51 protein-coding genes, 3 pseudogenes and 1 riboswitch (1 of these 55 running past the window's edge) are annotated in these 57,671 nt (G+C 36.0%); of the genes and pseudogenes, 1 reads left to right on the top strand and 53 read right to left on the bottom strand.

Annotated features, from left to right (window positions below; all coding sequences use genetic code 11):
• From V7D18_RS05385 to V7D18_RS05335, 11 genes and pseudogenes are all read right to left on the bottom strand, one after another.
• Positions 1-428 (bottom strand): annotated as a pseudogene (locus V7D18_RS05385) (permease); it reaches 577 nt to the left of the window's first position.
• Positions 429-684: 256 nt separating this feature from the next.
• Positions 685-1,965: an MFS transporter gene (locus V7D18_RS05380; RefSeq protein ID WP_426152187.1), complete on the bottom strand. Its 1,281-nt coding sequence runs from the start codon at positions 1,963-1,965 to the stop codon at positions 685-687.
• Between the two features lie 35 nt (positions 1,966-2,000).
• The gene (locus tag V7D18_RS05375; RefSeq protein WP_426152185.1) at positions 2,001-3,665 is read right to left on the bottom strand and encodes a ribonuclease J; all 1,665 of its coding nucleotides are present in this window, start codon (positions 3,663-3,665) and stop codon (positions 2,001-2,003) included.
• Between the two features lie 103 nt (positions 3,666-3,768).
• Positions 3,769-5,226, bottom strand: a complete 1,458-nt coding sequence (locus V7D18_RS05370) for a SulP family inorganic anion transporter (protein WP_426152183.1) — start codon at positions 5,224-5,226, stop codon at positions 3,769-3,771.
• A complete protein-coding gene (locus V7D18_RS05365) occupies positions 5,213-5,512 on the bottom strand; it encodes an ATP-binding domain-containing protein (RefSeq protein WP_426152181.1) in 300 nt (99 codons plus the stop codon). The genes V7D18_RS05370 and V7D18_RS05365 overlap by 14 nt, the downstream gene beginning before the upstream one ends.
• A 136-nt stretch (positions 5,513-5,648) precedes the next feature.
• Positions 5,649-6,299 (bottom strand): class I SAM-dependent methyltransferase, encoded by a 651-nt coding sequence (locus V7D18_RS05360; protein WP_426152179.1) that lies wholly within the window; start codon positions 6,297-6,299, stop codon positions 5,649-5,651.
• Positions 6,300-6,322: 23 nt separating this feature from the next.
• A complete protein-coding gene (locus V7D18_RS05355) occupies positions 6,323-7,504 on the bottom strand; it encodes a ribose-phosphate pyrophosphokinase (RefSeq protein WP_426152177.1) in 1,182 nt (393 codons plus the stop codon).
• 27 nt (positions 7,505-7,531) lie between these two features.
• Positions 7,532-9,817 carry an RNA polymerase recycling motor HelD gene (helD, locus tag V7D18_RS05350; RefSeq protein ID WP_426152175.1) on the bottom strand — a complete coding sequence of 762 codons (2,286 nt, stop codon included), beginning with the start codon at positions 9,815-9,817 and terminating at the stop codon, positions 7,532-7,534.
• Positions 9,818-10,105: 288 nt separating this feature from the next.
• Positions 10,106-10,840: a GGDEF domain-containing protein gene (locus tag V7D18_RS05345; protein ID WP_426152173.1), complete on the bottom strand. Its 735-nt coding sequence runs from the start codon at positions 10,838-10,840 to the stop codon at positions 10,106-10,108.
• A 27-nt stretch (positions 10,841-10,867) separates the two neighbouring features.
• Complete coding sequence (locus V7D18_RS05340; protein WP_426152171.1) at positions 10,868-11,065, bottom strand: helix-turn-helix domain-containing protein; 198 nt, start codon at positions 11,063-11,065, stop codon at positions 10,868-10,870.
• A gap of 452 nt (positions 11,066-11,517) precedes the next feature.
• Positions 11,518-12,006, bottom strand: a complete 489-nt coding sequence (locus tag V7D18_RS05335) for an SseB family protein (protein WP_426152169.1) — start codon at positions 12,004-12,006, stop codon at positions 11,518-11,520.
• Positions 12,007-12,270: 264 nt separating this feature from the next.
• Between V7D18_RS05335 and V7D18_RS05330 the strand changes: the two genes are divergently transcribed.
• Complete coding sequence (locus V7D18_RS05330) at positions 12,271-12,522, top strand: helix-turn-helix domain-containing protein (protein ID WP_426152167.1); 252 nt, start codon at positions 12,271-12,273, stop codon at positions 12,520-12,522.
• A 159-nt stretch (positions 12,523-12,681) separates the two neighbouring features.
• On the opposite strand, the gene V7D18_RS05325 is transcribed toward V7D18_RS05330, so the two are convergent.
• From V7D18_RS05325 to V7D18_RS05120, 42 genes and pseudogenes are all read right to left on the bottom strand, one after another.
• Positions 12,682-13,566, bottom strand: a complete 885-nt coding sequence (locus tag V7D18_RS05325) for a DUF6674 family protein (protein WP_426152165.1) — start codon at positions 13,564-13,566, stop codon at positions 12,682-12,684.
• Between the two features lie 61 nt (positions 13,567-13,627).
• The gene (locus V7D18_RS05320) at positions 13,628-14,308 is read right to left on the bottom strand and encodes a SpoVG family protein (protein WP_426152163.1); all 681 of its coding nucleotides are present in this window, start codon (positions 14,306-14,308) and stop codon (positions 13,628-13,630) included.
• 144 nt (positions 14,309-14,452) lie between these two features.
• Complete coding sequence (locus tag V7D18_RS05315; protein WP_426152639.1) at positions 14,453-17,008, bottom strand: helicase-related protein; 2,556 nt, start codon at positions 17,006-17,008, stop codon at positions 14,453-14,455.
• Positions 17,009-20,667: 3,659 nt separating this feature from the next.
• A complete protein-coding gene (locus tag V7D18_RS05310) occupies positions 20,668-21,030 on the bottom strand; it encodes a TnpV protein (protein WP_426152161.1) in 363 nt (120 codons plus the stop codon).
• An 873-nt stretch (positions 21,031-21,903) separates the two neighbouring features.
• Positions 21,904-22,332: a hypothetical protein gene (locus tag V7D18_RS05305; RefSeq protein ID WP_426152159.1), complete on the bottom strand. Its 429-nt coding sequence runs from the start codon at positions 22,330-22,332 to the stop codon at positions 21,904-21,906.
• 14 nt (positions 22,333-22,346) lie between these two features.
• Entirely contained in the window at positions 22,347-22,547 is a 201-nt protein-coding gene (locus tag V7D18_RS05300) for a DpnD/PcfM family protein (protein WP_426152157.1), read from the bottom strand.
• Complete coding sequence (locus tag V7D18_RS05295) at positions 22,548-23,459, bottom strand: hypothetical protein (RefSeq protein WP_426152155.1); 912 nt, start codon at positions 23,457-23,459, stop codon at positions 22,548-22,550.
• A gap of 70 nt (positions 23,460-23,529) precedes the next feature.
• Positions 23,530-25,452: an NlpC/P60 family protein gene (locus tag V7D18_RS05290; protein ID WP_426152153.1), complete on the bottom strand. Its 1,923-nt coding sequence runs from the start codon at positions 25,450-25,452 to the stop codon at positions 23,530-23,532.
• Positions 25,453-25,583: 131 nt separating this feature from the next.
• On the bottom strand, positions 25,584-25,916 hold the full coding sequence (locus V7D18_RS05285; protein ID WP_426152151.1) for a hypothetical protein: 333 nt from the start codon (positions 25,914-25,916) through the stop codon (positions 25,584-25,586).
• 101 nt (positions 25,917-26,017) lie between these two features.
• Positions 26,018-26,521, bottom strand: coding sequence for a hypothetical protein (locus tag V7D18_RS05280; protein WP_426152149.1), 504 nt, complete (start codon positions 26,519-26,521; stop codon positions 26,018-26,020).
• 244 nt (positions 26,522-26,765) lie between these two features.
• The gene (locus V7D18_RS05275) at positions 26,766-27,803 is read right to left on the bottom strand and encodes a tyrosine-type recombinase/integrase (RefSeq protein ID WP_426152147.1); all 1,038 of its coding nucleotides are present in this window, start codon (positions 27,801-27,803) and stop codon (positions 26,766-26,768) included.
• Positions 27,787-28,755, bottom strand: a complete 969-nt coding sequence (locus tag V7D18_RS05270; protein ID WP_426152145.1) for a tyrosine-type recombinase/integrase — start codon at positions 28,753-28,755, stop codon at positions 27,787-27,789. Before V7D18_RS05270 ends, V7D18_RS05275 begins: the two co-directional genes overlap by 17 nt.
• On the bottom strand, positions 28,748-29,980 hold the full coding sequence (locus tag V7D18_RS05265) for a tyrosine-type recombinase/integrase (RefSeq protein WP_426152144.1): 1,233 nt from the start codon (positions 29,978-29,980) through the stop codon (positions 28,748-28,750). The genes V7D18_RS05270 and V7D18_RS05265 overlap by 8 nt, the downstream gene beginning before the upstream one ends.
• 114 nt (positions 29,981-30,094) lie before the next feature.
• Positions 30,095-32,470: a VirB4-like conjugal transfer ATPase, CD1110 family gene (locus V7D18_RS05260; RefSeq protein WP_426152142.1), complete on the bottom strand. Its 2,376-nt coding sequence runs from the start codon at positions 32,468-32,470 to the stop codon at positions 30,095-30,097.
• A gap of 139 nt (positions 32,471-32,609) precedes the next feature.
• Entirely contained in the window at positions 32,610-33,155 is a 546-nt protein-coding gene (locus tag V7D18_RS05255) for a PrgI family protein (RefSeq protein WP_426152140.1), read from the bottom strand.
• Positions 33,156-33,227: 72 nt separating this feature from the next.
• Complete coding sequence (locus tag V7D18_RS05250) at positions 33,228-33,629, bottom strand: DUF4313 domain-containing protein (RefSeq protein ID WP_426152138.1); 402 nt, start codon at positions 33,627-33,629, stop codon at positions 33,228-33,230.
• A 14-nt stretch (positions 33,630-33,643) separates the two neighbouring features.
• Entirely contained in the window at positions 33,644-34,486 is an 843-nt protein-coding gene (locus V7D18_RS05245; RefSeq protein WP_426152137.1) for a hypothetical protein, read from the bottom strand.
• 52 nt (positions 34,487-34,538) lie between these two features.
• Positions 34,539-34,898, bottom strand: coding sequence for a hypothetical protein (locus tag V7D18_RS05240; protein WP_426152135.1), 360 nt, complete (start codon positions 34,896-34,898; stop codon positions 34,539-34,541).
• 231 nt (positions 34,899-35,129) lie between these two features.
• Positions 35,130-36,602 (bottom strand): annotated as a pseudogene (locus tag V7D18_RS05235) (VirD4-like conjugal transfer protein, CD1115 family); the annotation flags it as partial.
• The gene (locus V7D18_RS05230) at positions 36,529-36,711 is read right to left on the bottom strand and encodes a hypothetical protein (protein ID WP_426152133.1); all 183 of its coding nucleotides are present in this window, start codon (positions 36,709-36,711) and stop codon (positions 36,529-36,531) included. The pseudogene V7D18_RS05235 and the gene V7D18_RS05230, both read right to left, overlap by 74 nt.
• Positions 36,712-36,735: 24 nt before the next feature.
• A complete protein-coding gene (gene ltrA, locus V7D18_RS05225; protein WP_426152131.1) occupies positions 36,736-38,643 on the bottom strand; it encodes a group II intron reverse transcriptase/maturase in 1,908 nt (635 codons plus the stop codon).
• Between the two features lie 690 nt (positions 38,644-39,333).
• Positions 39,334-40,054: pseudogene (locus V7D18_RS05220) on the bottom strand (type IV secretory system conjugative DNA transfer family protein); the annotation flags it as partial.
• The gene (locus tag V7D18_RS05215) at positions 40,051-41,178 is read right to left on the bottom strand and encodes a PcfB family protein (RefSeq protein ID WP_426152129.1); all 1,128 of its coding nucleotides are present in this window, start codon (positions 41,176-41,178) and stop codon (positions 40,051-40,053) included. The pseudogene V7D18_RS05220 and the gene V7D18_RS05215, both read right to left, overlap by 4 nt.
• Before the next feature lie 27 nt (positions 41,179-41,205).
• Entirely contained in the window at positions 41,206-41,598 is a 393-nt protein-coding gene (locus tag V7D18_RS05210) for a hypothetical protein (RefSeq protein ID WP_426152127.1), read from the bottom strand.
• On the bottom strand, positions 41,599-42,783 hold the full coding sequence (locus V7D18_RS05205) for a hypothetical protein (RefSeq protein WP_426152125.1): 1,185 nt from the start codon (positions 42,781-42,783) through the stop codon (positions 41,599-41,601).
• Positions 42,784-42,845: 62 nt separating this feature from the next.
• Positions 42,846-44,306, bottom strand: a complete 1,461-nt coding sequence (locus V7D18_RS05200; RefSeq protein ID WP_426152123.1) for a relaxase/mobilization nuclease domain-containing protein — start codon at positions 44,304-44,306, stop codon at positions 42,846-42,848.
• The gene (locus V7D18_RS05195) at positions 44,296-44,625 is read right to left on the bottom strand and encodes a MobC family plasmid mobilization relaxosome protein (protein WP_426152121.1); all 330 of its coding nucleotides are present in this window, start codon (positions 44,623-44,625) and stop codon (positions 44,296-44,298) included. The genes V7D18_RS05200 and V7D18_RS05195 overlap by 11 nt, the downstream gene beginning before the upstream one ends.
• 1 nt (position 44,626) lies before the next feature.
• Complete coding sequence (locus V7D18_RS05190; RefSeq protein ID WP_426152119.1) at positions 44,627-45,142, bottom strand: multidrug transporter; 516 nt, start codon at positions 45,140-45,142, stop codon at positions 44,627-44,629.
• 340 nt (positions 45,143-45,482) lie between these two features.
• Complete coding sequence (locus tag V7D18_RS05185) at positions 45,483-46,469, bottom strand: DUF3991 domain-containing protein (RefSeq protein ID WP_426152637.1); 987 nt, start codon at positions 46,467-46,469, stop codon at positions 45,483-45,485.
• 5 nt (positions 46,470-46,474) lie between these two features.
• A complete protein-coding gene (locus V7D18_RS05180; RefSeq protein WP_426152117.1) occupies positions 46,475-47,032 on the bottom strand; it encodes a JAB domain-containing protein in 558 nt (185 codons plus the stop codon).
• Complete coding sequence (locus V7D18_RS05175; RefSeq protein WP_426152115.1) at positions 47,001-47,135, bottom strand: hypothetical protein; 135 nt, start codon at positions 47,133-47,135, stop codon at positions 47,001-47,003. Before V7D18_RS05175 ends, V7D18_RS05180 begins: the two co-directional genes overlap by 32 nt.
• Positions 47,136-47,145: 10 nt before the next feature.
• Positions 47,146-48,147 carry a DUF5688 family protein gene (locus tag V7D18_RS05170; RefSeq protein ID WP_426152113.1) on the bottom strand — a complete coding sequence of 334 codons (1,002 nt, stop codon included), beginning with the start codon at positions 48,145-48,147 and terminating at the stop codon, positions 47,146-47,148.
• Positions 48,148-48,342: 195 nt separating this feature from the next.
• Complete coding sequence (locus V7D18_RS05165; RefSeq protein WP_426152111.1) at positions 48,343-49,521, bottom strand: cation:proton antiporter; 1,179 nt, start codon at positions 49,519-49,521, stop codon at positions 48,343-48,345.
• Positions 49,522-49,571: 50 nt separating this feature from the next.
• Positions 49,572-49,645, bottom strand: a riboswitch (Fluoride riboswitch).
• Positions 49,646-49,697: 52 nt separating this feature from the next.
• A complete protein-coding gene (locus V7D18_RS05160) occupies positions 49,698-50,414 on the bottom strand; it encodes a sulfite exporter TauE/SafE family protein (protein WP_426152109.1) in 717 nt (238 codons plus the stop codon).
• Positions 50,415-50,512: 98 nt separating this feature from the next.
• Positions 50,513-52,600, bottom strand: coding sequence for an InlB B-repeat-containing protein (locus V7D18_RS05155; RefSeq protein ID WP_426152108.1), 2,088 nt, complete (start codon positions 52,598-52,600; stop codon positions 50,513-50,515).
• Between the two features lie 14 nt (positions 52,601-52,614).
• Entirely contained in the window at positions 52,615-53,397 is a 783-nt protein-coding gene (locus V7D18_RS05150; protein WP_426152106.1) for a hypothetical protein, read from the bottom strand.
• A 19-nt stretch (positions 53,398-53,416) separates the two neighbouring features.
• Positions 53,417-53,815 (bottom strand): hypothetical protein, encoded by a 399-nt coding sequence (locus V7D18_RS05145; protein WP_426152104.1) that lies wholly within the window; start codon positions 53,813-53,815, stop codon positions 53,417-53,419.
• A 3-nt stretch (positions 53,816-53,818) separates the two neighbouring features.
• Positions 53,819-54,355 (bottom strand): hypothetical protein, encoded by a 537-nt coding sequence (locus tag V7D18_RS05140; protein ID WP_426152102.1) that lies wholly within the window; start codon positions 54,353-54,355, stop codon positions 53,819-53,821.
• A 1-nt stretch (position 54,356) separates the two neighbouring features.
• Positions 54,357-54,509: a hypothetical protein gene (locus V7D18_RS05135; RefSeq protein ID WP_426152100.1), complete on the bottom strand. Its 153-nt coding sequence runs from the start codon at positions 54,507-54,509 to the stop codon at positions 54,357-54,359.
• 128 nt (positions 54,510-54,637) lie between these two features.
• Positions 54,638-54,979, bottom strand: coding sequence for a hypothetical protein (locus V7D18_RS05130; protein WP_426152098.1), 342 nt, complete (start codon positions 54,977-54,979; stop codon positions 54,638-54,640).
• Between the two features lie 12 nt (positions 54,980-54,991).
• Positions 54,992-56,494 (bottom strand): hypothetical protein, encoded by a 1,503-nt coding sequence (locus V7D18_RS05125; RefSeq protein WP_426152096.1) that lies wholly within the window; start codon positions 56,492-56,494, stop codon positions 54,992-54,994.
• A complete protein-coding gene (locus tag V7D18_RS05120; protein ID WP_426152094.1) occupies positions 56,491-57,540 on the bottom strand; it encodes an ATPase, T2SS/T4P/T4SS family in 1,050 nt (349 codons plus the stop codon). The genes V7D18_RS05125 and V7D18_RS05120 overlap by 4 nt, the downstream gene beginning before the upstream one ends.
• Between the last annotated feature and the right edge of the window lie 131 nt (positions 57,541-57,671).

Genomic DNA, 57,671 nt, shown 5'->3' with positions numbered 1-57,671 from the left:
AATATACTCATTAGAAGAATAAGTGCACCCAAATCTACCAACGGAGAAGAAATTAAAAAAGAAAATGTCACCCCAACTGGTAATCCTGCATTTGTAAAACCTATAAATAAAGGGATGGAAGAACAACTGCAAAACGGCGTTACTGTTCCTAGCAATGCACTTAGAATATTTGCTTTGATTCCATGAAATTTGCCAAGTATTTTCTTAGTTCTTTCAGGTGGAAAATAGCTTTGAATATATGAGATAACAAATATTAATACGGATAATAATATTAATATTTTTATTGTGTCATATAAAAAAAACTGAATGCTTCCCCCTAGTCTTGTAGATATATCCAGCCCTAACGCAGACAATCCATCTCCTATTAATGCATTTAACCATTTCATACCAAGTATCTGGTTCTGAAAAAAATCCCAAATCGTTTTCATATTTAGCACCTTCCTTATTTTTTATATATCGATATACATCAATCTGATGTTATCATATTCTTTATATCGATAATTGTCAATATGTTTTTTATTTTTTTCTCTTGCTAAATATTAATCTAACCTATACTTCTTTAGCACCTACTTATTTTTCTATTATACACATCTTAATTTTTATTCGTTCTCTAATGTTATATAAATAAATTCCTCTCACCCTATGTTTGGGTAAAAGGAATTTATTTTCTTATATAGCATTTTTCTAATAACTAACCGTCTCTCGCTTAGGTGCGACAGGCTTTTTTGAAAATATTGCAGTAACAAATCCAAGAATCGGTAACACCATCACCAAGATCAATGCAGCATTATAATTCCCAAATCTTGCAAAAAGAATACCAAATGGTAATGGTCCAATTGATGAGCTAATAACATTCCCTACCATAGACATACCTCGTATGCTACCAAGATATAACGTTCCAAAATAATTGGACCATACCACACCATTATTTACGGATTGCAGTGCATTTGCTGTTCCATGCAAAATTGCAAATAATATGACCATTGTAATTGAATTAGAAAAAAACAGTGCTATTAAGGCACTTAACTCAATCAACGAAATTACAGCAGCTACATGATGCTGTTTGACACCGTCCATAAATCTTCCAGCAATCAGCGTAATAGGAAAGCTGACCATAGAAAAAAGACTTAACACCATAGCAGCATTACTAGCCGTCATGTTTTTTGTTTGCATAATAGAAACAAGATGAAATGTTAATCCTGTTGTTATTAGTGGAAGTATTATCTGACAATACAGCATGCCCCAAAACGCAAATGTTTTCATAGCTTCCTTGGGTGTAAAATACTCTTCTTCCTTTGAAAACTTAATCCCTTCATGCAAATCATCACTACTTGATTCATTGTCTGGAAGTCGACCTATATCCTGTGGTCTGTTAAAAAGATAAAAGAAGGTAACTGGTATAAAAATAATCCATACTAAAATACCCCATATTCTCCATACATCTCTCCAAGATATTATTTTAAAAAGACTGGCATTTATAATCGGTATAAAAGTGGAAGCTATTACTGCTCCAATAGACATGATTGAAAAAGACATAGCTCTTTTCTTTACGAACCATTTTGGCAAAACAAGTGATGGTAATAAGGTCATAGATCCCTGTCCTAAAAATCGACTAAATGCAAAACCTATAAAAAGTGTTACCAGACTCACATTAAAGCTATTCCAGAAACAAATTCCTCCTAATAGTATTCCAACTGCAATCATAGTTTTCTTTACACCAATTTTATCCGCTATATTTCCCACACTAAATATTAATAATCCGCTTAGTAATGTTGCAAACGAATAGAGGCTAGATACCGTTGCACGATCCCATCCCATATCATTTACATAAATATCAATAAATCCTGAGATAAAAAATGTCTGTCCAGGTGCAGAAAAAAAGTAAGACAAAGCTGCTGCGAACACTATCACTAATCCATAATTAAATTTTTTGTTTCCTGATAAACTCTTTGGTGATAATCTCAATTTTCTTTCCTTTCATAAAAACTTAATAATTTTCCTTAAACTTCTACAATAACTGGCAAAATCATTGGTGCTCTTTTCATCTCTTTCCATATGAAATCACTAACATCTTCTTTTACAGCTCCTTTAATTTTTCCCCAGTCTTTTGCATTTTTACTTCTATCTAAACTTTTTTCTACAACTTTTCTGATTCTTTTCATGATTTCATCTGACTCTCTTACATAAACAAAACCTCTTGATACTATATCTGGACCAGAAATCAGCTGATTACTACCCTTTTCTAAAACCATTACAACAACAATTAGTCCATTTTCTGACAAGCTTTGTCTATCTTTAATAACAATATTTCCAACATCTCCGATGCCAAGTCCGTCAATAAATACTTCACTTACTTTCACATGTCCTGTAATTCCAGCTACTTTTCGGGATAATTCCAGAACGTCGCCAGATTGTAACACAAATATATTATCATCCGGTATTCCCATTGACTGTGCGAGCTTTTCCTGTGCTTTCAAATGCTTGAACTCACCATGCACAGGTATCAAATATTGAGGATTTATTAAGGAATAAACAAGTTTGAGTTCCTCCTGACAGGCATGTCCTGATACATGGGTATCCTGGTAAATTACATCGGCACCTTTCATAGACAGTTCGTTAATAACCGAAGAAACTGCCTTTTCATTTCCTGGAATTGGCGTAGAGCTAAATATTACCTTATCGCCAGGCATGATTTTAATTGTTTTATGTGTGGAATTTGCCATTCGGGAAAGTCCAGCCATATTTTCACCCTGACTTCCAGTTGTAATGATAACCAATTTCTGATCTGGATAGTTCTTCATTTGTTCCACTTCAATCACTGTATTTTCCGGGATTTGAATATAACCTAACTCGGAAGCCACTTTGATCACATTTACCATGCTTCTTCCCTGAATTACTACTTTTCTATCAAACTTATATGCGGTATTAATAATCTGATTTACCCTGTCTACATTAGAGGCAAAAGTCGCAAAAATCATTCTATTGGTTTTATGCTCTGAAAAAAGTGTATCAAAGGTCCTTGCTACCAGTTTTTCTGATACGGTAAATCCCGGTCTTTGTGCATTGGTACTATCACACATTAACGCGAGTACACCCTTTTTCCCAATTTCTGCAAATCTCTGTAAATCAATAGCATCACCAAAGAGTGGTGAATAATCGATTTTAAAATCTCCGGTATGAAAAATGGTTCCAGCTGGCGTTGTGATTGCAAGCGCTGACGCATCCGCAATACTGTGGTTTGTCTTTATAAATTCAACACGAAATCCACCAAGATTAATAGATTGTCCATGTTTCACTACTTTTTGTTTCACACTCTTTAGCAGATTATGTTCTTTCAACTTAAGTTCAATCAATCCATGTGTTAACTTAGTTGCATAGATAGGAAGCTTCAAATCCTTTAAAATATATGGTAGTGCACCAATATGATCTTCATGCCCATGGGTGATAAAAAATCCTTTTACTTTATCTCTGTTTTCCAGAAGGAAGGAAAAATCCGGAATTACCAGATCAATTCCAAGCATATCATCGTCTGGAAATGAAATTCCACAATCAACAACAATCATGCTATCCTCATACTCAAACACAGTTATGTTCATTCCAATTTTTTCGAGCCCTCCGAGTGGTATGATTTTAACCTTTTTTTCATTTAATTCTATCTCTTTCATTATTAGCCTTTCTGCGTATTTACGCAATGCAAAATACCTTCTTATGCACTTATAACCAACTACCCTCAGCAATGAATGATGCCGATTGATAGTTGGTTAAAAATCAATCTACAAACTCAGGCATAATGGAATATTGTACTGATGTTTTTTCTAGTAATTTTTCACATGCTTCACTTAAGCCTTCTATCTTTAGTTTAACATGTCTTTCACTATATTTCATAACTATTTTGTCGAATGCATCTCCTGCTGATTCATCCCAAAACTTCAAATGCGTCACATCAAGACCAATCGTCTGGTTACTAATATCAAAATCAAACTTACCCATAAAATGGGTAGTTGATGCGAAAAACAACTGACCATAACAACGATATATAATTCCTTCTTCTGTCTCTTCTTTTTCCACTTGTGTCTGTGATATTTTATATACAAAAAAGATAGAGCTCATCATAATTCCCGTAATGACTCCATATGCCAGATTATCCGTTAATAAAACGATGATAACCGTTGTGAGCATAACAATTGTATCTGTTTTTGGGACTTTAGCCATTCTTTTTATAGAGTGCCAGTCAAAGGTAGCAATGGATACAATAATCATTACAGCTACTAGTGCTGCAATTGGTATCTGAATTACCCACTTATTCAAAGCAACAATTAATGTCATAAGAAATACACCTGATAAAAGAGTAGATAATCTTTTTCTTCCACCTGATTTAAAATTAATTACAGACTGTCCAATCATAGCACAACCTGCCATACCACCAAATAATCCTGCAACAACATTGGCAAGTCCCTGACCAATGCATTCCCTATTCTTGTTACTTTTTGTATCTGTCTTCTCATCCAGTAATTGAGCAGTTAACATAGATTCAACCAAACCTACTACAGAAAGCGATAAGGCAACGGGGAAAATAACTTTCAAAGTTTCCATGCTAATTGCTATTTGGGGTATCAAGAAACTTGGAAGTGTTCCCGCAATATTACCCATATCTCCGATTCTGGTAACATCCATCTTTGTAACAACAGTAAGCACTGTTAATGTAACAATTGCAACTAGTGGCGCTGGAATTGCCTTATTCACTTTCGGGAAAAAGTAAATTGTAGCCATTCCAACAACAACTAATACATACATGGTAATATTAGCACCTTCAAAATGTTCTAACTGCGCTTTAAATATTAATATTCCCAGTGCGTTAACAAATCCAGTCATGACTGGACTAGGGATAAAACGAAGTAGATTTCCTGCTTTTAGCATACCAAATACAATCTGTAGCAAACCCGCTAAAACCGAGGCCGCCAGCATATACTCTATCCCATGAGATTTAACAAGTCCCGCCAGCACTAATGCCATGGCACCCGTTGCTCCCGAAATCATACCTGGACGCCCTCCAGCTATAGCAGTTACAATCGCGATACAAAAGGATGCGTATAATCCCACCATAGGATTTAATCCTGCTAACAACGAAAAACCGATAGCTTCTGGAATCAGTGCAATTGCTACTACAAGCCCTGACATAACCTCATTTTTAACATTTCCAAACCATTCATTTTTAATTCTGTTCATAAATTCTCCTAGTAATTATATTTTTAAGCCATTTTGTTTTCTCACCAACATAAGTCAGTGCTAATTTGTGCATAGCTCTAGTGCACGCTACATAAAGCATCTTACGATCCATCTCTGATTTATATTCTTCATCAGATACATTCGGAATTAAGACCTGGTCAAATTCAAGCCCCTTTGACATATGGGAACTTGTGATGATAACACCTTCTTTAAATTCAGTACTGTTAAAATCCAACAAGTGAACTCCCTCCAGCTCTTGCAAACTATGATACAGATGCTTTGCCATCTTCTCCGACCTGCATATAATGCCCATATTTGTATATTCTGATTTCTGAAATTCTGATACGATCTTTCTAATCTTTTTAATCTGTTCCTTATTCTCTTTAAATCCTTCTACTGAAAATCTTAACTGCTATGCCTATTTACTTATCAATTCTAAAGGTCGTATAACGAACATGATTTGTGAAAATCATGTTCAGTCCAATCATCTGAGCTATAGTTTGCATTGTCTTTGGAGTATAAAAAGAGATATGACTTTTATCTCTGATATAATTCCAAGTCCAAAAATGCTCTTCATCACATTTATGAAATAATGTCATAACAGAAAGAGTTCCTTGCTCATTCAAAAGTTCTTTAAATATTTTAAAATACAAGATTGGATTATCTAAATGTTCTACTACTTCTGTTGACGTTACTAAATCATATTTTTTATTTTTGTATATTTTTGAAGGTGAATAAAATTTATCATAAATATCCATAGCATACCCATGATCACGACTTAATAATTCTGCTAATACAGGAGATGGTCCACTACCAAAATCAAATCCTGTTTTTCCTTCACTGGTATATTTAAACACCGCTTCGTTTAAAAACTTATAAAAATAGGCAACGTATTTAGGATCTTCAATAGAATTATGATGCTTATTATAAATTTTCAGTTCATCTTCCAGGCTAATAAATTCATTCTCATCTTTTGAAATAAACTCGCACTTTTCACAAAAATGATATAATTCACCTAATTTGGGATGTTGCATTATTTTCGTATTTGCACCACAAATCTTACACTTTAACATTTTATAACCTCTTTTACTTGTTCCTACAGAAGACTACCACTTTTTTTATTACGTAAAAACTCCTGGATTTTTTTATCTGGTTTCATTAATTCACTTAAAGATGAGTTATGATTTAATGTATCGATTAGTAATGCAATAAACTTACTCATGTCTGCCGAAACATAATACGGTTTTGATAAGATTTCATTGCTTTGATATGCGAGATTAGTTGTAATGATCCTATAAATTATACCTTGTTCGTAGGCATTATCAAATTTTTCTAAACCACTCGTGAAAAGTCCAAATGTTGCACAGACAATAATTCGCCCAGCGTTTCTCTTCTTTAATTCTTTTGCAGTATCTAAAATACTGCCTCCTGAAGCTATCATGTCATCGATAACAATGACATCCTTACCCTCTATATTTGATCCTAGAAATTCATGAGCAACAATTGGGTTTGATCCATCAACTATAATGGAATAATCTCTTCTCTTATAAAACATTCCCATATCAATTCCTAGTATATTAGCATAGTATACCGACCTGCTCATAGCTCCCTCATCAGGACTTACAATCATAGTATGCGCTGAATCTAGGACTAAATCAGGAATTTTATTAACCAGTGCTTTTATAAATTGATAGGTTGGCCAAACAGATTCAAAACTCTTGAGTGGAATGGCATTTTGAACTCTTGGATCATGCGCATCAAATGTAATGATGTTTTCAACTCCCATTTGAACGAGTTCCTGAAGAGCCAATGCGCAGTCTAAGGATTCTCTTGAACTTCTTTTATGTTGTCTACCTTCATATAAAAATGGCATAATTACCGTTATTCTTTTTGCTTTTCCACCTATTGCAGCAATTATTCTTTTCAAATCCTGAAAATGGTCATCCGGAGACATTCTATTTTCTTTTTCACACATACTGTAAGTAATGCTATGATTTGAAACATCAACAAGTATAAATATATCTTTTCCTCTGACACTCTGTTTCACTGTCCCTTTTGCTTCACCAGTTCCAAACCTTGGGAATTCAGCATCCAGTAAATAATTTTCTTTTCGGTATCCAGCCTCTGACAAAAGAGAAATATTGCGTTTTTGAACATTATTTCGCCATTTACTAATAAATTGATTCACATCATGTCCTAAGTTCTCGCTACTTTTTAGTGCAATGATTCCCAGGTCTCCAAGTGGTAGTTGATTACTTTTTTCATCTATCTTGATCATACTATTTCATCTCCCTTTGAAAGTATACTATCTCTGTAACAGTTCAGTAATAAAAGGTATTGAGTCCTTCTTACTATAAACAAACAACCTATGCAAAGCTCTTGTCATGCAAACATATAGCAGTTTTAAATCAAATGTTTCTTCCCGATAAGTGTCATCAATGTTAACAATTAATACTGCATCAAATTCTAGCCCTTTTGAAAGATAAGACGGTACAACAACAATATTGTGATCATATTCTTCTTCTCTTCCATCTAAAAGTTTGGTGACAATCACTCCTCTTTTAACAAGTTGCTTATGAATCTGTTTGCATTCTTTTGGAGTTTTTCCAATGATTGCAATTGATTGATATCCCTCGCAAATTAATTCTTGCACTTTCTTTTCCGTTTGCTTAATAATTTCTTCTCCGTTTTCAAATTGCACTATTGCAGGCACTTCACCATTTCTAACGACGGGTTTTGCTAAAATTAATTCTTCTGGTATCTTTCTGATTATTTTATTTGCTAAATCCATGATTTCAATTGTAGTACGATAGCTTTGTTCTAATTTTAAATATTGACTTTTCTCTGAATCAAAAATGTGATTCAAAACATAGTCCCAATTTTGAATGCTTCGATAAGAATATATGCCTTGCGACAAATCACCCAAAATAGTAAAAAGCTGAGTATTGAAAATTTCCTTTAATGCAAAAAACTGAAAATGACTAAAATCTTGTGCTTCATCAATTACTACATATTTGATATCAATCTCTTTCTCAAAACCAAAAATTCTATGTTTCATATAAACTAGCGCTGCTAAATCTTCCAATTCAACTTGCTTATTATTAAATATAATCTCGGATTTATTACATAAAAAATCAAGAAAATTATTTTCCAAATTGGTTTTAGCATACTTTTGAATCAATTCCTGATTTGTTATAAGCTCTCTATAGTAATCATACAAGTCTCTATTTTCAAACTTCGACATATATTTTTTAACTAAAGTACCAGAGTTTTTTTTCACCTCATTAATTGCTTTATCTCTCTTCTCTATTAAAGAAACAATTCTATGACGTCTTTCTTCTCCCTCTGTCTCATTTTTTCTGATTGCATCTATTTGATCATCATACAGCTTTTCAACTGCTTCTATAATTTTTACTTTATCATTTTTCAAACGATGCGTAATATGTTTTTTTATTTGTTCCATTCGCTTATAAAACGGAAGATTTTTGTAGCTATTCGTAAAAATATTTTGAATGGAAGCATTGTCCATAATCATGTATTCTCCCAACATGAAGTCTTCCTTTGGTACAAAATATAATTCTATCTCATCAATATACTTATCTATTATATCCTTATATTCCATAGCCCCTTTAAACTGCGCCATCATTATCATATGTTCTTGTTCACAATTTTCTGATCCTTCAATAATCGAAATTAGCTTTTCGTCCGTATTTGACAATTTAAACTTATGCCCAATCAGCTCAAAAATGTAATCGGTGTATGTGGTCTGAATTACTTTATCAGCACTAAGTTCAGGTAATACTTCTGAAATATAGTTTAAAAACAACCGATTCGGTGCAATAATCATAAAATTTTCTGGATAGAATGATTTTTCATATGTATAAATCAGATACGCAATACGATGTAATGCGATTGTTGTCTTTCCGCTACCTGCAACTCCCTGTACAACCAACGGATTCAATATATCGGAACGGATTATGGCATTTTGCTCAGACTGTATCGTTGATACTATATCCTTTAAACGGTTATCCTTATTTTCTCCCAGCGATGCTTGTAAAAAAGTATCCGTAGCTGTAATATCTACATCCATTATGCCTTCCAGTCTTGATTTATCAATTGTATACTGCCTTTTTAATGCCAAATCGCCTATTATCGTTTTAGAAACTGCTTCATAAGACACTTCACCCAATCTTCCATCATAGTAAACACTTGCAAGAGGAGATCTCCAATCAAGAATCCATTGTTTATTCGTTTCTTTATGATACAAAGACATTTTACCAATATAAAATTTCTCGAATTCAGCTTCATCTTCCTGTTTAAAATCAATTCTTGCAAAATAAGGTTTTTCCTGCGCTATCAATAATTTGTCATAGTCTTTTTCTAATTCTGCCAATAATGTTGAATACAGCATAATTGTTGCATAGCTATTACTACTATCCAAAAAATCCAAATCAACGTAAGCTTGCTTTATTTCATCTTTTCCTTCCAGTCTATTTAATTCTGTAGCACAAATTGCACCTTTAATATATGCAATTGTTTCTTCTAGCCTTTTCATTTCTTCCTCATAATCAGGATGTTTTTTTATTGACATATTCATCTCCTTACATTTCAAAAAATGCTCACAAAAATAAATCGTTATTTTTCGGTTTATATTACAAGCCGTAAAATAGCGATTCCCCATCACTATATTTCGATGTATAGAAGCCTTCTCTCCTCTTCTACACCTACTTTCCCCTGTAAACTCATTTTCACGAAGACTGTGTTAGCATTTCTTTTCACAGAATCCTTTTATGATAGATAAAAAGTTCCCTTAAAAGCCTCTGCAATGTTCCCATAGCTGCCAACTTTTTACATACTATAACTTATTTCATTACTATAGTCAGTGTCTCTTTTTTTCTTTTTCCTGATACATCATCACATCTGCTTTCTCGAATGCTTTTTTTAGCATAGTTAGATTTTCGATTTTAGCATAACCATAGCAAAAAGTAAGTTCCTGTATATATTTATCACTATCAAAGAAAGAAGTTGCAATTTCACTAACTTTTTTCATCATATTTTCTATTTCTCTTTTTTTGATATCCGGCAATATCAAAACAAATTCATCTCCACCAAATCGAATTCCATATTGGTTTTTATTCAAAATATAAAGCAAAGCATCCGAAACTGCTTTAATTGCTTCATCTCCTACCATATGACCATATCCATCGTTAAGTCTTTTTAAATCATCTATATCAATTATTAAAACCGTAAAATTTTCTTCACAAGATATCTCAATTTTCTTACGCATTATTTCTTCCCAAAAATTTCTGTTGTAAAGACCTGTAAATATATCCACATAACGCGCAAATTTATTTGATTCCATGATATTTTCATCTATAAAAAGAAAGTGAATCAACTTCCTGTTATCAACTTCAACTTCTGTTTTTGTAACTTTATAAGGCGCTCTACAATCATCCGCACAAATATGAATCATCTCATCATCTATTTCGAGCAAGTTTACATTTAAAAACATTGATTCATATTCATCCTTACTTATGTTCATTTGAAGAATTTCGCCTTCTTCTCCCACAAGTAAAAATATTACACTCTGTCTGTTTTTTTCTCTAATTACCATTTTACACCGCCTTACTTGGTAACAAAACTATATGTAACGTTCTCCTTTTTTTCGTTCAATAAATTCCAGCAAATCATCTAATTTTACTCTCCAACTTCTACCGATCTTAAAACTAGGAAGAGAACCATTTTGAACTAATTTATATGTCGTTACTTCGCTGATCTTTAAATATTCTGCAACTTCAGTAATTGTTAAGATTTTAGAGTTATCTGAGTTTTCTTTCATTATATAACCTTCTTTCAGCGTTTCATTATGTTTTATTATATCACAGTGTCCTTTAGATTAAAAGAGTCATTTTAAATATCTTTTATTAATTTTTATTGCAATCAATTATAACCTATTATAACTGATTATAAAAAACAACAACAGATTATGAAAGCCTTATATGTTTTTTAATATGGTATTTAGTCTCTAATATTTTCTAAATAAATTCAGCTCATTCCATTATTTCACATAAATAAAATTCAAACAATTCAAGAAAGGTTTTTCTAACCTTGAACCAAGAAGTAAAATCATTTTGTTCTTTTATTCTCCAAAATCACCTAGTAAGATGCGCTGTTCATGGGATGGGGCAACTAAGAATTTATTTTGATTGCATCATTAATACTTTTGATTAATCAACACTTTCTCAGTCTCCCAACCATATAACATTAATTCTCTAATATCTCAGTACAATTTTATTTATCTTTCGCCTGTCTTATCAACCATATCACAACTCTCATCATAAACTTATTAAAGACGATGTCTTCCTGAGCAATATTCATAACCATGCCATCTAGTGCTTCTTTGTCTACTATTAATTCAAACACTTCATCTATAAACATAACAAAACCAGAAGTATCATTACATTCTTGAAATTTTTCTTTTGATGTAAAAACCATAGCATATGATTTCCCCTCATTATCTATTACCCTATGGATATCCCCTCTCTCTACACCTGAAAAAAATACAATATTATCCGCTCCTGTCGGTATAGAATCGCTTTTTACTGAAAGAATTAGCCCTGCACATTCCTCTGATTTAGCAGCTATGGTTTCAAGCATTTTGCCTAACTCTTCACTGTTCTGATTTCGTTTCCAATTTTTCAAAGCCTCTTCAATTGTATCGTTCTGAAGCATATATTCAATATACTCTTTCTTCTCTTCTTCACTTATCTTCTCTGACATTGTCCTCTTCACCTTTCTTCTTGTTAGTCGCTTATTTTATTATGAGTTATTGTTTTATATTCCGTAGCCAATATTTTTGCTCGAATCTACATTACATTTTCACTCACTCTTATAAATAACTGGTCGATATGTATTTAATCATTTTGTTTGTCTCACTTTTACAACCGATTTTAGTATAATTTCAGAGTAAAATCAATAGAAATGGTGCAAAAAGTGAGACAAATCATCTGACAATATTCGACAAATAAAGAAGGGAGGGTATTTATGCCCAAACCAAAAACCAGCTCTGGTGAAAAAAATCTTATCAGTCAACGTCTAATTGAGTTAAGAAAACAGCATAATCTTTCTCAACGTGATTTAGCCCACAAACTTCAACTTGCAGGGTTTGATATGGATAAAAATGTGATTACCAGAATAGAAACAAACAAAAGATATGTAACCGATATTGAACTTCGAGCACTCTGCCAGGTTTTCAATGTAACCTATGATTATCTCATAGATGGAAAGGTACAATAAGTCAAAAAGGATACTCTGTTTTGCAATCAAAGTATCCTTTTCTAATGTATAAAAGTATCAGGTGAGATATTCCAATTCTCTTATAAAATTCAGAAAATACGACCAGAAATATTTATCCTCGCCACTCTATATCTCTTTCTTATCTGATATTGGCTCCTCCTATCTGGATTTACCATCCTTCTTTAGTTCAGAAAATTTTTTCTCTGAAATAGTTTCAGGTGCAACCTTTACCTTCTCATATGCCTCAAAAGCATCCGCTCCATACTGATACTCTGATTCCGCAACCATAACACCAACCTGCTCATTATGAGCATTCTCCATCAATGAATCAAAAGTCTTCATCATGCGATTAATTTCCACTTCCCTAGCCAAATTCTCCACCTTATCTATCGCTGCATCCAATCTAAATTCCATCGCTTCCAGTATCCTTTTCTTTGCAAGCCAAGGTTTCTTTACCATCTCAGTTTTTGGAAATTTGTTCTCTGACTGAGAATAATCAACTACTTCCTTATCAGCAAATGTACGAAATGTGTTAGCAATTTTTTGATTTGCTTCACTCATTCCAGTCCCAAAAGCATCAATCTTTGCAATTGTCGCTGAAACCTCCTTTTGTGATTCCTTCAAATGTTCACGGATACCCATTAGCTTATCCTTTAAATCAAATAGATCCGATATCTTATTGAGTGCCGCTTTACCTTTCTTCTTTGCTTCCACTACAATATCTGAAGCTTTTGATTTCATATTATCCTTAACAACAAATAACTGCTCTTTTATCGTATTACAGCCTTGTTGTAATCGTTCTGCTGGCGCCTGAAGCTGAGTTTTCAGATTATTTAGTACTGTATCTTCCTGCATATCTTTCAGTTGCTGCTTCACATTCGTCAATTCTTCTGTCATAAAATCCAGCTTTCTTTCCAGACTATCTACATACGTACAAAGCTCAAATGTATGATTTGCTTCTTTGGGCATATTATTCTGTTTTAACAGCTTAATTAATTCAAGAATAATCTCGTCTTGTGTCATTGTATTGGTTTTATTCTCCATCATTTACTCCTCCATTTCTTTGCTTAGCGGAGCTTACACTCCGCTATTTTATCAAGACCGATTAACGAAAAGGTGTTTCTTTAGCAGTAACATTCTGTGAAACTGCCACCTGTTCTTTTCCACTTGTATCTTCAATACTATGATCTGCTTGCTCTTTCATTTTCATTTCGTAATCAGCAAGTACTGCATTAAATATCGTGGTACGAAACTCTGCTGTAACAGGAAAGCATATATCACGAAAAATATCCTTCCCTTGCTCATCCTTCTGGTTTGTCTTATACCCAGGCATTGCAACAAAGTTATTTCCATTTCTACCTTCTAAAACCGTGACATTATTAATCATAAAACAATCATCCAACACAACTCGTGCCAAGGCTTTCATGCTACTCCCTTCTCTTTCATATGGAGTAACCGATACTGTAACTTCCGGTATGTCTACAGACTTCTCACGACTCACAAAATCTTTCTCATCTCTCTTTTCAAATGCTTCTAGAATGTCAGCATACAATACTTCTCTGAATTCCTTAGTAATCGGATTGCAGATATCCTTATAAATATCGTGTCCCTCTTCATTCTGCTGATTGGTTTTGTATCTTGGCATTGATACGAACATTCTTCCATCTCCAGACTGGAGAATTGCAATATTGGTTACTTTAAAACTCTCTCCGAATGTAACTGTTGCAAAACCTTTTAAGCTACCTTCGTTTCTCTTAACATCATTTACTTTAATTGAATACTTCATAAAATCCCTCTTTCTGCATGTTCTGGTCATGCTCCGTAATTTATTTCTTTTTGAAAACCATGGCATTAAAAAGGGACTGCCATAATGACAATCCCTGATATCCAATCCAATAGCGCTATTTGCTAATATATTTATTTTCTAGATTTATCTACTTTTACCATCAAAATCTGTATGATACCTGTCTCTTCTTTCAGCTACATTGCTTTCTGACAGTTCAACTTTGCTCACTTCTGTGACATTTAGATCCACATCTTCTACTTTTCCATTTTCAAGATCAAGCCTTGCATTTAATTCATACTGTCTTATGATCTTTTCCTTTAATTCTTGCTCATACTGGAATGGCTTTTCATACTCAGATTTAGATGATTCCATATCTCGCTGGTATTGGTCAATCTTCTTTAAAAGAAAATCTTCATTCTCTTGAAGGCTGTTAAAAGTATTTTCAAGTTTTACCATGTTTCCAACTGGACTGGTTGAAAGTTCTGCTTTATACTCTGTTTTGCCACGAAGCACCATATAGTTTGTTCCCATAAAGTTCTTTTCAGCTAACAATTCAAAACCATGATACCAACCAATTGGATAGATGTCACCAGTTTTGCATTTACTGATTGCTTCTAACATGGCTGTACCACCATCTACTCTTTCTGTAAATGTAGCAATTCCTACTTTTATAGCAAATTCCGGACTAGTGATAAGTTCTTTATCCCTCACTTTGATATCTTCTCGAACACAGGCAAGTTTTTCTTCTGCTGCCTTAATCAATTTTGGAAAACGAACCATATAATTATCTTGTAAAGAGTATCTTTGTCCATCATAAGAAGACTTCAACAATTTTAAGCGTTGAACATCATTATCCAGTTCCATTTTTTCACGAATTAAAGGATTACCCGTAGCAACTGCCTTAATTTCTGCATAGGAAAGTGTGGCTTCATCAATATCTTCGCAAGTACGAGAAACCGATTTACTGGTCATTACCTGGCTGATAAAACGCTGTTTATTTTCCACAAGTGACCATGAGTATGCGTCGAAGGTTCCTTTTGTTACATATCGATACACTGCAACTTCTGCATTTTCATTTCCCTGTCTGATCCCTCTGCCTTCTCTTTGTTCGATGCTAGAAGGCTTCCAGGGGCAGTCTATATGATGCATAGCCACAAGGTGCGTCTGGACATTTACACCTGTACCACACTTATCTGTAGAACCAATGAGAATTTTCTTTTTACCTGTTCTCATAGCTTTAAATAAAATATCTCTTTGTACATCTGACTTTGCATCATGGATAAATGCGACTTCATCAGCCGGAATGCCTCTTTTTACCAGTTCTGTTTTTATATAATTATAAATATCAAATTCTCCACTATTTCCTTCCATTGACCATGCTGACTTGGGCGTTCCAATATCCGAAAAGACCAGCTGACAGCCGATTTTACCCTCACCCATTGCTTTTTGATACTCGTACATGATATTTTCTACTACTTTATTCAGCTTTCCAACAGGATTATTCGGTGCATCTGCCTCTAATAGTCTTGCATCGGTACCAAGTAATCTGGCTTCATGAGTAATCTTTAGGAAATTATCAATACTAGGATCGATACCGCCATTACGAATATGCTCTGCTCTTACAACAAAGTCTTCCATTACCTGCTTTACATACCAGTCCGGCTCACTCTCGACAATAATATATTTATTATCTCTAAGTGTTGGCACGTTCAGATCTAGCATATCAGCTGTCTGCACATCAGCACATTCCCTAAAAATATTAAGTAGCTCTGGAAGATTGGTGAATTTATTAAATCTACTTTTAAAACGGAATCCACTACCTTCAACCGTAAGTTCCAATGCTGTAGTCACTTCACCAAAGTTGGTTGCCCATGAATCAAAATGATAGATACCCATCTGCTCCAACGTATCCTTTTGCAGATATTGTTGCATAACATACATTTCCCCCATAGTATTACTGATCGGTGTTCCTGTTGCAAATACAATACCCCTTCCACCATTTAACTCATTGATATACTGACACTTTAATTGCATATCCGTTGATTTTTTCGCCCCAGAACTGTTAATACCTGATACATTATTCATCTTTGAAAATATGGCAAGATTTTTAAAAAGATGTGCTTCGTCGACCATCAGAGAGTCAATTCCAAGCTCTTCAAAATTGATAAGATCATCTTTTCTGCTTTCATCTGCCAAAGACTTTATCTGTTCCTCTAGCTTTTTCTTCTGACCTTCCATCTGTTTTACAGTCCATCTTTCACCATTTCTCTGCTTCAATTCATCAATCGCAGAAGATAATTCATCTATCTTCTGATTTAGCATGCGTTCTTTTCTCTCAGGTGAAATAGGAATCTTTTCAAACTGTGAATGGGACATAATAATACTGTCATAATCCCCGGTAGCAATTCTTGAAATGAACTGTTTCCTCCTGCTCTTTTCAAAGTCTCTCTCTGTGGCAACAAGGATATTTGCTGACGGATAAAGTCTTAGAAATTCACTTGCTGTCTGTCCAATTAGTGCTTTGGGAACTATCATAACTGTTTTATTTGAAAGACCTAAACGCTTCTGTTCCATACATGCAGCCATCATTTCAAATGACTTTCCAGCACCAACACAATGAGCTAAGAGGGTATTTCCTCCCATCAAGATTCTTGCTACTGCATTTTTCTGATGTGGTTTAAGTTCAATTTCTGGATTCATCCCTGGAAACTGCAAATGTGAACCATCATATTCACGTAGTCTGCTATTGTTAAATGTCTCGTTATAATAATTTACATATTTCGCTCTGCGCTCAGGGTCTTTAAACAGCCATCCCTTAAAGACTTCCTTAATCTGATTTTGCTTTTCTCTGGCAAGCATAGTCTCATTTTTATTTACAACATAATGGTACTTTCCATCTCCATCATCTACTCTGTCTTTAATAGTTACGGTCTTTAGATTTAAGGTATCCTCAAAAATAGAATAAGCATCCTCTCGGCTGGTACCAAATGTTTTGGTCGCAGCGATCGAATGCTTATCCATTGATTTATTTTCAATAAACCATTCCATACTTACTTTGTTTAAATTAAGCTGAATGCCTGAATTATAATACTGACTTCGTACTGCCCTCGCTCTTCTTGGAGTATTAAGTAGTTCATAAATAAACTGCTCATAATCATTGGGCTCAATCCATGTAATACCTATACGCACATCAATTTCTGATGCATCAAGGTCTACAGGCTGAACCTGCTCTAATGCCTTTACATTTATCTGAAAAAGTTCAGGATATTCAACTGCCATAGCTTTTGCTGTTCTAAGCTTATCACGTACATTTCCTGATAGATATTCATCTGCGGTTTCCCATCCAACATTGGGATTATTCTCATTGAAGCTGATAGGATTCAGATAGATAAGTCCAGAAAGTTCTTCTATCATAATTCCTCGTTCTAATTCTGATTTAGCATCGGCTGATAAGGTACTGCCTTCTGGTAATTGCTCCATTACATATTCAAGATTAGGATGATAGATACTGAGCATATATGCAATGTTTACCCCGCCATACTCATTCACCGATACATTTAGTGCCTCTACAGCTGTTTCCACCCGTTCAATATGAATTTTCGCTTTGATTGTCTGCTTATAAAACATATCTGCCTTTTTTACATTTCCATCTTCATCTATGACTTCAAGAGAGCACAATAATGGATAATCTGCATCATCACGAAATGCCTTGCTACTTCCTTGCCCTGTAATATAACTATGCTTTTCAACATAAGAATCATATACCTGATTCAAAAGTCTTTGCTGACTTACAAGCTCCTCTTCACTACATCCTTCCGTCTGTATTTCAATCAGTTTTCTGGTCACGATTCTAATTTCATTCATCATGCGGATTTTTTCTTCCACAGTCTCTGACACCTCCCTTCGATACATCTGAGAATTTTCACGGTAATAAAGCTTATTCTCAAAGAAGGTATAGGTGAAGTTTCTGACATCTGGATCTGCTGGAATAATATCTACACTTTGTTCTGATTCTTCTACTAATCTCTCAAAATCATTCATCTGCGCTGACATTTTCCGTATAACTTTGTTCAATTCATCATAAATATGAAAGTTCTCATCACGATTTACACAGACTGTATAGTGACTGCTATCACCAAATCTTCCGGAATCATATTCCATATGCCCTAACATCATTTCTGGATGCTCTATAAAATAGGAATTGACTGCAATCCCATCTTCTGTATAGCCAAGATGCACCCAGTCTGGTTCAATATCCATCTTTCTCTCTCGCTTTTGTAAAAATAGAATGTCACTGGTTACTTCTGTACCTGCATTGTCCTTAAAAGCCGTGTTTGGAAGTCTGATGGCACCAATCAATTCTGCTCGTTCTGCCAGATATTTTCGAACTGATGGATTACTCTTATCCAGAGTTCCTTTTGTTGTGATAAACGCTACCATTCCACCCGGTCTTACCTGATCAATTGCTTTTGCAAGAAAGTAATCATGGATACGGAAGTTATGCTTATTATACTTAGGGTCAAATAACTTATAATCTCCAAAAGGAACATTTCCGATTGCTACATCAAAGAAATTATCTGGATATGTTGTCTTCTCAAAACCTGTAATTGAAATATTGGCATTCTGATAAAGCTGCTTTGCAATTCTTCCTGAAATACTATCCACTTCCACACCATAATAATTACAGCCTTGCAGTGGTGTGGGAACACTTCCAAAAAAGTTTCCTATACCCATACTTGGCTCTAATACATTTCCTTTACGAAAACCGAATTGAACTAATGCCTGATTCATACAACTTGCGATTTCAGGAGAAGTATAAAATGCAGTATTAACCGTTGCTCTTGCCGCCTCATATTCATCTTCACTCAACAATTCTTTTAACACAACAAATTCATTTTTCCAAGCATCATTTGAAGAGTCAAAAACCTCTGAAATCCCACCCCACCCAACATAATTTGATAAAGTTTTCTGTTCCTGTGCTGTTGCAAGTCTACCTTCATCTTCTATCTTCTTTAGTAATATGATAGCTTCTATATTCCATTTATATCTGGTCTTTGCTCCACCCTTTGGAAGATCCCATAAATTGTAATGAAAGTTCTGCTTCTTTTCATTCTTTGGTGTTGATGCTTCCACTCTTCTTTCAAAATCCTGATATAATGGATTTTTCTTATCATATGGAGTCTCTTTTAACATCTGCTCAAATTTATCTACTCTATCTTGTTCTACGAAAGTACTTGCTTTAATTAGATAAGTACAGACTTCATATATTTGTTCAAATGTAACATCCGCTTTTCTACGTTCTCCAAATGTATCCTTAAAATTAATAGTTACACCCAACTGACTCTGGTCGTATTCGATTAAACCATATTTGTTATTTGCATATGCCTTAGAATGTTCACTTCCGATATGATTTACAGTACGAATAAGAAAACTAATTTTATCTGATGGCAGTAAGTTACTTTCATATATTTTCTTTACAAATGGTTGAAATGGCTTCATCGATGAACACTCTGTTACATAGATTTCTATAGCATCACGAAGATCATTATCCATTTCTTCTATCTGTTTCAGACTATCTGGAAACTCTGATTTTTCTGAAACGATTACATTCCCATCTGAATCAATAACATCCCCTGCAAAATTAAGTTTTTCATATGCTGTGTTCTCCGATTCCATTTCAGCACCATATTCTGCCATCGTTACTCTTCTGTCTTCTTCTGCTAATTCCTCATCTGTCATCTCCCGATATTCTTCAAATGCCTCTATTTCATCAGGAATTGCAAAATCATCTAGGATTTCTTCATCTATTGCTGTAACCGAAGAGGTAAACATATCTTCCCGGTCACCGTCCATATACATTTCATCCAGTCTGACTCTTTCTGTCTCATATTCACCAGTCATAATTAATACGCTTATTTCTGATTCAATTGCCGTCCAGCTGACATAGCCTTCCTTTTCCCCTTCTTCATCTCTCCATTGAAACCTTAATCCCTGTGACTTAAAGGAATCATATCCATGCAGACCATATCCTTCCAATGGCCAGCCCGCTCCACCAAGACCATATTCTTTCTTAATTCTCTTGGCACGTTCCGATGGTTCCAAAATATTTTGGTAAATATCATAGACCCGACGTTTTCCACCTTCAAATCCTGTACCTCTTTTTAAGACATCAACAATATAATCATGTGGAACAACAAGTTCTTTCTTTGATGCCATATACGTGTATCTGCCAGGGAAGTTTTCTTTTTCAGAATTTCCAGAAAAAAAGGAAGCCTGTTGATAATTGGCTTCCTTCTGCTTACCGAGTGAATTGATTTCATCCAGTTCATTATATAATTCTTCATCATCAGATTTATTTTCTAATGGAATTTGTAGACTATCTGTTGAAGCACGATTTCTTCCGCCTCCATCTTCGCTTGTTCCCTTATCTTCCACATTTCCATGGTTGAATTCAGATCCTGCGGTTTGTGTTTGCTCAGATAACGCTCCATCAACTGATCTAGTAGCTGATTGGCTTCCTCTTCTACTTCCATCATCTTCTCTGCCAGTTTGCCAAAGCGGTAAAGTGAGTTGTATCGGCTCTTTTCGTTCTCTTTCAGATAACTCATTGCCATAATTCCGTATTTCCCCAAATTTGTTAGGTTCACTTCCTGATTCTGTGGTACTGTGATATTGGGAATTAATAGCCCCTCTACTTCCTTGTAAGTCAATGTTTGATTCATCGTGTCTCCTTTCCGCAGAAATCCCTGATTTCTGCACAGGTGTTGCCTGCAACACCCTCTCGTTTTCCGTGCGTTTAAAGTTATGGTTTACTTCTCTAAGAACGCTACAGGAGACATCGCTAACAAGAGAACCAAGGCGGTAAACAACTTCCTCATCGGAATACTTTACTATCTGACTAAAATCCTGTTCTTCGCTGGATAAGTCAAGTCCACATCTTGTTCCTACAGCATACATAATACTTTTTTCCAAAAATGCTACTGCTGTAAGCTCTTGCGTATTATTCTCTTCCTTAATCACACTACCTGATAGCTGCGTAATTGTACTTTCGCTATTACTTTTTCTAGTCATATCTGTTAATTGCGAAAGTTCGGTAATTCTTTCTTCGAATTCCTCTTTTATTATACCGCTGATTTCAGAAGATAGGAAGTCCTGAAATAATTTTTTTATCGTTTTACGACTGTCATCACTGTACCTTTCTATCTGCCCTTCTGTTACAAGCATATCCACATATCTCTTGAGATTTTCGCCTTCCAGACTCCAGGTTAGATTCACTGCCTTTCCACCTGTATCTGCTGTATCAAAGACATATCTCATCTGTGGTTTTAACGCTCTTGAAGGGAAGATGGCTATGCCCTTACTTCCACGTTTAACATATCGGTCAACCTTTTTCCAGGTATCATAATCCGCTACTAAAGTAGCATGTGGTCGTTGGGCATATACCATGAGGATATTATCAAATTCGTAACGATAAAGCTGACCTGATAATCTACATACATCACGCCATTTTGCTCCATTAGTGGTGATATCCTTTATCATCTCGTCATAGAGCTTTCTTACCTGATAATCTACGCTCATACCTCTTCCTCCTCAAATTAAATATTCTTCCTACCCAAGAAGTTCCCTTCTACATTCATTAATTCACAATATTCTTTATATTCATCTTCATCAAAATATACTTCCACAACATTGATTGGATTTAGTGTTCCTACCATCTTTGTAAAATAATTCTTTGCTCTCATCAAGTTTTCCAACATCTTTTCTGATAATGCAATATATTTCATAGCTGCAATATATACAGAAAACTCACTATTCTCATCATCTAAGACTACTTTTTCTCTGTTGATTTTCATTCCAATTCTATATTGAAGATGCATAAAATCATCATTGGTAAGCAAAATACTCTGAGCAAGTCTCCCGCGTTTGCCCCACTGACTTTTAAGTTCTTCAAAAACAAGCATCCAGTCCGCCTCTGTAGTTACCACAATCTTCTCTTTTTCCATTACTTCGTCTATTTTCTTCATATCATCTTCCACCTTTATCTTATTTTTTCTTTTATCTGTGTATCTGGTTCTAGTTCAAAATCAATACCTTTAAAATCTTCTGCATCAAGTACTATTTCTTGTGCATAATAACGATCCATAACTATTTCAATCGCTTCGGAAAGAGTTTCTGCTTTCACTGTTTCCACCCGGGATAACAATTCTTTGATTTCAATATGAAATTCCTGCTCTGCCATTTATCTCACCTTATCCTTTTTGGGTTCCTGACTACTCTGAAATCCAAAGTCATACTTTCCATCAGAAAGATTACTGTAAAAGGTATCTTCCCTTCCTGTTGAAAACTCTTCATATAATGTGTTCTGAGCCACTTCTTTCATATTTGTATCTAGTAATGGACTCTCCATTATCTTGCGATACAGATGAAATTTGCTTTTGATCTCCTGCCTACATTCTTCAAGGCTTTCTATCTTCTTAGGCTCACCATACTTCTCGCGAATTGCCTGAAAATCAATATATGATGGTGTTTTTCCCAGATATATACCGCTACTCCACTCAATCCCATATTGCTGATTGTTATCTATTGGAGCTTCCAATTTTGGAATTCTTACAAAAAACGACACTCCGATAGCTACAACAAAATCACCACTTCGTTCATTGAGTAACATCAGATTTCTTGCAGACATGCGTTCTAAAACTCGGTAGTCACTCCCATTAAAGTTGTGAAGGATTTCTCCTTGTGAAAAGGTCTTTTCTACTGTTTCATATTTGTACTGAATTCCTGCATCTTTTCCATTTGATTTAATTCCTAACCCTGACAGCTTTTCAAGACATTCACTACTGCATTTATCTTCATCAAATCTCCATTCCTGATCAGTACTGTTGAAATACCCCATCAAAAATCCCCTTAATTGTTCTTCCCCACTACAATATCTGGCTGAAATGGATTTATTCGATGCAAAGAAAATCTCTGACCAATGGTCTTTATCTCTCCAGCTTTCGCATAAATCCAAAATTGCCTGCATGGATTCATCCCTGTTTTTTGACATTTCAGATAATACATTTTTCTTGTAATCCTCAAATGTCACTAATACATTAATCTCTGTTCCCTTATAATTTTCTGTTACTAAAATCATTTCATATAGCTTCATTAAAACTCCTTTCACGAAAATAGGACAAAGCACTGTGGCTTTGTCCCAATTCTTTAAACTTATTCTTTTCTTAAGGTCTTGCAACCATGACAATACTTCCTGTACTTACATCTCTATAAATAACCCCAACTGATTCATTGAGTGCTTCAACTGCCTTTCCATTCCCTACATAAATAGCAACATGACTGATATTTTTATAACGTCCATTATTCGTGTAGCTATAAAATATTAAATCTCCTGGCTGAATTTCATCAAAAGAGATAGTATTTCCAGTCTCATCCAGTCCCTGTCCTTCTGCTGCGGCTGTTGTTGCTCCACCATAACTGATATCTACTCCTGCTGCCTTCCATGAATAATAAGCAAGGGAACTGCAATCATAATAATTACCAGAGTCTCTATAAGCCTGACTATATGGATAACCCACTTTGGATAAAGCAAATGAGCAGGTTTGCCTGGCACTTGCATCTGTAATACCACTGATAATTGTATTAATTTCTGTCTGTGAAAGTGTTGATACTGCATTTCCACCGCCACTACCTCCGCCGCCAGAGCCACCAGTATAGCCAATCAGTGCCAGATTTTCCGGATTCATCATATTTTCAAGCATCTCTATTTCATCGTCCGAAAAGTCATACTCTGTTTCCATCTGTCTGAAAGTTTTCAACGTGACATTTACATTTAGAATTGTCTTTGTAGTAGTTGTCCCATCTTCATTTTCGATAGTTTCCGTTTCTGTCGTTGTTGTATAGAAACTCATATCGTCAAAAACATCTTTCAACCTTTGTTTTGAGAGACCATTCATGACTGTGGCGGTATCACCAACTCCATACTTCACCATATAAACGCACATAACATCATAATAATTACTTGGCACAGCATAAGAACCCTCATAATCTACATAGACAATTTTCCCCTCATCATATCCAGTATGATTATTTGCAAGAGTGTTTGTTTCCTGATTAAACTCTGCAACATACTGACTTGTTACGCTCATAACCGTATCCCCATCACTAAGTGGTGGCAAGAAGATAGCAAATGGAGAATTGTATATAACAGCTACCACAAGAATTACTGGCAGACATACAATTGCCATTAATAAAAAGAGAGTCAGTAAGGCTGGAAGTACGACCGCTACAATCTTCTTCACAACCAAACCGGCTCTTTGTAATATTAAATCTTTTACCATCTTACCAATACTGTCCGTTTGATCTTCCTGGGACTTCATCTTATCCATAAAGAAAATAATTTTACGATTTCTATTGGTTCTCTTTAATTCATTCTTGTCCATCTTCCAACCAACTGCCTTACCCGCCACAATACCTGCCACTGGACCTGCCACACCTGTTGTTGCTGTTCCAGCTGCAACACCTGCTGTGACCTTTACCGCCTTTTTGACAGATTCCTTTGCAGCCTTTTTTGAAAGAGCCTTGCCTGATTCCTTCGCCGTTTTCCCTGCAACACTCGTTGCAGTTTTCTTAATCCGCCTTGATGTAAGTTTTCTTCCAGACTCAACTTTTTTAATCTTTCGTTTCTTTTCTTCCAGAGTTTTTTGACGAAATAATTCTGCTCCTTTTGACGCAGTACCTGTAATAGGCCTACCTATTTCATATGCAATCATGGACGCTTGCTGAATTTCTTCTCCGCCTTCCATTTGCTTTATTGCTGCTCTTGAACCTACAACACCTGCAAACTTAATAGAAAAATTCCTTACCTTAATAGATTTCTTTGATTCCCTTAAATTTCTTCGATAATTATCTACCACGCTATTGTGTTTCTTATTACCCTGATGAATAGTACTTTTTCTATACTGTGGTTTCCCAGATTTCTTTTCAGGAGAATCGGTTACCTGAGCAGATTTTATCTTAGGGGAGCGATTTACGGTATATACATTCTGTCCTTTAATACTGACTTCTTTATTCTGATGAATATGAAGTTTCACATCCGCTTTGGTGTGGATTGTCATTGGCTTATCATCAACTTTTTTGATTTTCAATTTCTCACCTTCTTTCTGACAAAAAAATAAGAGCATGCAAGTTTTTGGCTTGAATGCTCAATTTTAAAATTCTTATATCAACGCTCAAACTTGTTATAATTTTGAGCATAAAAATTGCCAAACAGTTCTAATCAAAACATATGCGAATAATAATTTAATATAGGAACTCCTTTAGAGATTAAATAATTTCCAACACCGCATTCTATATCACTTCGTTCTCCATCACCAATATTAGGAAGAGGAAAAACTAACACAAAGTTCTCGTCCCAAACCTTTCCCAAGCGATGAATAATAATTCCAGACGTATTGTATTTCCATTTGTTATTAGGTTTCTTCTCGTTATATTCTAATGAATTATTAGGAATACCAAAATTTATATCATCGCTCGCTGCAACCACACCCAAATATCCATCCGTCGTAAATTTCATAGCATAAGTATATTCGTAGTTGTCTTTTGATATCATCAATTAATCTCCTAAATCATAAATTATTCCTTTTTTTATTGTCCTTACAAATTCAACCAATATACTTCCATGTTTCACTTAGAATCTATTTAAATGTATTATCACAATTCATCAGTATCATTTGTCTCAATCTTTGTATTTCCACCTAGCGATGACGCAAGCATAGCAGTGACAATACCTACAGCTGCCGCACCAACTATCGCCATTGTTGCAATAAACTTCTTATTCTCTGAGTCCTTTTCACCCATCATCCTTGAGATTTCAAGCATCTTATCAATGATATACTTTTTTTCTTCAAACAAAAGACTTTCACTATCAAGTTGCTTTTGTAAAACTTCAATAATAGATCTACATGAATCATAATACGATTGAACACTTTCCTTATTTGAATCTAACCCTTTATCCAATGTATCTTTATACCCAACCAACATTTCCTTTGCCGTATTTGAAAATTCAGGAAATTGTTCTAACGCTTTTTTAGCCACCTCCGGGTCCATCTTATCTAGCATTGATGCCATAGTAATAACTTTATCTTTTGTAAGATGTCGAAAATCCTCAATATCTAATTTCCTTAATACTTTCTGTTCCGTTAATGGTCTGCTCATAACAACTCTCCCTCCTTGCCAAAACGACAATTCAAATTCTGTCACCAGATGCTACAGCACCTGATGACATTTATTATACCATTTTGTGACCTAATCAGCTACTTCTTTCTCCCTTTGCTCCTTTGCTTTCTGCTCTGCAATCTTCTCATTTATCCAAACTAAAATAAAATCCAAACCTTTTAGTATTACTATTCAATACACTGAATTTTAGCAAAAAAGGTTTGGATTTTATATACCACAATAGTTAACTTAATCCACACAGATTGAGAAGAGAAGCATCTGCATTTTTCCATTTTGGTGTAACCTTTTGACTTGTTTCATCATCTAATGTGGCTAATGCAGCCGCCTTCTCGTCATTTGTGATATCTAAGTAAACCATTGTGGTCTGAAGATGTTCGTGTCCTAATAAGAGCGAGATTTGAACTATGTTCATACCATCTTCAATCCAATGTGATGCTTTGGCATGTCGTATCTGATGAGCATGAAGATTAATGGGAACCTCATCGCATATTTCATGTGCACATACAGCATGTTTTTTCAGCATCTTCCCAACAGCAGGTTGTGTAAGTTTACCATAAATCCCTGTATTTCTGGAATAGAAAACATAGGCTTCGGGGTCTGGATTGTTACCATGAAATTCTGTCATATATTTTTGAAGATGTGAAACTGCTTTTGGTAAAAGTCCTATTGTTCTGATTTTAGACCCTTTACCGATGATTGTAATATATGGCTTTTCCATATTTAGGTGTATCTGCTTGTTTTTAAGAGATAAAATCTCATCAATTCTACATGCAGTTGCATATAGCAGAACAATAAGAGCAAGGTCTCTTCTGCCTGTTTTATCTGTAGCATCAGGCACAGACATCAATGCTTTAACAGCATTTTTGCTCATACCTTTTACTTTGGTTTTTGGTTCCTTTAATCGTGGAATCAGTGTTGCTTCATGGTATAGGTAAAGATAATCAATCTCTTTACTTCCAAGGTATTTCAGAAACACCCGTAAACATGCAAGGCGATTATTGCAAGTTTCAGAACAACAATTACGTTCATTTTTCAGCCAGAGAATCCAATCTTCTATGTTGGATCTGTTGAAACAGCTTGCATTTAACTTGTTGATAGTTACCCCTTTTATCGTATACAAATACGTAATATAAAGGGTAAGGGTATATTTATGAGCTCTGATTGTATGCTCGCTCTCGGTCAAAAAAGATGACACATAATCGTTCACAAAAAATGATATATGACGAGCTAAGCACACGCCCTCATTAGTTGATTTTTTCATCTGCATCTACCTCCGGAACAATCCAATCAAAAGAGTCATTTGATTGTTTTTCTATAATGCTACTAAGATTAGGAACAATGGAATAATAGTACTTCGTGCTTTCTAAAGTAACATGTCCCATACTCTTACTTAAATATGCGATTTTATCATAAAACCCAAAACCTTCATCGGTCCATTTATTGATATTTACAATAGCATAGTTATGACGCAGGTCATATGCTGTGGCAGGGGAACTATTTACCGAATCCCATATGATACGAAAATTATCAGTTAACCAGCTGCTGTTAAAACGATGCTTATTTTTAGATGAGAAAAAATATTCTCTGTTGGGCAGGAACTGCTCCATCTTCTGATCATACGCTTGCATCAATTCAAGTATGGAATCATGCATCACCACGTAGTGCTCGTTATAACCTTTTGTATCTACTATGCTGATAGCTCCACTGGTAAGATTAACATTGTCGCGTTTTAAGGATAATGCTTCAACATTTCTTATACCTGTACTGTAAACAAGTCGGAAGATAACAGGTGCAGTAATGCAACGAATTTTTAAATCCATTCGTCCGGATTTATAGCTTACATTGTCACAGGCTATGAAGAAATCTGTTAATTCTGCATGTGTAAAGGCATGAGGAACATAAGTCCTTCTTTGCTTTTTAGGTCTTTCAGGAACATTGATTTCAGTCATATTTCTGTTTTGTAGATATTTAATAAATTCAGAAATGATGGAACAACGTTCCCTGCATGAGTTAATGGTTTCAGATGGCTTCTTTATGAAATAATTATCAGCCATCTCCTGTGTTAAATGGTCTGCTTCCGGAAAATGTTCCTGGCAGTAATGGTCAAAAGCACGCATTTTTGCCCGAGAATTATTATTTAATTTTTGAGAAGCCTGTCTGTATTTTTCAAATTGTTCCATTAATGGTGCCAGGTTGGATATAAACTTAGTCAATGGCGAACACCTCCTGACGTATAGGAAATTCTTCTATACTTAGGGCACATTGTTTTAGGTGGAAAAAGTCTGTATGCAGATATGGTTCCACTGATCTGGGCGAAGAATGTCCAAGGATATTGGATATAACAGGCAGTGCAGTGTTGTTTTCTAGTAACTTTGAAGTTATATTGTGCCGGAACAGATGCGTGCCAATTCTGTCACCTTTATTCATACGAATTTTCGCCAGTCCAAATGCCTTATGGACAATCCACCGAATGGTCTGTACCTTTAATGACTCATGTGGAACAGCCGCTGATATAAAGAGTGTATCATAAGCACAATGAGGTCTTTCGGTAAGGATATAATCATATAATGCATTTCCTACACTCGGCAATAATGGAAGTTCCAATTCAGCCTTTGTTTTTGATTGTACAAGTCGGATGCAGTCTCTTCTCCAGTCAATGGATTGAAGGTTCAAATTGACGATATCGATGCCCCTTAAACCTGTGTATAACAAAAGTTGAAGAACTGCATTATCCCTCAATGACAGACACTCAGAGTTAAGCAGCTGTTTTATTTTTTCAACTTCTTCATCCGTAAGTACCTGGATATTTTTTCGATGTTCCGTTAAACATGGAAGAAATAATAAAACTCTTTCACATGCAGCTTTATTTATTTCAATCCCTGCTTTTAGCACAGCTTTGACGTTTTTACAAGAACCTGCAGAGCGTAGCAGTGCGCTGCTTTCATCTAGAAAGTATGATAATATATCGCTTTCTGTTACTGATTCTAAATTGGAACACCCCAGTTGTTGTAAATGATAAAAGAAAGTAGCACCACAGTGACTTTCGCTATCAATGGTGGTTTCTTTTGTTTTTCCTGCTCTTTCAGCATATGCTTTATAATGATCAATCAGTTGCTGAAATTTAGGATTAAGAGTGTAATAAGCTCCTTTAGGTTCAATAAAAGAACATATCCGTCGTCTGTCCGGAAATAAGTGGTTTAAATCAAAATATTCGATTCCGCCAATAACAGAGCGTCTCCATTTTAAATCTTTTTGATTTGTGGAAACACTCTCAAAATATTGATAAATGTCCTTGTATGAAGTCCATGAATCCATGTCTAATTCTAAGATTTCACGTATCTGCCGTTTATACATGTAGATACAGCTCATTGAATATCCATAGTTCTTCATGTGATATATGAGTTCTTCATGGTGTTGTCGTAAATTTGTTAATTCCATGGTATGATAACCTCCTTTGTTGTTTAGATTAATCATACCATGGAAAATAAAATCCAAACCTTTGAAACCGTATATCAATTTTTTTCAAAACTATAGCTTTAAGTTTGGATAATATTAAGGTTTGGATAAATGAGATAATCGAGAATTCTCGATTATCTCATGAATGTTTGTATTATAAAGCTTATACAAATCCGTATCCTTGCTTATGGTATTATCAAATGGAATAACAATGCTACCACACTTAATAATTCCCATACCACTTGAAGTATTGGTTACAAATCGAAGTTGCGCATCTGATACGCCAATCACCTCTGCCAGCTTAGAACTATCTGTGTTAGCCTGTTTTAATAAAGCTACAAATTCAGAGTTTGCAAGCATTGTAGTTGCCACATAATTCTGTAAAAGATCCACTACATTCTGTGTAATACCCGTACAAAGTCCACCCTGCTTTCTTACTTTTTTCCATAACTGCTGTAAATATTTTGCCGAATACTCTCGATTTAAAAGCACATGAAACTCGTCCAGGTACAGCCATGTCGCTTTTCCTTTCTTGGCATTTTCTACAATACGGTTTTGAATATTCTCCATCATGACAAGCATTGTAATAGGGGAAAGTTCTGCTCCTAAGTCACGGATACCATAGACAATAAATCTATTTTCGATATCCACGTTTGTCTGGTGATTAAAGATATTTAAGGAACCATTTACAAACAACTCCAATGACAAGGCAATATCTTTTGCTTCCGATTCCGGCTGTTCCAATAAGATATCATAGAAATCTGACATGATCGGAATATACTTTTCCTTCGATTTTGCGATGTCCATATACATCTTACGAATACAGCGGTCAATGATGGACTTTTGTCTGGAATTCAGACTGTCTCCCATACATTGCTCACATAGCCCCAGCATAAATTCCCCTTTATCCCTAATCCATCCTCTTGTATCATTGAGATCAAGATTCCATACGTCCATATCAAGGGGATTTACATAATGATCCGTGTAAGTAGACATATTTACAACTGCTCCGTGGAATGTTTTTGCAATATCAAAGTATTCATTCATGGGATCGACACATATGATATCATCATCGGTATTAAGGAATACATTTCCCATTTCCTGCTTTGCAAAGAATGATTTGCCGGAACCCGGTACCCCAAAAATAAATCCATTTCCATTAATCAGTTTCTTTCGATTACCTACATTAATGTTCTTAGACACCTGATTAATCCCATAATAATTGCCTCCAGTATCATTTAATTCCTGCACATTAAAAGGCATTAACACCGCAAGGCTCTGGGTAAGCATGGTTCTCATGGTTTCAACCTGTCTTACTCCGATTGGCAATGCAGTATTTAATGCTTCTCTCTGTTTTAGATACTGAACATCAATCGTTACTGAATTTCTTTTTCCAATGGTCTGGATTGTCTCACAGACACTATCAAGCTCTTTCTTTGAATCAGCCATTACTATGATAGTCACCGCTACATAAAATAGACACTGATCATTCTCACGGACATCATCCATGATTTCTTCAATCTCTTTCTTTTCGGTTCTTTTTGCATAAGAAATTTCTGTAGAAAAGTCATTATTCTTATTACGAACTCTCTGCTGTTTAATGATGTCGGATTCAATTCCAAGATATTTTTTCTGCAAGGTCTTTGTTGTCATATCTTTTGGAATTGGCACAACATCAATGCTTGTAATAGAATGAACCGGAAGACTGGTTATCTCATTTAAGAATCGATCCGACAAGCTGCTTGGATATTTTTTTATAAATAATGCCCTACAATACTTACTCTCATCTTCAAAATGTTCTGGAAAATACTTTACCATTCCATTACAAAGGTCATTAACAAAATCAGAACCAACCTTTTTTGATTCTTTCAGATCAAACTCAAACTGACCTTCATTTCCAAGGTGATAATAATCGTATAGTACCTTCAGTCTTTCATTGCCTGTTAATGGAATGATTCCAGCACCCAGCTCACCAAAAGCCTTATGAAGCGTTGCTTCCAACGTTGCAAACTGCGCCTTTGCCTCTTCAAAGTTCTTACGTTCAATAGTAAGTGTCAGATACCTCTCCTGCTCAATTCCCTGTCTACCTTCGTGGATCTTATCTTCAATAATGTCATTGTAGATTTTACGGAAATGATCAAAGCCATCTTTTTTGTACTGTAACAACACCTGTTCCCTTAAATCCACCATGTTCTTATTTTTATTGTTAACGGTTATCTTAAAGTTGCAATCCAATGAATTCATAAACTTACAATATCTCTCAAAGATATCAATCTGTTCATCCTCATTGGTTGTTGTATAGTTTATGTCACAGAAACGATAACTCTTGGTATAGTGATTCTTGGTGACTTCAAATATACCATTTTCTGCTACTGCCATGATTTCTATGGTCTGTTGAATGGATTTTGGAGTACGGTAAAGCGGTTCACTTGCTTTCTTAAACTCCTTAAATCCGTTACTAAATAAGCCCATTCTATTTACCTCTCTTCCTGTCAGGCGATTATTCCATCACCTTTTGCAATATACATCAGCCGGAAACAATCCCGGCTGGTGCCTGAATTGTTCCGACCTAAAGAGGTCTAACAATGTTTACTGGTACGTTTTCTAATTCCTATTTAAAGCATTTGTATGCAATTGTTCCTGCAATGGCAAGAACAATTGTAACTACACTTCCGATTAAAATACCCTTCATTTTTCTCTTCATAATCTCAAAATCCTCCTGATTCTTTTTCTTATTATCGGTTGCCTTATTTGTAGTTTGTTTCTCATCTACAAGATTATTCCTTTTACCTTTACGCTTATTTACCTGGATCTTCGCTGTATTAGCTAGTTCTAATTCATATGCTTTAATCGCTGGCTCTCCTTCTGTGGATGCATAAGTAAGTGCCCGATTGCAAAACATCATATGAAACTTTCTTCGCATTACATCATAAAAGCTCATTCCGTTATAGGAATAAAAGCCTCCAAGAGCAATCGGTGCAACCACAGGAATTGCAACATAAGCACTCCCAGTTAGACCAATGTAGCGGTATAACAATAGCACAATGCCACCACCACATACTACTGAAGCTACAGAGAATACCAATTGCTTTGCGGTTAATCCCATAGCCACAGATTCCTGATATTTATCAATATCTTTATTGATTTCAATGACCATTTCTCTCACAATAACCGAAATTATTCTTCCTTGAATTTTATTCGTTTTCGGTTACTTTCTCCTTTCTTCCAGCTACCTGATTTGTGGTTTCTGTTCTAATTTCTTATCAGTTCCAATACTTTTTTCATAACCTTCCATTCCATCTGGACAGAGTTCTCTTAGTTTATCTGGATTAAACATATAAAGAGGGAATTCACAAAAGCCACTTCGTTTCGTCAGCCCTGTAAATTCCCCTAATTCATTTTCCTCTATAAACTTTTCAAGCTCGGGCATATTGTTAATATCAACATAGGCACAGTAATCCGGTGCTTTACCATCAAGATTTACTGTAATATCCCCGTAACTTTCCGGGTATTCTTCACCTACTGTATTGAGTCCGATATATAGTCCGTTATTGTTTCTGTAATTATTGATTTCCAATTGAACCTTTTCTGTAGTTCCCCATTGGGTATTCATTTCTAATATCTGATCCATTCTTTCCTCGCTTTCTACAATCCTAAGGCTCTGCTTGTCAGATTTTGAGCTCCCTTTACACTGCCAACTGTCATTGCTATGGTAAATGTCATTTCACACAGATATATCAATGTCTGTGCCCAATCCGCATAACTTCCTGTAAACTCTGGCAAGCCAGCATTTACAAATGCATTACAGATAATAATAGCAAGTGCCATCGTAACTGCCTCTAAGACTACTGACAAAAAGTACTTAAAATAAGTAACTGCTGTATGACTGACTGTTCTATTCCCACTTAGAGTAGAACATGCAATTGCTCCCATTGGCACAATGATCAATATCTTCAAAAATCGAAAGTACACTGTGTAAATCAAGAAAAATCCACAGATAATAATGATAATAGACAAAAGTGCTGCTAATATCAGCATGACAAGACTTGGTCCAAAATCTAAATCTTTTATAATGTCAGCCTGTGTACTATCAATGGATAAAGTTGGTGCTGTTCCTGATGTTAGCAGTCCCACTAGATTTCCAACTGAGGTAAAAAATGCTTTCATAATGGTAACATTATTTGCGACCAACCATTCTGCAATTCCAACCCTCATAAGCATACGAAGAATTACTTCAAATCTCATCTCTTCTCTAACATCCACACTCTCGGAGCAAAATCCAATAACAAAGAACAATACCACCAGAGATGAGCCTACCGCTACAAAGATAGGCTCGATTCCCTCAATGACTGCCCACGGACCCCCGCCCTTAAAATTGACAGGGGATTGACCTAGCAGTGCAAATACTAGTGACACCTGGTTATTCCAGAAACCAAATACCATATTAAGCAGGTCAAGAATGTGTTGTCCAAGTTTAAATATATCCATACTTGTGATTCACCTCTTTCTGTTTTGCTAGGCAGCTATACTGCCTTGGTTTCTAAAATCCTAAGATTGTTAATACGGATGAAATACCTGCCATCATGACTCCAGCAACAATACCTTTTAATGCAGAGTTCATTGTGGAAGAGTCTTGCTGCTGATAAGCCTGTGCAAATTCCATAACATTCTTTGCTAAGATGATGACACCTACTGCACCAATAATTGCAATAACTAGTGTTTTTAAGTTATCAAGTGGCGCTGTTACTGCACTGGTATCTGCCGCAAAGACTTGTGTAGACATTAAACTACACGCCATAACGGCTCCTGATACAGCCGGAATTAATCTCTTCTTAACTCTTGTAAAAAGACCTTCTTTTTTACTTTCAGTTGTTACGTTCTTAATCTCATTTCTACGCATATTTGTAATCTCCTTTAAATTTTATTGGCGCAGAGCAAGATACCGGAGGAAGAAAATCATCTGTCATAGACAGATATCCTCCGGCTTCTCTCCGAATGAATACCATCTGTCCCTGACACATGACTCATTACCTCTGCTTATTTTTAGTTTCTATTTCCACGGGATATCTCCCGATTTACATTACTTCTGTTTATTTGTTCACCATGGATTTATCTCTGAACACAGAAGTATTTAAGCATGTCTTGTTCTTTCAAATGATTCTCGAATTTGAATCATTTCTTCTAATTTGGTCTCTGGATAGAAATAGGTTAATATTGTCTGCTTTGGAATTTTTGTCGCCAATGCTCTCTTTCCCTCTAACTTTTGTTCTTCTGAGAATTCCCAGTAAACCAAGCGATTCATGACCGTATCCTCTTTTAATGGTTTCCGGCTTGCCACTGATGCTCCACCAGAGGATGTTGCATTTTCAGTTGTATTTGGCACTACATCATCAGAAAATTCCAACTCTTTTGACTGTTCACTATTTAACTTTTCTTTCTGCTCCTTCTCATCCAGATTTGTAAAACGTTTCCCTAATTCTTCATCACCTAAGAGCATAAATTCTTCATACGTTAGATTATCAATAAAGATATTTCCACCTTTTTCTTTTAGCTTTTCATAATGTTTCAACGAACTTTTTGTTAAAATCTCAAATGGTGGTCCAATCAAATTGTTATCCTTTGATATTCTGTGAACATATGCCTCTGCTTTTCCATCTGCGGTCTGCTCAAATACAGGATGGGAAAATGGAATAAACTTATTATCCAAAATAGGATCAAATCCCCTGATAAAAATAAACAATTTCTTATTATCAAGTTTTCTTACCTCATCAGCTGTATATAGTTCTCTCCCCAGTACATCATAATTTCTAGAAGAACTTCCTTGTCTTCCCCTCGTTTCACCGCTGGATTTCTTATCAATAGTACCTTTACCAAGTAGTTCAGAAATGTACTTATGGGTACTTTGTTCGTTTCCGCCCAAGTAAATTAATGTGTCACAGTTTCCTGGGATGGTCTCCCATGTATCCTTAAATAATGCCTTTATCTGTGCAAGATTTTGAATAATAATAACGGAACTAATTTCCCTGCTTCGCATGGTTGATAGTAAGGAGCAATAATCATCTGGCAATGCAACGTTACTAAACTCATCTAACATAAAGGTAACGTGTATCGGAAGTCTGCCGCCACAGTTAAAATCCGCCTGATAATATAACTCTTGAAAAACCTGTGTATACAACATTCCCACAATAAAATTATAGGATTTATCCGAATCCGGAATCACACAAAAAAGAACGGTTTTCGTCTCACCATCACCATTGACTCCGATTCCCAAATCTGCCAGATTCATTTCATCCTTTGAAAGCATCCTTAACACCTGCTTATTTTCCAAAAATGCAAGTCTTGAGTTTGCACTTATTATAATGGAACGAACGGTATCACCTGCACCACGCATACATTTGTTGTACTGCTTCACTGCTGGATGATTTGATCCAAGTGGGGAACTCTCCTCAAGGAACTTCATTCTCACATCAAGCCTTGATGGTTTTCCCTGTTCCGTTACTTCTGCTTCACCCATCAATTTTAATAAGGTTTCAAAGTTTCGCTTCGTTGGTTTTTCTTCCATCCAGACATAATAAAACAACGCCTGCAAGAACAATCCTTCCGCTTATAATGATAGGTAAGGTTTTGAAGTTATCTCCACCTTTTCCCCCATTCCACACCGGACATGCGATTTTCACCGCATCCGGCGTTCCATCGTTAGTTTTCATTCGCATTTAATCAATCTCCAATTGAAAATATTAACCTATAGCAGTCAAATTATTTAATTCTCTTAACTTATTGATTTTGACTAACTGTTTCTTTTCTGGCTTGATAACTTTCAGATAATCCTGTATCACTTGCATATCATTGAATTGTAAAAGCGGTAAATACTTCTTCATTACAAGAGCTATGTTTTTGTATTGTTCTTTTCCACCATTAATGACAGAAACTTTCAAACAACAACCAACTTCTTCCACATTTGGAAACTCAATACCACTAATCCCACACTTACCTTTTTGTACAGCAAACACTGATTGTCTGCTATCTAAATACTCAAGACTATGCTCATTCATTGACTGTTGATATAAATTAGTCAGTATAGATTTATTGATATTTAAGTCCTCATGTAGCTTCTTTCTTTCCTCTGCCGTATAACAACTAACCGTGGCACTAATTCCTATAGCCATTTTATATTTGACATATGCAATGGGGTAGATTGGTCTTTCAGTACCCGATACATAACGTATCATTTTTGAATTTCCGAATCGTTCCTTCTCGCTTTCCGCCATTGTTCCACCCGACCGTTTCAAACGACAGCCCTTTTCAGTGCTCAATCGGTTTGTTAATACGGTCATGACTGCTCTGTTAATATCTCTGCAATCAAGACTTACACAAGTTGCTATCTTGTAATAATTCTGTATGCCAAGTACCATTTCATCAAATAATGTTATCTCTGCTAACTGAGAATAGCCTTGACGTGGTCTTGCAATTCGTTTTGCTTGCTCTACCAGTTTTTCTCTTTCTGCTATCTGTTTCTTGTCACATATATGGGAATTTACAACATACTTTTTCCCTTTTGTCCTCACCTTTATTTTAAATCCTAAAAACTCTGAATACCGTTTACGGACATTTACGATTCGTGTCTTTTCTGGGGATACTTCAAGTTTTAATCTCGTTGTAATCCAATTCGTAACAGCAACCATTGTCTTTTCAGCGTCTTCCCTATTTCTACAGAATATTCGAAAGTCATCAGCATACCTCACTATATACATTTCTTTTAGATCAGTTCTTCTCATCACAGTGTAGCCATGACTTCTATCGAAGACTAATGAATTTCTAATCATCCGTTCCTTACTATATTCCATAACAATCGGACTGTTCTGCCATTGGCTATCAATCCAATGGTCTAATTCATTCAGCACCACATTTGCTAATAACGGAGAAATAATCCCACCCTGTGGTGTTCCTTTGTCTGGAATAATCGTACTGCCATCTGGCATTCGGATTGGTGCTTTGAGTATTCGCTTTATAACATAAATAAGTTGCTTGTCCTTGATACCTAATGACCATATCTGCTTAATCAGTTTGCTATGATTAACATTGTCGAAGAATCCCTTAATATCAAATTCTAAAACATAGTGTAAGTGTGACCTTTGTAATAATGAGTAGGTTTTAGATATTGCATGTTCTACTGACCTATTAGGTCTGAATCCATAGCTATTACTACTAAATTTTGCTTCACAGATTGGCTCAAGTATTTGTTTGATACATTGCTGTATCAGCCTATCCCAAATGCATGGAATTCCCAATGGTCTAAAACTTCCATTCGGCTTTGGTATTTCTTTTCTTCTTACGGGTTTTGGACGGTAGCCATGTTGACTACCTGTGACATAATATCTGACTCTTTCCACAACTGCATCAGGTGGTAAACACCCAATATCGTTAATCGTCAGATTGTCTGTTCCAGCTGTGTAACTGCCTGTGTTTGACTTGATATTCCTGTAGGCTAAGAGAATGTTATCTTTGCCCAGAATAAGTTGCATAAGGTCAGTAAAATCATCACCCTCTTTGCTCCTTTGGTATAGGTTGTCAAACTTAGATTGCATGCCATAGTATTCTACATGGCGCAAGCTGTCTACACTTAGGTTTTTCTTTCCTTTTGGCATAAGGCATCACCTCCTTTTCTTTTGAAAGTGACCCTTTTGGTCTTATTCGAATCCTTATGGCGATTGAATAATGCTCATTTAGACCAACGACTTGTGTCCATTCCTCTGCTTTCATTACAAAAGCTTCATTGGTTCGAACACTACTTTTCAGTACTGGTTCATCTGCTTATTATTCTTCGTCAGATTATTCCATATAGAACCCAGTACCTTTCCTTGTTCCGATAATTCTATCTGTACATATATACCCTTAGGTTCTTGCTATGAGCCTGTTAGCTTGTTTGTGCCTTTAACACAAAATGGTCGTTCGTAGGGAAAATTTCTACTAAACCACACTAACTACGCATTAACGTACCTGTACATTTCTATACAGTCTTCTTATAGACCCGTACATTCGCAAGTTCGTCAGAGTATCTGCCAGGATACTCATTCTAACCATAGATATTTTATAGACACTCGACCTATAGGCAACACAATCCACCTCTGGACTGCTTTCGATAACTTTTGGCAAGCTATTACGGTTACTCTCAGCCTTTGTCATGGGGCTTCTTACAAAATCCTTACAGATAGTGCAAGCCCATCAAGTGTAGGCATTTCAAGGCGTTACCCTATCATTCTACCTATCAAATTATCAGTTCACAAACAACATGAACTATTGCTTGTGCGTAGACTTCTTACCGCCTATGAACAAGTCGCACTTTCCCAGAACGGGTCGCTCGGTGTTGCTCCTTTTGGCGTTGTATTTGATATCAGGTTTGTAATTAACTTAACTATATCTGTTTCTTCTCTAATATAGGCAAATGGATTATAACAATCTGACTTATCCATCTCAAGAAGATTGAGGACTTTTACATTGTAACCATTCTTCTTTAACATATCTCCACAACTTCTGAGAATTTCGCCCTTAGGGATCGGTGCATATGAAAGAACAATTACGAGGCATCTGCATGAGATTTGGTTTTACCTCATAAAATGTCTTTCCAGCACCGGATCCTCCTATAATTAAGACGTTGTTGTTTAATTTTGTTTGCCTGGTATTCAGGCTCATTCTTACATTTTGGCTTAAAATTCGATTAAATGTCTCATCCTTATCTGCCAGTACTTTATTTACTTGCTTCACATTGGCAAACTGTGCTGTACCATATTCTTTGCCGGGCATCAGATTTCTCTGGCTTGTGTAGTACATAATCACTGCCATGGCATAGATTCCAATCGCAATCATTACTGCTTTTATGGTGGATGCCTCATAATAATTTGAAATTGGCTTTGCACATACCTCATTAAATGCAGGCAGGAAGGCACTTAATGTCATACCTTCCTCCCATGCTCCGTTAATAAGATATCCTAAATAAGCTGCAAGTACTGCACCAAGGAGAAGAAAAAATAAAGATGGTTTCTTCTTACTCGTTTTCATAGGCGCCTACCTCTTTTCGTTTCTGTATTAATCTTTGTCACATTCTTTGGCTTACTCTGAGATTTCTCGTATTTTTCTCTAATGGTTGCCTCCACTTTGTCATAATGATTACTATACAAGGCATCGCCTTTTATCGTTTCCACTACACGATTTTCCTCATCATAGACTTTGTAGGCTTTCTCCTTATCAAGAAATGTCAACAAGGTCTTTCCATTATGAATGTCCATGATATTTTCTTTGTTTAACCAGACATAGCGTGCCTTATCTCCCCATGTTCCTGGAACTCGGGTTTTCACCGCCTGATCATTTTCTGATACAATAAGGGTCTTAGAAATAGTCACATCTGCAAGGCTTAAATTCTTTGAAGCGGAGACTGCTTTCATACGTTCCGCAAGATTTTGATAACCCTTGATTCGATTCTGGAATGCTTCTTTATCCATAATTACTTTATGCTCACCATTTCCATCTACTTTCCCTAAGACTCCAATGGTTTCTAGCTGCTTAATTACATTTTCAGCCTGACTTCCATTAATACTGAAATTCTCTTTGATTGCATCCACACTGATACTCTGCTTTTCCATTGCAAAAAGACCTACTTTTTCTATCAGCCCTTCCATAAGAATTCCTACTCTTGTAGCCTCCTCGGTGTGGATTTTATCGTTTCCCAGTTGCTGTCCTTTTAAAAAATCAAGGAGCTTTGATAGATCCTTTTCGTTACCATTTTTCAGATAATCATCAAATGAAGCAATCCTACCAAACTTTAACTTCTGTATCATCATATTTGCCCTTGGAACAGCTTCTGAATGGAATATAATCTCTGACATATTATCTGATTTATTCATGTCTGGAAGTACGGAATAGAGAATGCCATATTTCTTTGCCATTTTCTCTACCTTTTTCATATCATCCATATTAAACTGAAGTACCTGCAAATCTCCGCCCTTCATCAATAATTTTTTCATGCTGGTTTTTCCAAGGGTCTTTTCATAATCAAGCATCCCTTTTAGAAGTTCTACTCCTTTTTGCATCAGCCCTAAACCGCCACATCCAACCTTCATGGCAATTTCTACGCCATCATAAGCCACACGGATTATCTGGACTGCCTCCTGAATTTCTTCTGCCATATTCCAACCTCCTTTGCCCGGTATTTTCTATAATACCGCTTCTTTCTTTACCCTTTGCTTTAATTCCTCTGTATCCGTTTTACGGATTTCATCTGGTGTTACATCAATTCCATATCCCTTTAATACATCAGAAATGCGATGAATTGCTTTTTCTTCTTCTACACGATACATCTCAAGTGCCACCAAAAGATTTTCAATCTGGTCTACCCATTTTGGCTTTTTATCATATAGTACTTCATATTTAGTCCGAATTGCTGCAAAATCTCTGTCTGGCATGGTCAATTCATCAATTAATTTGTTGGTCAGCTCCTTATCACTGGTCTTAAAAGCGAACTCCACCACAAACTTCTGCTCTTCTTTTTGAAACAATGAGTGTTTTTCAACCGCCTCCACTGTTTCAGTGATAATCTGTAATCCCATTTACACTTCCTCCTCAAGTTCATTTTCTAAAACTGCAATTTCAATAATTTCTTTCATCTGATCTGCCGGAACCTTGTTATTGATTAGTTCCACAAGTTGACTTTCGGTTAGTCCTTTTTCAATTGCTGATCTTATAAGAACTAACTGCGCTGGTATCAACTCGCCTGCAACTACCAGCTTTACAATATCCTGTCTTGATTTCTTCTTAAATAACAGCCTTGAAATCATTTGGATAAGAGCATTTGTTGATTTCTTACTCACTTTCTCCACCGATACTGTTTGAAGTACATTACCGCCCATGTCCATAACAGGAACATTACAATAAGCTGGCATTGCATACACAAATGGAATAGTCTGTGGTGAAACAGATTGTCCTGCTCCTCTAATTGGTTCTTCTAATGTTTTACTATCATCTTTAGGGATAGGCGCTTTTTGTTCCTGATTCTGATCCACCATTTTTTTGTACTCCTTGAAGTTTTCCTCCAGGGCTTCCATTTTTGTTTGCATATTTTTCATCTCCTTTAAGGCAGTTTCTTTTTCTTCACGAAGTCTTGCTAGCGCAGAATTTGCCTGATTTATCTTATCCTGTTGTTCGGATAACATAGAATCCTTTTCTCCTAACTGTTTCACCAGATTATCCCTTACCGCTACATCTTCCTTAAATGTCTCAAATACCTTTAACTTTTCATTTAATTCATCAAAACGACTTTCATCAAACTTGATGCCAGACACAACATTTTTTATCTCATCAAATAAAGACTGGACATACTCGGGTGCGATCTGCACTTCTACTTCTGTATTTTCCATTTGTTCAAGCACTTCCTGAAAAAGCTGACTCATATGAAATGCATTGTTTTTATTCTGAATCACCTCTTTGATTGTCTCGATCGGTACTCCTTTTTCATAAAAATCGAAAGCCACCATCATCTGATTTGCATTTAAGGAATCTGCTGTTATTACAGCAATTACTTCCTGACTATAATGCTTTCTAAGACATTTAGAATATATCTGCATTTGCTTAAAATTCATTCCTGACTTCGCATAACGATATACTTCTTCTGTTGTAAGTCCATATTCAATATCTTCCGATACTAGCATGGCTACTTCTTCTCCAAGACCTATTCTTCGCATTTCCTGTGCCGCCATATTTTTAGCCTTATTTGTATTCTGCATTGACTCTTCCATACGTTTCCTCCTTGATTTTTACTTGTTCATTCATTTATAAAACTTGCGCAAAAAAATACAGCCTAACGATTTGGCTGCTTTACCTCATTATTCTTATGACTTATTTCTTCAATTTTCTGCTTCGTCTCTTTCTCTTCACTCCTAGCATCTGATTCTTTTGTAATTTCACCAAGAATTGACTTAGCTAAATTTAGTTCCTTAAAAGATGCCTTTTCTAAATTTCTTACTCTGGCTATTTCCATACGATAATGCTCCTTTAACTTTTCTACCTCTTCAATGGAATATCCCTGTTTTTGTAATTTTTCAACTAAGCTTATCCACTGGATATGTTCATCTACAAAGAAGTTATCTCCAGATTGGAAACTACTTTCACATTCTTTTAATTCACTGACTTCCTCAAGCATTTTAAATAACGAATGATACTTTGCACGTTCTTTAAACACCTTGCTTTTCTCCTTTGATACTTCTTTCTTTTTATCCGTCAGATACTCTGCTGTTGATACAAGCTCCACAACACTATGAATATCATGCCTATTCAAAAAGAGGTACTGCTCTTGTAACTTGTGCATTTTCCTAATATCATCCTCGTACTTCCATGCCTGTGAATATGGTTTTTTCTTAAGCTGACCCGTTCTATAAAGTTTCGCAAAATACTTCTTTTGAAGTCCAGAAAATTTGCTCCTTTTAAACCGTTTTACTTTGCAGTATACAATTCTTGGCTGTTCTTTTTTTTCATAAGGTTTATAATTCGAAAGATCCTCCCTACGAATGCGCTCTCTTATTACTTCTTCAGAATATTCATCGCCTAATGACTTACATCTTTTATACCTGCTCATCCCTGGAGGTTTTATTGCAAAATATTTACCCTGCTTAATTTCATATCCTTTATCAGCTAATAATTCCAGAAAACTATCAAAAGTGGGAGCCTGAATAATACAAGCATCTAAATCTCTTTTTATCATATCACCCCATACGAACTTGCCATCCCGATATTCGTTCCATTCCTTATAATGCTCACTAGCCTTTGCCCTATCTTCTTCAATTTGAATAGTAGATAGCCCATACTCTTCACAGATTTTATTGGTTATTGGCTGAATATTCCTTGCCCAATCTCCCTTTTTATAGTGATACTTACTGCCATCTCGAAAGCTGACGCTATTAAATACGATGTGCCCATGAACGTGATCCGTATTATCATGCACCGCATAAACTGCCTCATAATCATTCCCCAGATACTCTTTTGCAAATTTCCCTATGACTTCAAACGCCTTCTTTGCATCAACTTCCCCTTCTTCAAATGAAATAATCAAGTGATACCCTTGCCTTTTATCTGTTTTTCCAAACTTAGTCTTAGTCTGCTTCATCTGTTCATAGGCTGCATCTGGCTGACAATTTAGTCCTGCTACATACATTCCATTTTGTGTCTTTTCCTGCTTTAAGATATAATCGATTGCTACCTTCAAATGCTTTCCAGGAAAATGATTACCACAATCCTTCATATAAAGAATTTTACTAATCGCCAATTTCAGCCACCACCTCTTTAACCACCAGATTTAATTTACGAAGATAGGCAAAGAGTCTTTCCTTATCCTCTTTGCTATAAAACTCCATGTTGTGGTTATGAACGATTTGATTCACATTCGTACCAATATGATTAATTTCATTGATGAGATTTTTTAGAAGTTTTCTAATTTCCGGATAATCGTTTGGTTTCTGACTTATCAATAGGCGAAGATAATCTGCTTCACACATACCCACTGCTTCTGCTTTTTCAGCTAACATTTTGGCTTCTACAGGCATCAGTCGCAGTGTCTTTTTAATACAATGAATCGTATCCGCCATGCTATCTCACCATTTCTTTCTTATCTATCTGGTACGCTAGCACATTTTCAGACACTGTCTCCAACTTCTTACTTTCTTCCATCCTTTTAATAGCTTCGTTTGCTAATCTAGTGGCCAGTTCTTCAACTTCCTTGCCATAACAGGTTTTATCAAACATCTTATCCAAACATTTTTCATCTTCCTTATAGGAATCATACCTGCTCTGACTTCTGCAAAAATCAATGAAATCACTTGGGTTATCTCTTTCATCAGAAGCTTCTAACACCAATTCGTAATTCCATTCGCAGACTGCATCAATCACATCATCAATGGAATAATCTTCTACTTCACCATTTTCTTCACATATATCTGTTCTTACAAGTTTCCCATCCCTGCTTCCAATACTGTAACCATGACCTTCCATGTAATTAAGAAGTATCTCTGCATCCATTTCTTCTAATCCCATCAGAAGATCATTTTCATCCAACCATCTGATTAATTCCTCTGGTTTTTCAAATAAAGTAACTTCTCCCTCCATGCTATCGTGCACCTCCTTTACCTGTTTTCTATAAATAGCTTTGTTCCTTTCCCATGTCAGTAGTAAAGCCACCGACATGGCAGGATACGCAGATAAGCCATCTCTGGCTATCTGCACCCTGTCAGAGGAGTAAACTCCCCTGAAACCCCTGATATTTATATACCATTATAGAAAACCGTTATACTTTGCTGTTTTCATTATACTTTTCCGTTAGGAAATGGCTTTTCCCATATACTTTTCCTAATGTATTTTTTGAACATTTTTAGGTAGCATGTTTCAGGTATAAAAATACGTTAGGAATTGTGGTTATGGTTTTTTATTTTCATTATAGAAAACCGACTCACTTTGCCATTCCATGTGCACTTTTCATAACGGCTTTTTCTTCAGGTACTCTTTGCAATAATTTTGTAGCCTTAAGCCACTCATTGTAATCTTTATATCCTACTGGTGGTGGGCAATCTTCTACCTCATACCCATTCTGATAATATTTTTCCATCAGTTCTACTGCTGCTTTTCTGCCAGGTTCATCATTATCCAGGCAAAATCGTAATGTTACAATCTGAGGATGCTCTGTAAGAAAGGTTTCAAGAGGCGCATCTGAAAGCATCCCAAGTGCAAGTTTATTACTTTCATAATCAGCACAGATATCCATGTAACTCATAAGATCAATTGCCGATTCAAATACTACAAGTACATCACTATTTTCATTTACATCATTAAAACCATACCGTTTATCGTTTCCCGCGACATCACACTTAAATGCCCTACCTTCTTTGTCAAAGACTCCACGCATACTGGCAAATCTGGTAATACCAGCTTTATCATTTCCTTTAAACACAATGTTGTGATAACCTCTGGCCTCATAAATTAACTCTTTTTTGATGAAATAATCAATAATAACCTTACTAATTGCACGTTCTTGATTCAGATAGGAAATAAGATAGGTGTTACTTCCAGCAGCGACTGGTAATATAAATGTTTTCTTCTCTTCTTGTTTGTCTACCACTTGGTTTTTTAAAACTATTCTGTTTTCAGGTTCTTCAATCCTTCTATAACCTGCAAAATCAAGTAACCAGAATACTGCCTCTTTTACTTCCATTCCTGCAAAAACCCGCATGAAATCAATCTGTGATCCACCATTTTCACCCTTCTCATATTGTCTTGACCATCGAAACCAGTGACTCCGGCTATATATGCGAATCGAATCCATTTCTTTAATGGTGTAATATTTGCCTACACGCCTGATGGTATATCCTAAATATTCAGCTACTGCACATAGATCAACGGATTTTGCAATCGCAAGTTCTTCTTCTATAAATCTTTCCATTGTGCTCACCTTCCCCTCCCCTTTTCTGCTACAATTACCGTCTGAGAAAAGTCCAGTGTCTCATAGTTCGTTTGAAGGGTAACCGTCTGATTCTTTAAAACTCCCTTAGCTTTAAAACTGAAATACTTCGTATTATCACCGCCAACAATAATGTGATCCAGAAGTGGTATGCCAATAAGTTCAGATAGTTTAAGCATGCGATCTGTCACCATGGTATCTTCCTTTGATGGTGTAAGATTTGACGAAGGGTGGCAATGGACGATAATCATACTTGCAGCGTTGGATAGTATCGTTGACTTTAATAGCTCTCTCGGATGTGCAACCGCTTGATTAATTGCTCCAATACTTGCTATATGGCAGTTGATTGGTGTGTTGTCACCTTTCAGGTTAACAACACACACAACTTCTCTGTCCATTTCGCAAAGATACTTTCCAATTACATCTATTGCATCTTCTGGGGTGCAAATCCTGTGGTCTGATAGCAAAGGAAAATCCTGAACCAGTCTGACTGATACCACATCCAGCTTAAAATCACTGTCTATGCTCTGTTTCTTCCTTGGCATATGCACCCACCTCCGGTTCTACATGAATAATAAAGTCCCCTTCCAGACTATTCACAAGATTTACCAACTCCTCCATCGTCTGTATCTTTACTTCTCGCTCCATAGAAACCTCCTTATCTGGACTGTTCCTTTGAATCGTAAATTAACTTAGGTTCTGCTACGATGCCATCCAGTCTCTTATTTGGAGTATCTGTCGCAAGGGTTAACTTTCTTAAATCCTTATCATAGTGATAAACCTGATTGGAAAGTCTTTCATCAAGGGATACCTGATCCATATTAATTTCATTTACCATCTGGGCAAGGTCATTTGGATCTCCCATATTTGCTGACACGGCAATTACTTCGTGCACAGATGAGGGTAATACATAAAGATCAGACTCCAGCTTTTCAGCTAACTTATGAAGATTATCCTCATATAACATAGAAACAGCACCATTTACTCCCCTGTCATTTGAAATGACATACATCATGTTTTCTTCTGGAACTTCCCCGATCATCATATCTGCGATTTCACCGGGCATACCATCTTTTACAAACATATCTCTGATAACATCATTCATAGATTTCACAGTTGGTGGGAATAAAACTACTGTATTCTCAACAGCTGCTTTATAAAGATCTTCTTCATTCATTCCTAATTTCTCAGCAAGAGCATTATTTACAATCGTACTTGAAATTCCCTCACTGTTTGTATCTACTACCCAACGATAAATAACAGATAGATCCTGAAATGATCTGCTTGGAATATTTTCAAGCATTTCTTTGTTCTGTTCTGTATTGACAAGAACCATAACAATGTTTTCTCTTGCCTGATCAAAATCTACTTTCGGACCAATCTCTGGCGCTTCCGCAAATGCTTTTGTCATAGTCTTTGCTGCACTCTGTAACACTTCCTGTAAATCATTACATTCTTTGTAGTGCTCATACATGTTATTGATATACATGGTTGGTGAAGCTGAAAGTCTCTCATCACCTGTTGGAATCAGATTAATTCCATCCATTGTCTGATTTACCTTTGTTATTGAATGTACATCGACCTTGTAATCTTTGTACTCCTCTGGCATAAATTCTTTAAATTTCTCTGCCACTACTTCCTTGAATAATTCATAATTCATAATAAATTTTCCTCCTGATTTTCTCTTAATTTAACTTCCTGTTACACAAATAATCTTGGTGGGGCACGCACCATTATTGAAAGACTCCTTTCTATCTCCTGAAACAAAAAATGCTGGATTTCTCCAGCAAAAAAGACCGCATAATATGCGGCCTTCTCAATTTTTTCTTATGAACTTGATTTGTTATTTATAGATTTATTTTCTGACCAACAGTTTTTTGTAAAAATGATCAACACAAATTGCGCCAAACGGGGCTGTTATTAAAATGGATAATACCGCTACTGTTAATACCTGCTGCCCACAAGCAAGTCCCATAGCAAGTGGTACGGCACCTATTGCTGCTTGAACTGTAGCTTTCGGTGTATATGCAACCATACAAAACATTCTTTCTTTTCTTGTAAGCTTCGTTTTAATCAAACAAACTAAAACTCCAAACATTCTAAAAATCAAAGCTCCCAATACAATTATTACTGCCAATAATCCGGCTTTTATAGCATATTGCAAATCAACAGTTGCTCCAACTAATACAAATAATAATACTTCTGCAGCTACCCATAATTTATTATATTTTACAGAAAGTCTTTTTGCCAAAATATTATGTTTCTGATAGATTGCTATACCCATACTCATAATCGCAAGCAATCCAGAAATTGGAACAATTCCTTCTAATCTGTTCTGTAATTCAACTAAAAGACAGGAAATGCTGAGAATAATGATTAATTTCACTGTATCTCTCATATGAAATTTCCGAAAAAAAATAGTTAAACCAAGTCCTACTAATACGCCTGTTACGATGCCAAGTAAAATAGCTATTGGTATTTGCAAAAAATTTGTTACTGATACTTCTCCTCCTGTTGCTAATGAAGTAAAAGCAGTAAACAAAACAATAACAAATACATCATCTACAGAAGCACCAGCTAATATTAACTGAGGGATACTTCTTTCTTTTCCATATCCTTCTTCCATAATTTTAATCATTCTTGGCACAATAACTGCTGGAGATACTGCTGCTATTACACTTCCCATTATCGCAGCTTCCAAATAAGTGATTCCTAATACTCTTGGTGCAATCACTAGAACACCTATTATTTCAAAACATGCTGGGACAAAACACATTAAGATTGCTGGTCTACCAACCTTTTTCAAATCAGAAATATCTAATGATAGCCCAGCTCTTGTCAATATGATAATTAAGGCTAACTGTCTCATATCTGGAGAAATCTCTAGTATAGATGAATCCAAAAGATTTAAAGCATAGGGACTTAAAATCATTCCTGTAAGAATCATTCCAAGCAAACTGGGGAGCTTGAGCTTGTTAAATATTTTGCCTAAGGTAAGGCCTAGTAAAAAAATGAGTGCTAAACTTGTAAGCATAAAATCCTCCTTATATTGCAGAAATTAAAAAAGCTGATAATTTCTGCGTAATTTTCGCAGAAGTCATCAGCATAAATGCGGTTTAGGTATATTACCAGGGGAGAACTTCATTCCCAACAATTGAGATAGTATCACAATTTTAGCACAATTGCAATTGCTATTTGTAACTTGTTAGTCTATGCACCAAATATGATCATGTAGACTCCAACTATACAAAGTAGAACGGAAACATACTTCTGAAAATTATCCTTACTCATTTTTTTAATAATTCGATTTGCACAAAATGTTCCGAAAATCATAGCTGCTCCCATCAAGACTCCTGTAAAAGCTGCTTCTAAACTAATGTTCATCAATTTCCCATATACAATAGTCTTGACTATGTGCATCACTGTTGCTGTAGATGCCTCACTTGCAATATAAGCTACTGGTGGTAATCCTAAGGAAAGAAAAATAGCTGCTCCTAATGGTCCGGCACTCCCTGCAAGCCCTGACAGCAATCCTACAAAACATCCTCCAAAAATCAAAGTTTTCGTACCACCTTTAAACTCAATCTTTTTCACTGTTTTAATAGCTACCATTCCAATAAGGACTGCACCTATAAACCGTGTTACCATGTCTTTAGGAAGTATTGAAAATCCAAAAGCACCAAGTATCGATAATGGAATCGCTCCAACACAAAACAGACCAACGAACTTCCATTTAATTTCTTTAAAACCAAATGCCATTCTCGAAAGATTTCCGATTAGCTGTGCTATAGTCAGGACTGGTACTGCAACTTCGGCACCTACATAAACTGTAACTACAGGAAGCAATAATAATGCACCGCCAAATCCTGCGGCTCCCGATACAAAAGCAGCTAAAAAGCTAGCTATTATTAATATAATGTATTCCAAAGCTTTCACTCCATTAAATTTATTTATTGCAGATATTATAGCACAACATAATACCTATTTCACTTAGTAATAATTTTTTCCTGTAATATCAGTTTCGACTAATTCATTCTATTTTGTATAAAAGAAAACAAAAATTCTATTAGACCTGTTTCTATATTCACGTTACCCATACCATGATTTGTTACATATAACTTAACCTGATCAATATCCTGCTTTGAGAATTCCCAAGTCTGCACTGTATGTGACCAATTACCAGCTTCACCTTTCACATTGTACATTGCTGCTTCCAGAGTATCTTTGTAAGTCACATCACTTCTCCACTTTGAAGTTGCTTCTAATCCACCATATACAAAATCTTTCTGAAAATAATCTGCGGCAATAAACCTTACATATTGTTTCTTCCCATCAAAGTCCATCGGACTTTCTACGGTTGCATCTGTATCAACTATTGTAACTTTAACCTGCTTCTCAGTCGTATTATTTCTGCTATCAGTCGTAGTATAGGCAATTACCAATTCTCCTGAACTTGTGAAGCTTGTGAACATTGAAGGTGAATAGTTTTTTACCCTGATCTGCGTTGTCCCATCCTCTCGATCTATCGATTTTACTGTTCGAAGTAACTCAGCCTCAGTTATCACACCGGTTTTCGCTTCATATAAAGTAAAATACCTGTCACTGCATGTCAGCTCCGGTGCATAATCCCATATAGCATGAAAATAAAAGGTATATCCATCTACAATTGTCAGATTTCGAATCTGCTGTCTTTCAGAATAACTTGCAGAATAAGCATTGGCATCCGTATTCCATCCAAGGTAAGTACAAGGATGTGCCGGTGGTGTAAAACTCATTGCTGGCAATGTATATGTTTGATCATACTTACAAGTCATTGTTGTCATTGTCCCACTTCCACCGTTTGGATAAAATACAATGTAATACGTGTTTGCTTCTGCATTTGCAGTTAATGCTGTATTTCCTACCACAGTAAAGGAATACCTCTTGCTAGCAGAAGTATAAGTACCACTCCAATTCTTCCACGTATAACCTGTTTTCACAGCTGCATCCACTGTAGAAGTTGCTCCATAATAATAACTGCCACCACCAGACACACTTTCAATTCCAGTACCATCACTTACACTTACTATATACTTCTTCCTCGAAATATAGATATAGTGGTTCTTTGCCTCTATCACAGTATACTTACTGATTGAAGTTGCATTGTAACAATCATTTCCCCCGTATGACCATTCAAAACTAGAACCATAATACAGATTTTGACTTTTTGCCAGTCCCCAATCTCCACTATAATTTCCGTTAGCATCCTGATATTTCACAAACACATTCTGCACATATTGCTTTCTAGTAACAGAAACATAGGACGTTTTATCTTGCTTCGCTGTATAGGAAATACTTGCAGCATTATAGCAAGCATCTGCATTTCTTGACCATGAAACGGTCTCTCCATAAACATAATCCTTGTTAATTACTACACTATATCCTCCATAATCACCATCAACATTCTGATATCTTACATATACAACCTGCCTGGATTTTAATTCTGTCACATAATTAATAGTCTTATTAAAATAACTGTGCAGGGAGCTTGGATTGCTCCACGGTGCAGCGTTCGCTATACCGTTATAATCTGTATAGACACTTCCCCAGAAGTTTCCGTAATCATCCATAGAACCACTGTTTGTACGATTTCCGTACTTGTCAATTTTGACAGTAATCATGCAACTGTCTACAATTAAATACCCTCCATTTATAATGAATTCGTTATACGCAGTCCGGTTTGTCTGCGCCAATTTTGATTTCACATAACTAAGATTAATCCTACATAAATCATAAATGTATCCGTCTGAATACACTTCATTTACTGTTTCTACCGTGTACCCAGACAAATTAAAGTAAATATATGTGGATTGCGAACTTGTATTTACCCTCATGCGATAACCAATGGTACTCCAATGTGTTGTACTAACATTGGCTGTTGCTGCTTTTCCCCTTGTCGCGTAATAGAAATAACCATCTTTAAACACAATGCCTGATCCATAATTATTATAAAAATCAACGGCATTATTAAAGTTTCCAGCCCTAACTTCTTGGGGCGGGACTACTACGGCAATTCCTATTATTGACAAAAAGAAAAACAGACTGAGTAAGCCTGTTTTCCATGATTTCTTCATTTATTCAATTCCTCCTAAAATACAAATGCTGACCAATTGTAACACACCGTTTTATTGGTTCCATCCGGATTCTGCTTTCCCGAGCTGTAAGTTCCTACAAAAGAATACAGATTTCCACCATCTCTTAAATCAACTTCTGGTAATACATCATACAGTGCATATCCTTTACTGGTAATACTGACTTCCATATACTCAATACCTTGCCCCTCCAAATATACTATGATTTTTTCTTTCAGCTCTGCATCAGTCATGGTACCACTCTTCCAGCTTTCAATCATACTATCTATATCTGCTTTTTGAGCAGCTGTTATATCTCCCTTTGCTGTTTCAGAAGATTTCCATCCCTCTGAAATTGGAACGTACTTGTTTTCCAGTACTGGAGTTATTGTTGCTGGTGGTGTTGTAGGTACCGTTGCTTCTGATTCCTCTGATTTCTTCTCTTTTGTTTCTTTCTCATCAGAAACTTCATCGTTTGTTTTTGTAACATCCTTATTTTCTACTTCTGGTTTCTCTGTCGATTTGCTTTCTACCGCAGAAGCTACTTCTGTTGCCTCATTGGTAGTATTCTCTGTAGCTGTTGACTCTTCTGTTACAGTATCTGTTCTTACTTCTTTTATCTCAGATTCCTTTGTTATTTGAGTATCTATAGTATCCGTATCTACGACTACCTTAACTGGATCATCTTTTGAATCCAAATTGCTATAAATCATAATACCAGCAACCATTAATGACAGTAGAAAAACTGCAATCACTGGTTTCAAGTGGTTCTTCCAAAACTTCTTTAACGGCTCTTTCATCCAAATCCTCCTTCTAATTTCATCTTGCCCCACCAACTGGCACAGTGTATTGCTCCATAATTACCGTTCGCTTTACAGAAACTTTCCCTTCTGTTCCAATGGGATGTGTATATTTTTCAATCACTTCAACAGATAATAGACCCTTTTGATAATCTACATCCAGTACATTTACTACCACGGAACAATCTGAATTAATTTGTACTAACAAAACTTCCATAAAATCAGCCACAAACTCATCATTGCTATTTACAGAATAGGTTGTGTCATCAAATTGATTCTCCACCGTATCCTTTATTGCACTATCAACTGCCCTATTTAACTCATTCTGCCTCATATTTGTACCGCAAAGAGTCATGACGATAACAATGGATATAATAGAACAAATCGTAATTCCAAATCCTAAAAATACACTCTTCATCGGCTAATTCCTCCTCTCATCCACAGCAATCGGTATCTTCCAGACACTGGTCAGATTTTCTCTGTCTCTGATCTGGAAATAGACCTCATAGACTCCTGCACTTGGAAATCGGATACTTCCATTAACCTCTGAATAAGCACTCATAACACTTGTTCCATCTGCTTTTCTGATATCTAATAGTTTACCAAACATATTATTTGTAAACAACTTTGCAATGATTACTTCATCCATTGGATAAATACTTCCTTCCATATCCTTTGCATAATATCGCTCTAGAAAACTTGTATTTTCAATTGCAAAGAATCTTCCAAAAGTTGCCGTATATGCTGCAACCGGTTTTGTCCGATTATGCCATGTGACTACTGAATCAAAGTCACTATAAGAAGTATAATCAACCTCTACTTTGTTTGTTGCAGTGCCTGCAATTTCTAGAATTCCATGCCTACCTGATACAGAAATTCCAAATAAAATTCCAATAATAAGAGCGGCTGTTATAATTGCAATAATAGCTGTTCCAAATTCCTGAAATATCACTTTCATTTTACATACCGCCTCCTAACACACTCGTGATAAATTTTTGTATCATTGTGATCATGGGAGTTCCTAAAAAGAAAAGAGCAAGTATTCCAAGTAAAAGCACACCACTGATTGCTTCAATTATAAACTCTCCATATTCTTCAAATATTTCTTGCATCCTTTCCTCCTAACTACTGATTACCTTTAAAAAACCAATCAGAATTGCTACCATTCCACTTCCTGCAATCGCATAAATAATGCTACTTCCAAACTGCTCCATAATTAACTTCATCGTCTCCGCCTCCTCTATCTTGCAAACCCACGAATCTGCTGAGAACTTACCACTCCAAAGAAATCAATATGATATTCATATTTTAAGATTATTTCCATCAGAGTCGGTTTCCCATCTTCATCTTTGACTACGCTGTTACTGTCAATTAACAATTCATACCCTGCATTTTCTGCTTGTGCTTTACATGCACTGATAACACTTGGTGCAAAGTTGGAATCTTCTATCTCTGCCATTACAGAAGCATGAAAGTCCCTTGCATTATTTGCATCAATACAGGCTGACATCACTCCCGCCATAGAAAATACGGATAACAGGAGTATGAAAATGCCCACATATGTCTTTATCGTTGTACTCATAATCTCTTCCTCCTACATTCCAAAGGTCAGGTTTTGAAGGAACACTACTAATAGCAGTGCCATATCCACCATCAACTTAAAAGAAGCTAATAAGGATGGTAGTAAGATATATACCTTCATTCCGGCAATCTTATCTTCCTGCTCTAATTTCTCTGCCTTATCCATCATAGCGTTATTACGGTCAATCAGCTCTTCTACCTGTTTTGTCACATCCCCCGCATTTCCACTGGATAATGCGTAAAGCATCTTCATGGCTGACTGCACATCTGGATTTCGATATTCTTTTAAGAACCTGTGATATGGCTCAATCGCATTTGGATCTTCCTCTAAATCATAGATCAATTCATCTAATGCATGAATCAGTACTTCTGGAGCACTATCTAATGATTTACGAATTGCCATCTGTACATTATCTGTCTGTAACAGAAGTGCTACTTCCATCAGCCAATTAGGAAACTGCTTTTCGATTTCCCTTAAAACCTTTTTCATTGCCAGATTATGACCAACCTTGTGCTGATTCAGGAAAAATAGTACCACTACAGCCCCAGCCACTAGTACGGCTATATTCTGAATATATACAAATGCACCGATAAAAAGGATTGCCGGAATGACTGCCATCTTCTGGCTACTTTTAGCTTCCTTAGCTTCATCATAATTTCTGACCTGAAGATACTTATTCTCCATTCCCGTGCTGTCCGTTTCTTTCTCTATCCAGCTTCTGCATAACTTCTTATCCGACTTCACATAGATGAGCATGCAGATACCAATCAACACAACTGCTGATATCTGACATAAAGGAATTGCACTGATATCCAAATCTCCACCTAATAGATAAAGGGGAAGAATACAGATTAGTAACGTTGCTACTAAAGCAATCATGATGTTTCTCTTTACAATCTGATATTCCTTTTGCAGATTGATGATTCGTTCTGCCCACATGGCTCTGTTCTTCGATAGCAATGCAATGCTGCCACCTGCATCACCACCACGCCTCTGGGCACCCATCACAAAGGAATGAACGGCATCGACTCTTTCACAATGAAAGAATTCACTAACCTTCGCTAATGCTTCCTGTTCTGGATCTTCGCTATCTGTGGCATACTGAATATGTTCGATTGCCCGAAGCAGTATCTCATGAAATTCTCCATCATCAAAAATAGTAGCTGTTTCTGTTAATGCATTCAGCACAGTCTTGTTCCTCTTAAAAGAATACAAGAACTGTTCCATATAATTATTTGCCATAGAAAACATGGTCGTATGATATTTACCCTTCATAGTCTGAATCAGAACCAGTGGCGAGAACACAACCCCAATGATTCCGATAGCTACAATATAAGGCAACTGTAATTTATACAGCAATCCAAAGATGGCTGCCAATAATACAATCATTCCATAGGAAATCAATGCCTTCTTTGGCGTAAACTCATACCCATACCTTGCAAGTTCCTGTGTCAGGTTCTTATATCTTAAAAACCTGAGTGAACTTTTTTTCTTTTTTCCTCGTTCTTTCTTCAAGGTTTACTCCCTCCTACCTCTGAAAATGGTGTAATTCCCATTCGTTCAAATTTCTCAAAAATTGGTTCTGGAAGACTCTTCTCTACCAGCTCTCCATTCAATACCACTGGAAATATTACATTGCATCCATCTTTACGATAGAAAAAGCAAACCTGATCAATATATCTTCTGATTTTGCCATCCTCCATCTGCTTCTTACGAACCAAGATCCCAACATCAATGAACATGAAAATATCATTCTCCATTCGATCTGCATCGGTTCTGCTCGCCAACATATTTAAAATACGATCCGGTATCTTTCTTACATCATCCGTGTGAATCGTAGTAAATCCACGAATTCCTGTTGATAAGCTCTCAAGCAGATATTTTACTTCCACAGAACGGGCTTCTGATAACATAAGCCACTTTGGATTTTGCCTAAGACTTGTCTTAATCGCCTTTGTATAGCTGAACCCTTCCGATACCATTAATTCCACGCAATCCTTCTCAGGATTGATTTCTCTGTAATGAAGTTCTGGGGTATCCTCGATGGTAATAACTCTTTCATTTGCATGAATATACTGTGAAAAGAATTTTATTCCTTCTGTCTTTCCCACACCTGGTTCCCCACAGAACACAAAGTTCATACGTGCCTTCACACAATTCGTCAAAAGCTCCAAAACTTCATTTGTACAGTATCCATCCGTAATCATACTTTCTCTTGTCATACGAACGGTCGGAAGGGTCTTTCTGATACAAACTGACCTTCCTGAAATTGCGGATGACTCATGGACAATACTGATACGAAGGGTATCTGTATCTGCCTCTAGCAGATTCTCCACTTTGTTAAAAGGTTTACTTACGTTATTGGCAATATAATGGCTGAACTTTTCTATAAATTCCTTTGTAACTCCATGCCCCTCCACCTTGATTCGTTCATTTGCGGTATTGGTAATCCATAAATCTGTTCCATTAAAGTCAATATCTGTAATTTCATCATCTTTAACATACGACCATAAGGGTCCAAAATGTGCAGGCACCAATTCCCACTTTGTACTTTGTTCCATAAAACTCCTTTCTAAGAGGGGATGATATCCCCTCTTTGTGTAATATAGTCACTTCTACATATTTACCTGATTAGCCTGTGATTGTACTTGCTGCTCTGTTGAAAAAGCTGTCGATCAGGTTCTTAAAGGAA

This window comes from Lacrimispora sp. 38-1 (assembly GCF_049890855.1).
Taxonomy (GTDB): Bacteria; Bacillota; Clostridia; order Lachnospirales; family Lachnospiraceae; genus Lacrimispora.
The sequence above is the reverse complement of the archived record's forward strand: the minus strand, read 5'-3'. Positions and strand labels throughout refer to the sequence as shown.

Excerpts from the sequence above, each read along its gene's own strand:
- V7D18_RS05375 (WP_426152185.1), bottom strand. The coding sequence starts at position 3,665 with ATGAAAGAGATAGAATTAAATGAAAAAAAGGTTAAAATCATACCACTC.
- V7D18_RS05370 (WP_426152183.1), bottom strand. The coding sequence starts at position 5,226 with ATGAACAGAATTAAAAATGAATGGTTTGGAAATGTTAAAAATGAGGTT.
- V7D18_RS05365 (WP_426152181.1), bottom strand. The coding sequence starts at position 5,512 with ATGGCAAAGCATCTGTATCATAGTTTGCAAGAGCTGGAGGGAGTTCAC.
- V7D18_RS05360 (WP_426152179.1), bottom strand. The coding sequence starts at position 6,299 with ATGTTAAAGTGTAAGATTTGTGGTGCAAATACGAAAATAATGCAACAT.
- V7D18_RS05355 (WP_426152177.1), bottom strand. The coding sequence starts at position 7,504 with ATGATCAAGATAGATGAAAAAAGTAATCAACTACCACTTGGAGACCTG.
- helD (WP_426152175.1), bottom strand. The coding sequence starts at position 9,817 with ATGTCAATAAAAAAACATCCTGATTATGAGGAAGAAATGAAAAGGCTA.
- V7D18_RS05345 (WP_426152173.1), bottom strand. The coding sequence starts at position 10,840 with ATGGTAATTAGAGAAAAAAACAGACAGAGTGTAATATTTTTACTTGTG.
- V7D18_RS05340 (WP_426152171.1), bottom strand. The coding sequence starts at position 11,065 with ATGAAAGAAAACTCAGATAACTCTAAAATCTTAACAATTACTGAAGTT.
- V7D18_RS05335 (WP_426152169.1), bottom strand. The coding sequence starts at position 12,006 with ATGTCAGAGAAGATAAGTGAAGAAGAGAAGAAAGAGTATATTGAATAT.
- V7D18_RS05330 (WP_426152167.1), top strand. The coding sequence starts at position 12,271 with ATGCCCAAACCAAAAACCAGCTCTGGTGAAAAAAATCTTATCAGTCAA.
- V7D18_RS05325 (WP_426152165.1), bottom strand. The coding sequence starts at position 13,566 with ATGGAGAATAAAACCAATACAATGACACAAGACGAGATTATTCTTGAA.
- V7D18_RS05320 (WP_426152163.1), bottom strand. The coding sequence starts at position 14,308 with ATGAAGTATTCAATTAAAGTAAATGATGTTAAGAGAAACGAAGGTAGC.
- V7D18_RS05315 (WP_426152639.1), bottom strand. The coding sequence starts at position 17,008 with ATGAATCCAGAAATTGAACTTAAACCACATCAGAAAAATGCAGTAGCA.
- V7D18_RS05310 (WP_426152161.1), bottom strand. The coding sequence starts at position 21,030 with ATGAATCAAACATTGACTTACAAGGAAGTAGAGGGGCTATTAATTCCC.
- V7D18_RS05305 (WP_426152159.1), bottom strand. The coding sequence starts at position 22,332 with ATGAAGAAAATAGACGAAGTAATGGAAAAAGAGAAGATTGTGGTAACT.
- V7D18_RS05300 (WP_426152157.1), bottom strand. The coding sequence starts at position 22,547 with ATGGCAGAGCAGGAATTTCATATTGAAATCAAAGAATTGTTATCCCGG.
- V7D18_RS05295 (WP_426152155.1), bottom strand. The coding sequence starts at position 23,459 with ATGAAGCTATATGAAATGATTTTAGTAACAGAAAATTATAAGGGAACA.
- V7D18_RS05285 (WP_426152151.1), bottom strand. The coding sequence starts at position 25,916 with ATGATATCAAAAGACAACTACGAATATACTTATGCTATGAAATTTACG.
- V7D18_RS05280 (WP_426152149.1), bottom strand. The coding sequence starts at position 26,521 with ATGAGCAGACCATTAACGGAACAGAAAGTATTAAGGAAATTAGATATT.
- V7D18_RS05275 (WP_426152147.1), bottom strand. The coding sequence starts at position 27,803 with ATGAAAAAATCAACTAATGAGGGCGTGTGCTTAGCTCGTCATATATCA.
- V7D18_RS05265 (WP_426152144.1), bottom strand. The coding sequence starts at position 29,980 with ATGGAATTAACAAATTTACGACAACACCATGAAGAACTCATATATCAC.
- V7D18_RS05260 (WP_426152142.1), bottom strand. The coding sequence starts at position 32,470 with ATGGGCTTATTTAGTAACGGATTTAAGGAGTTTAAGAAAGCAAGTGAA.
- V7D18_RS05255 (WP_426152140.1), bottom strand. The coding sequence starts at position 33,155 with ATGGTCATTGAAATCAATAAAGATATTGATAAATATCAGGAATCTGTG.
- V7D18_RS05250 (WP_426152138.1), bottom strand. The coding sequence starts at position 33,629 with ATGGATCAGATATTAGAAATGAATACCCAATGGGGAACTACAGAAAAG.
- V7D18_RS05245 (WP_426152137.1), bottom strand. The coding sequence starts at position 34,486 with ATGGATATATTTAAACTTGGACAACACATTCTTGACCTGCTTAATATG.
- V7D18_RS05240 (WP_426152135.1), bottom strand. The coding sequence starts at position 34,898 with ATGCGTAGAAATGAGATTAAGAACGTAACAACTGAAAGTAAAAAAGAA.
- V7D18_RS05230 (WP_426152133.1), bottom strand. The coding sequence starts at position 36,711 with ATGCGAATGAAAACTAACGATGGAACGCCGGATGCGGTGAAAATCGCA.
- ltrA (WP_426152131.1), bottom strand. The coding sequence starts at position 38,643 with ATGCCAAAAGGAAAGAAAAACCTAAGTGTAGACAGCTTGCGCCATGTA.
- V7D18_RS05215 (WP_426152129.1), bottom strand. The coding sequence starts at position 41,178 with ATGGCAGAAGAAATTCAGGAGGCAGTCCAGATAATCCGTGTGGCTTAT.
- V7D18_RS05210 (WP_426152127.1), bottom strand. The coding sequence starts at position 41,598 with ATGGGATTACAGATTATCACTGAAACAGTGGAGGCGGTTGAAAAACAC.
- V7D18_RS05205 (WP_426152125.1), bottom strand. The coding sequence starts at position 42,783 with ATGGAAGAGTCAATGCAGAATACAAATAAGGCTAAAAATATGGCGGCA.
- V7D18_RS05195 (WP_426152121.1), bottom strand. The coding sequence starts at position 44,625 with ATGGCGGATACGATTCATTGTATTAAAAAGACACTGCGACTGATGCCT.
- V7D18_RS05190 (WP_426152119.1), bottom strand. The coding sequence starts at position 45,142 with ATGGAGGGAGAAGTTACTTTATTTGAAAAACCAGAGGAATTAATCAGA.
- V7D18_RS05185 (WP_426152637.1), bottom strand. The coding sequence starts at position 46,469 with ATGGAAAGATTTATAGAAGAAGAACTTGCGATTGCAAAATCCGTTGAT.
- V7D18_RS05180 (WP_426152117.1), bottom strand. The coding sequence starts at position 47,032 with ATGCCAAGGAAGAAACAGAGCATAGACAGTGATTTTAAGCTGGATGTG.
- V7D18_RS05175 (WP_426152115.1), bottom strand. The coding sequence starts at position 47,135 with ATGGAGCGAGAAGTAAAGATACAGACGATGGAGGAGTTGGTAAATCTT.
- V7D18_RS05170 (WP_426152113.1), bottom strand. The coding sequence starts at position 48,147 with ATGAATTATGAATTATTCAAGGAAGTAGTGGCAGAGAAATTTAAAGAA.
- V7D18_RS05165 (WP_426152111.1), bottom strand. The coding sequence starts at position 49,521 with ATGCTTACAAGTTTAGCACTCATTTTTTTACTAGGCCTTACCTTAGGC.
- V7D18_RS05155 (WP_426152108.1), bottom strand. The coding sequence starts at position 52,600 with ATGAAGAAATCATGGAAAACAGGCTTACTCAGTCTGTTTTTCTTTTTG.
- V7D18_RS05150 (WP_426152106.1), bottom strand. The coding sequence starts at position 53,397 with ATGAAAGAGCCGTTAAAGAAGTTTTGGAAGAACCACTTGAAACCAGTG.
- V7D18_RS05145 (WP_426152104.1), bottom strand. The coding sequence starts at position 53,815 with ATGAAGAGTGTATTTTTAGGATTTGGAATTACGATTTGTTCTATTATA.
- V7D18_RS05140 (WP_426152102.1), bottom strand. The coding sequence starts at position 54,355 with ATGAAAGTGATATTTCAGGAATTTGGAACAGCTATTATTGCAATTATA.
- V7D18_RS05135 (WP_426152100.1), bottom strand. The coding sequence starts at position 54,509 with ATGCAAGAAATATTTGAAGAATATGGAGAGTTTATAATTGAAGCAATC.
- V7D18_RS05130 (WP_426152098.1), bottom strand. The coding sequence starts at position 54,979 with ATGAGTACAACGATAAAGACATATGTGGGCATTTTCATACTCCTGTTA.
- V7D18_RS05120 (WP_426152094.1), bottom strand. The coding sequence starts at position 57,540 with ATGGAACAAAGTACAAAGTGGGAATTGGTGCCTGCACATTTTGGACCC.